Annotated in this window: 53 protein-coding genes (2 of these 53 cut by a window edge); 28 read left to right on the top strand and 25 right to left on the bottom strand. The window is 41.0% G+C overall.

The window, feature by feature from the left end; genetic code table 11:
- The 5 genes in view from NH153_RS14940 to NH153_RS14920 are tightly spaced (at most 41 nt apart) and all read right to left on the bottom strand, a layout consistent with a single transcriptional unit that may run on beyond the window.
- A protein-coding gene (locus tag NH153_RS14940) for an AAA family ATPase (protein WP_063705218.1) crosses the window boundary here: on the bottom strand, positions 1–345 show its start. Its footprint begins 912 nt before the window's first position; only the first 345 of its 1,257 coding nucleotides appear in the window; the start codon lies at positions 343–345; its stop codon lies beyond the left edge, outside the window.
- Positions 335–1,999, bottom strand: a complete 1,665-nt coding sequence (locus NH153_RS14935) for a Mu transposase C-terminal domain-containing protein (protein WP_063705216.1) — start codon at positions 1,997–1,999, stop codon at positions 335–337. The genes NH153_RS14940 and NH153_RS14935 overlap by 11 nt, the downstream gene beginning before the upstream one ends.
- Positions 2,000–2,008: 9 nt before the next feature.
- Complete coding sequence (locus NH153_RS14930; RefSeq protein ID WP_063705214.1) at positions 2,009–2,929, bottom strand: hypothetical protein; 921 nt, start codon at positions 2,927–2,929, stop codon at positions 2,009–2,011.
- A gap of 20 nt (positions 2,930–2,949) precedes the next feature.
- Positions 2,950–3,378 (bottom strand): hypothetical protein, encoded by a 429-nt coding sequence (locus NH153_RS14925; RefSeq protein ID WP_063705212.1) that lies wholly within the window; start codon positions 3,376–3,378, stop codon positions 2,950–2,952.
- A gap of 41 nt (positions 3,379–3,419) precedes the next feature.
- Positions 3,420–3,731: a helix-turn-helix domain-containing protein gene (locus tag NH153_RS14920; protein ID WP_063705210.1), complete on the bottom strand. Its 312-nt coding sequence runs from the start codon at positions 3,729–3,731 to the stop codon at positions 3,420–3,422.
- Positions 3,732–3,876: 145 nt separating this feature from the next.
- On the opposite strand from NH153_RS14920, the gene NH153_RS14915 reads away from it, so the two are divergent.
- Genes NH153_RS14915 through NH153_RS14905 form a run of 3 tightly spaced genes read left to right on the top strand, consistent with a single transcriptional unit; the run spans position 3,877 to position 7,577 of the window.
- Positions 3,877–4,359: a hypothetical protein gene (locus NH153_RS14915; protein ID WP_063705208.1), complete on the top strand. Its 483-nt coding sequence runs from the start codon at positions 3,877–3,879 to the stop codon at positions 4,357–4,359.
- A gap of 17 nt (positions 4,360–4,376) precedes the next feature.
- Complete coding sequence (locus tag NH153_RS14910) at positions 4,377–4,865, top strand: hypothetical protein (RefSeq protein WP_063705205.1); 489 nt, start codon at positions 4,377–4,379, stop codon at positions 4,863–4,865.
- A 42-nt stretch (positions 4,866–4,907) separates the two neighbouring features.
- Positions 4,908–7,577, top strand: a complete 2,670-nt coding sequence (locus NH153_RS14905) for an ATP-binding protein (RefSeq protein WP_063705202.1) — start codon at positions 4,908–4,910, stop codon at positions 7,575–7,577.
- An 11-nt stretch (positions 7,578–7,588) separates the two neighbouring features.
- On the opposite strand, the gene NH153_RS14900 is transcribed toward NH153_RS14905, so the two are convergent.
- Positions 7,589–8,356 (bottom strand): hypothetical protein, encoded by a 768-nt coding sequence (locus NH153_RS14900; RefSeq protein WP_063705200.1) that lies wholly within the window; start codon positions 8,354–8,356, stop codon positions 7,589–7,591.
- 153 nt (positions 8,357–8,509) lie between these two features.
- Here NH153_RS14900 and NH153_RS14895 point away from each other — a divergent pair, with 153 nt between their 5' ends.
- From NH153_RS14895 to NH153_RS14800, 19 genes are all read left to right on the top strand, one after another.
- A complete protein-coding gene (locus NH153_RS14895; RefSeq protein WP_063705198.1) occupies positions 8,510–8,971 on the top strand; it encodes a hypothetical protein in 462 nt (153 codons plus the stop codon).
- Between the two features lie 745 nt (positions 8,972–9,716).
- A complete protein-coding gene (locus NH153_RS14890) occupies positions 9,717–10,850 on the top strand; it encodes a hypothetical protein (RefSeq protein WP_063705195.1) in 1,134 nt (377 codons plus the stop codon).
- Between the two features lie 3 nt (positions 10,851–10,853).
- Positions 10,854–11,249, top strand: a complete 396-nt coding sequence (locus NH153_RS14885) for a DUF2190 family protein (protein ID WP_063705193.1) — start codon at positions 10,854–10,856, stop codon at positions 11,247–11,249.
- A gap of 41 nt (positions 11,250–11,290) precedes the next feature.
- Positions 11,291–12,226 (top strand): hypothetical protein, encoded by a 936-nt coding sequence (locus tag NH153_RS14880; protein WP_063705190.1) that lies wholly within the window; start codon positions 11,291–11,293, stop codon positions 12,224–12,226.
- Positions 12,227–12,299: 73 nt separating this feature from the next.
- Complete coding sequence (locus NH153_RS14875) at positions 12,300–12,767, top strand: phage protein Gp36 family protein (protein ID WP_063705188.1); 468 nt, start codon at positions 12,300–12,302, stop codon at positions 12,765–12,767.
- A 2-nt stretch (positions 12,768–12,769) separates the two neighbouring features.
- Entirely contained in the window at positions 12,770–13,192 is a 423-nt protein-coding gene (locus NH153_RS14870) for a phage virion morphogenesis protein (RefSeq protein ID WP_063705186.1), read from the top strand.
- A 22-nt stretch (positions 13,193–13,214) separates the two neighbouring features.
- Positions 13,215–13,658, top strand: a complete 444-nt coding sequence (locus NH153_RS14865) for a phage tail terminator protein (protein WP_063705184.1) — start codon at positions 13,215–13,217, stop codon at positions 13,656–13,658.
- Positions 13,655–13,858, top strand: a complete 204-nt coding sequence (locus NH153_RS14860) for a hypothetical protein (RefSeq protein WP_063705182.1) — start codon at positions 13,655–13,657, stop codon at positions 13,856–13,858. Before NH153_RS14865 ends, NH153_RS14860 begins: the two co-directional genes overlap by 4 nt.
- The gene (locus tag NH153_RS14855) at positions 13,855–14,751 is read left to right on the top strand and encodes a hypothetical protein (RefSeq protein ID WP_082874081.1); all 897 of its coding nucleotides are present in this window, start codon (positions 13,855–13,857) and stop codon (positions 14,749–14,751) included. Before NH153_RS14860 ends, NH153_RS14855 begins: the two co-directional genes overlap by 4 nt.
- 195 nt (positions 14,752–14,946) lie before the next feature.
- On the top strand, positions 14,947–15,273 hold the full coding sequence (locus NH153_RS14845; RefSeq protein ID WP_063706164.1) for a hypothetical protein: 327 nt from the start codon (positions 14,947–14,949) through the stop codon (positions 15,271–15,273).
- Positions 15,274–15,293: 20 nt separating this feature from the next.
- On the top strand, positions 15,294–15,644 hold the full coding sequence (locus NH153_RS14840; protein WP_063705178.1) for a hypothetical protein: 351 nt from the start codon (positions 15,294–15,296) through the stop codon (positions 15,642–15,644).
- Positions 15,604–19,002 carry a tape measure protein gene (locus tag NH153_RS14835; RefSeq protein ID WP_240494379.1) on the top strand — a complete coding sequence of 1,133 codons (3,399 nt, stop codon included), beginning with the start codon at positions 15,604–15,606 and terminating at the stop codon, positions 19,000–19,002. Before NH153_RS14840 ends, NH153_RS14835 begins: the two co-directional genes overlap by 41 nt.
- Positions 19,003–19,152: 150 nt before the next feature.
- The gene (locus NH153_RS14830) at positions 19,153–19,761 is read left to right on the top strand and encodes a hypothetical protein (RefSeq protein WP_240494378.1); all 609 of its coding nucleotides are present in this window, start codon (positions 19,153–19,155) and stop codon (positions 19,759–19,761) included.
- A complete protein-coding gene (locus NH153_RS14825) occupies positions 19,761–20,351 on the top strand; it encodes a hypothetical protein (RefSeq protein ID WP_063705176.1) in 591 nt (196 codons plus the stop codon). Before NH153_RS14830 ends, NH153_RS14825 begins: the two co-directional genes overlap by 1 nt.
- Complete coding sequence (locus tag NH153_RS14820) at positions 20,335–20,745, top strand: DUF6950 family protein (protein WP_063705174.1); 411 nt, start codon at positions 20,335–20,337, stop codon at positions 20,743–20,745. The genes NH153_RS14825 and NH153_RS14820 overlap by 17 nt, the downstream gene beginning before the upstream one ends.
- Positions 20,738–27,952 (top strand): phage tail protein, encoded by a 7,215-nt coding sequence (locus tag NH153_RS14815; protein WP_063705172.1) that lies wholly within the window; start codon positions 20,738–20,740, stop codon positions 27,950–27,952. The genes NH153_RS14820 and NH153_RS14815 overlap by 8 nt, the downstream gene beginning before the upstream one ends.
- A 2-nt stretch (positions 27,953–27,954) precedes the next feature.
- Positions 27,955–30,822 carry a hypothetical protein gene (locus NH153_RS14810; RefSeq protein ID WP_063705170.1) on the top strand — a complete coding sequence of 956 codons (2,868 nt, stop codon included), beginning with the start codon at positions 27,955–27,957 and terminating at the stop codon, positions 30,820–30,822.
- The gene (locus tag NH153_RS14805) at positions 30,815–31,465 is read left to right on the top strand and encodes a hypothetical protein (RefSeq protein WP_063705168.1); all 651 of its coding nucleotides are present in this window, start codon (positions 30,815–30,817) and stop codon (positions 31,463–31,465) included. Before NH153_RS14810 ends, NH153_RS14805 begins: the two co-directional genes overlap by 8 nt.
- 715 nt (positions 31,466–32,180) lie before the next feature.
- The gene (locus NH153_RS14800; protein WP_063705165.1) at positions 32,181–33,047 is read left to right on the top strand and encodes a hypothetical protein; all 867 of its coding nucleotides are present in this window, start codon (positions 32,181–32,183) and stop codon (positions 33,045–33,047) included.
- 95 nt (positions 33,048–33,142) lie between these two features.
- Here the strand turns inward: NH153_RS14800 and NH153_RS14795 are convergent, their stop codons facing one another.
- Together NH153_RS14795 and NH153_RS14790 are read right to left on the bottom strand one after the other, a co-directional pair.
- Complete coding sequence (locus tag NH153_RS14795; RefSeq protein ID WP_063705163.1) at positions 33,143–33,523, bottom strand: hypothetical protein; 381 nt, start codon at positions 33,521–33,523, stop codon at positions 33,143–33,145.
- Positions 33,524–33,745: 222 nt separating this feature from the next.
- Positions 33,746–35,323 (bottom strand): ATP-binding cassette domain-containing protein, encoded by a 1,578-nt coding sequence (locus tag NH153_RS14790; RefSeq protein WP_063705161.1) that lies wholly within the window; start codon positions 35,321–35,323, stop codon positions 33,746–33,748.
- 245 nt (positions 35,324–35,568) lie between these two features.
- On the opposite strand from NH153_RS14790, the gene NH153_RS14785 reads away from it, so the two are divergent.
- Positions 35,569–36,276, top strand: a complete 708-nt coding sequence (locus NH153_RS14785; protein ID WP_082874079.1) for a metallophosphoesterase — start codon at positions 35,569–35,571, stop codon at positions 36,274–36,276.
- On the opposite strand, the gene NH153_RS14780 is transcribed toward NH153_RS14785, so the two are convergent.
- The 5 genes from NH153_RS14780 to NH153_RS14760 form a co-directional block, all read right to left on the bottom strand.
- The gene (locus NH153_RS14780) at positions 36,268–36,639 is read right to left on the bottom strand and encodes a hypothetical protein (protein WP_063705156.1); all 372 of its coding nucleotides are present in this window, start codon (positions 36,637–36,639) and stop codon (positions 36,268–36,270) included. The genes NH153_RS14785 and NH153_RS14780 overlap by 9 nt on opposite strands.
- A gap of 197 nt (positions 36,640–36,836) precedes the next feature.
- Entirely contained in the window at positions 36,837–37,409 is a 573-nt protein-coding gene (locus tag NH153_RS14775; protein WP_063705153.1) for a MiaE family protein, read from the bottom strand.
- Between the two features lie 45 nt (positions 37,410–37,454).
- Complete coding sequence (locus tag NH153_RS14770; RefSeq protein ID WP_063705152.1) at positions 37,455–38,087, bottom strand: sulfotransferase; 633 nt, start codon at positions 38,085–38,087, stop codon at positions 37,455–37,457.
- Positions 38,084–38,986 carry a substrate-binding periplasmic protein gene (locus NH153_RS14765; protein ID WP_063705150.1) on the bottom strand — a complete coding sequence of 301 codons (903 nt, stop codon included), beginning with the start codon at positions 38,984–38,986 and terminating at the stop codon, positions 38,084–38,086. Before NH153_RS14765 ends, NH153_RS14770 begins: the two co-directional genes overlap by 4 nt.
- Position 38,987: 1 nt before the next feature.
- Entirely contained in the window at positions 38,988–39,362 is a 375-nt protein-coding gene (locus NH153_RS14760) for an MAPEG family protein (protein ID WP_063705148.1), read from the bottom strand.
- Between the two features lie 119 nt (positions 39,363–39,481).
- Here NH153_RS14760 and NH153_RS14755 point away from each other — a divergent pair, with 119 nt between their 5' ends.
- Positions 39,482–40,834, top strand: coding sequence for a DUF2254 domain-containing protein (locus NH153_RS14755; protein ID WP_063705146.1), 1,353 nt, complete (start codon positions 39,482–39,484; stop codon positions 40,832–40,834).
- Between the two features lie 6 nt (positions 40,835–40,840).
- On the opposite strand, the gene NH153_RS14750 is transcribed toward NH153_RS14755, so the two are convergent.
- The 3 genes from NH153_RS14750 to ggt form a co-directional block, all read right to left on the bottom strand.
- Entirely contained in the window at positions 40,841–41,557 is a 717-nt protein-coding gene (locus NH153_RS14750; protein ID WP_063705144.1) for an SIMPL domain-containing protein, read from the bottom strand.
- Between the two features lie 135 nt (positions 41,558–41,692).
- Entirely contained in the window at positions 41,693–43,387 is a 1,695-nt protein-coding gene (locus NH153_RS14745; protein ID WP_063706158.1) for an NAD-dependent malic enzyme, read from the bottom strand.
- A 174-nt stretch (positions 43,388–43,561) separates the two neighbouring features.
- A complete protein-coding gene (ggt, locus tag NH153_RS14740; protein WP_063705141.1) occupies positions 43,562–45,319 on the bottom strand; it encodes a gamma-glutamyltransferase in 1,758 nt (585 codons plus the stop codon).
- An 85-nt stretch (positions 45,320–45,404) separates the two neighbouring features.
- Here ggt and rrtA point away from each other — a divergent pair, with 85 nt between their 5' ends.
- Positions 45,405–45,989 (top strand): rhombosortase, encoded by a 585-nt coding sequence (gene rrtA / locus NH153_RS14735; protein WP_063705138.1) that lies wholly within the window; start codon positions 45,405–45,407, stop codon positions 45,987–45,989.
- A 64-nt stretch (positions 45,990–46,053) separates the two neighbouring features.
- Here the strand turns inward: rrtA and NH153_RS14730 are convergent, their stop codons facing one another.
- From NH153_RS14730 to NH153_RS14700, 7 genes are all read right to left on the bottom strand, one after another.
- Positions 46,054–48,546: a prolyl oligopeptidase family serine peptidase gene (locus NH153_RS14730; RefSeq protein WP_063705136.1), complete on the bottom strand. Its 2,493-nt coding sequence runs from the start codon at positions 48,544–48,546 to the stop codon at positions 46,054–46,056.
- Positions 48,547–48,651: 105 nt separating this feature from the next.
- A complete protein-coding gene (locus tag NH153_RS14725; RefSeq protein WP_063705134.1) occupies positions 48,652–49,815 on the bottom strand; it encodes an endonuclease/exonuclease/phosphatase family protein in 1,164 nt (387 codons plus the stop codon).
- Positions 49,812–50,744 carry a YeiH family protein gene (locus NH153_RS14720; protein ID WP_063705132.1) on the bottom strand — a complete coding sequence of 311 codons (933 nt, stop codon included), beginning with the start codon at positions 50,742–50,744 and terminating at the stop codon, positions 49,812–49,814. The genes NH153_RS14725 and NH153_RS14720 overlap by 4 nt, the downstream gene beginning before the upstream one ends.
- The gene (locus NH153_RS14715; protein WP_063705130.1) at positions 50,741–50,971 is read right to left on the bottom strand and encodes a DUF2798 domain-containing protein; all 231 of its coding nucleotides are present in this window, start codon (positions 50,969–50,971) and stop codon (positions 50,741–50,743) included. The genes NH153_RS14720 and NH153_RS14715 overlap by 4 nt, the downstream gene beginning before the upstream one ends.
- A gap of 154 nt (positions 50,972–51,125) precedes the next feature.
- Complete coding sequence (locus tag NH153_RS14710; protein WP_063705128.1) at positions 51,126–52,274, bottom strand: 5-(carboxyamino)imidazole ribonucleotide synthase; 1,149 nt, start codon at positions 52,272–52,274, stop codon at positions 51,126–51,128.
- A 1-nt stretch (position 52,275) separates the two neighbouring features.
- Entirely contained in the window at positions 52,276–52,758 is a 483-nt protein-coding gene (purE, locus tag NH153_RS14705; protein WP_054553887.1) for a 5-(carboxyamino)imidazole ribonucleotide mutase, read from the bottom strand.
- 262 nt (positions 52,759–53,020) lie between these two features.
- The gene (locus tag NH153_RS14700; RefSeq protein WP_082874078.1) at positions 53,021–54,607 is read right to left on the bottom strand and encodes an ABC-F family ATPase; all 1,587 of its coding nucleotides are present in this window, start codon (positions 54,605–54,607) and stop codon (positions 53,021–53,023) included.
- A 206-nt stretch (positions 54,608–54,813) separates the two neighbouring features.
- Between NH153_RS14700 and NH153_RS14695 the strand changes: the two genes are divergently transcribed.
- From NH153_RS14695 to NH153_RS21775, 3 genes are all read left to right on the top strand, one after another.
- Positions 54,814–55,335 (top strand): TetR/AcrR family transcriptional regulator, encoded by a 522-nt coding sequence (locus NH153_RS14695; protein WP_063705125.1) that lies wholly within the window; start codon positions 54,814–54,816, stop codon positions 55,333–55,335.
- A gap of 171 nt (positions 55,336–55,506) precedes the next feature.
- A complete protein-coding gene (locus NH153_RS14690; RefSeq protein ID WP_063705123.1) occupies positions 55,507–56,715 on the top strand; it encodes a porin in 1,209 nt (402 codons plus the stop codon).
- A 147-nt stretch (positions 56,716–56,862) separates the two neighbouring features.
- Positions 56,863–57,060, top strand: a complete 198-nt coding sequence (locus NH153_RS21775) for a hypothetical protein (protein ID WP_156503646.1) — start codon at positions 56,863–56,865, stop codon at positions 57,058–57,060.
- A 232-nt stretch (positions 57,061–57,292) separates the two neighbouring features.
- Here NH153_RS21775 and NH153_RS14685 read toward each other — a convergent pair whose 3' ends face one another.
- Both NH153_RS14685 and NH153_RS14680 read right to left on the bottom strand, forming a co-directional pair.
- Entirely contained in the window at positions 57,293–57,604 is a 312-nt protein-coding gene (locus NH153_RS14685) for an antibiotic biosynthesis monooxygenase family protein (protein ID WP_063705122.1), read from the bottom strand.
- Positions 57,605–57,609: 5 nt separating this feature from the next.
- Positions 57,610–57,671 carry the 3' portion of a GFA family protein gene (locus NH153_RS14680; RefSeq protein WP_063705121.1) on the bottom strand. It continues 349 nt past the right edge of the window, so only the last 62 of its 411 coding nucleotides appear in the window; the start codon falls outside the window, past its right edge; its stop codon occupies positions 57,610–57,612.

Here is a 57,671-nt window from a genome sequence, read left to right as displayed (position 1 = left end):
GATACTCGCACTGGTAATGTTTTGGTCTCGGATTTCAGGCGATTGCAGGCGTAAACAAATGCGTGTGCATAAATCACGGTCTGCCTTTGAGTACGACTTATTAAAGTCATTACGCTTTTTTATATCGTTAATGCTGGCTTCGTTAAAAAGCTCTTGCCACAGTGCATCAATAATCTTTTGCGGATCGATGGTGCATGTAAAAGCCAGTGTTTCTTTAATTGACTGCAGTGCATAGCCACAGGTTAATTTTTCAGGTGTTAAACCTAACGTCGACATTTCTTGGTTGATCAGCTCAACACGAAGTGTTTGCTCGTCTGAATAGGTAAATGGGATTTTATAGCTCATAGCTTTGTTCCTTGCGTGTAGTTGGTTGATCGAGTAATTCGTCTAAGTCAATTTCGTGTTGTGGTTTAGTCGGTGTTACATCGAACTCAAACACGTTAACTTCTTGTTTATGGGCAATTGCTGGCTCTACCGGAGCTGCTAATTCTTCAACAGCTTTAATATCGATAATGCGTGTATCTGCTTCTTGTGCTTCGACTTCACGGCGCTTGGTATCTAAGCGTTTTAAACGGCCAATACGGCGTTTGCTTTCTGCCTGTTCGATACGTGATGTAGGCACGGCATGCGACTTAGTTTTAAGGTTGGCAAACATTAAAAACTCGCCGTTTAACTTATAAAGCTTGGTGTAGCTATCATCGTGTAAGTCGTATGCGGCTATTAGCTCTTGGCCATTGAACTGATGCAAGTAATCAGCGCTGTAGTCACGTTGATGTAAACGAAAACGACCACGACGAATATTGACCTTTTCACGTGGTAGCATGACAAAATCATCTTCAACGGGTGGCACACGTTCTATGCCTTCATCCCACACTTGCTGACGTGTTTTACCCTTGATTTCAGGATGCTCGCTGTTGTGGTAATCATTTAAAAAGGCTTTAAATTCAGCAATCCATTCATCTACCGTCGGAAGTTTACGTTTACCCTGCTTAGCTTCTTTTAAAATAAGTTGCTTATGGCGGTCATCGTGATCACGCCCACAGTAAGTACTAAAACGTTTACCAACGCGGTCTTCCATGTGTAAGAAAAAGCGTTCTATCCACTTAACTCGTGCATTACCTGGTATGGCAAAAATAACGTCGATTTCAAACTGAGCATAAAAGCCGGTTGTTTCATCGTTCATTAATTTGTTTTTATAGCCAGAGCCGTTATCTAGATAAAACATGGCAGGTACATTGTTGTGTACTTTGATAGCACGGCTTATTGCTGCAAGCGTATCTAACGTGCTTTCTGCATAGCCCAGCTCCCAACCAACAATGCAGCGGCTACCCACATCTTGAAACGCTGTAAGCTCTGCGCGGTATGGCTTGCCCGTTTTAGGGTGTGCTAAATAAACATCAAGCGTATGGCCATCGCCGTTATACAAAACACCAGGCTTAATATTTTCGGTTGAGCGCAATAAGTGATCTTTATGCTTTTCACGGTACAACTTAGCACCCATACGGTACGGGCTTTGTGGGCCTAGTTCGTGTGGTAAGCCATTAATAAAACGGCGTACTTGATGGTGCTCTGCTTTATAACCTTCTTTGTTAAGTTGGTCTGCCACTTGCGCAAAGCTAGGGCTATTTGGGCTGTGGTAAAGCTCTAAACAACGTGCAAGCCAGCTGTATTGTGTTTGGGCTTTGCCTTTATGGTTTGGCAATAAACCATTAATGCCGTTTTCTTTATAAGCATTACACCAGTTATAAATTGTTGCGCGCCCTGGCAATTTACCTAATGCGTTAATTGCTGTTGTTACAGAGCTAATTGCTGTGTTACCACGGTACTCTGACACTAAATTTGCAAATGCTTTTGGTAAACCACACTCTTGGGTTAATAAGTGACGAACCAGTACAGCTCTGCTTTGGGCTTTTTTACGTGCTGGTTCACTGGCGTTTTGCCAGGTTAGTTCTAAGCCCGTACTTGGTAAGTTATTAAATTTTTGAACTGCAGGATGCATTACTCTCTCCTACTCGCGGGTTTTAATACGGTCGTTAAACATGGCAAGCATGTATTCACGGTTAGCTTGTGCGTCTTGCCATTCGTCTTCTGCGAAGTGTGGAATTTGCTCAGCGCCTACTAGGTTCTCTGAACCAAACTCTTCAGTTAAGCGGTTAAGCATGTGGTTAATTCGCTGTTGAATACCTAGCCATAAGTGCCATGTAGTTTGAGCGCCGCCAATGCGGTGGTTTTGATCTAGGTCGCGGCTTGTACATAATTGCTCAACCATGGTTATGAACTCTTCAAGGGATTCATTCACAATGGCGCTATGTGCAAATGCGTTTTGGCGCACCTGTGCAACAAGTATTGGTAACTCGTAGCGTTGTTTAGGTGCTTTGGTTAATCGCTCATTTTCAAGCGCGTTAATAAGCGTTGCTGTCTGCTCTTCAAGTTCAGTGTGCTTCTCTTTGAGTTTTTTAATCTCTTTTCGAAACTCACGTACAGATAACTCGTTAAGTGTTTCTAGGTCGTCTTCGTCTAGTGCTTCAACGGTTTCAACAGGTAAGCGCGCCATTTCAATCAGCTTGCTTTTGTTCATGTTTAAAACGGCAGACGTCTGCCGTTTTGATTCGGGCAGAGCTAAAAACATCTTAGCGACAGCTATTGAATTTCGTGCGTTACGTTCACCAATACCTAGTTTTTCAAGCTGATTTATAAATTCGCCATGAGGTGTGTTAACTTTAATTGAAAGTAATAAGAGCCCATGTTTAGCTGTATCAACAAGGATTCTCTCTCCAATTCGAACAACCTCTTGCCACGCTTCTTCAATAGTGTCAGGAATAACTAATTGAATTTGTCCTGCCATTTTCTCGATCTTTGCAGTAAGTTGCTGTTGCTCTTCAGCACTGAAAACCTGAATTTCAGACGGATCTTGGTCTTTGATAGTCATAGTTTTACCTAGAAATTTGGTTATTGATTACTGCTAGAGGGCAATAAAGTTTTTTGAATTTCGCGTTGCTGCTCAGAAAATTTTTCAATCTCCATTTGAAGTTCAGCATGCTTTTCTAAAAGTTGTGATCGCTGGTCTACGGCTTTGAATAAAAGAGGTTCAAGTAATACGTTTAGAGGTTCTATGCTTTTGATGGCCCATAGCAATGCTGGTAACTGATGTGCTGGTAGATACTTTTCAGTACCTGGAGCAAGGTATTTATTCAAAAGAGTTTCATTAATTACAACATCATCAACTTTTAAAGCTTGATTCATGCGGTTAACTATCCCCTGTCTTGTGAGACCACATGTTCTAGCAGCTGCGTTCACTGCATATAAAAACTGATGGTATACATCACAATTAGGTGCTTCATCTTGATTGAATATCGGCGTTAAATCAGTAATTTTCATGGTAATTTTTCCCTGTAGATTTATTGGATTAATTCAACCAATTAGTTGTAAGTTGGTGCAGGAATCGGTTTTTTATTTCTAATTGCATTAATAACTTGCTGTTTTCTTGATGCGCGGTCTTTTCTACCTCTAGGCTGGTGCCCTACGTAAGTGTCGCCAAAGACTTCTTCAAGAGTTAGCTCTAAAGCAGAACATATAGCCTCAGCTACAGGCTGAGATTTGTTTAATCGCTTTGCAATTGAGTAAACGTGAGAGCGAGAAACTTTTAATGCCTCTGCAATATCGGTGAGAAGAATATCTTTTTCATGCAATTTATTGCGTATATCTTCAAATACTAAACCGTTAGATTTCATGCTAAGTTATCCTATGTAAAGTTAGTTGCATACATTTGTAATGTTTTGTTCGTTTTTTAATTTGTATCATTACATTTGTATTGTCAAGTAACCTATAACATTATTTTTGTATTTTTTAACATTACATTTGTATTGACAAGTAATTATGACTACTGATACTTTAAAAAAAGTTGATATAGAGCTAGCTGCACAAAAGCTTAAAAAAGAATTTGGTGTTGGTAGTGAAAGAGCACTTTCACTTGCTATGGGGTTGTCTCAGTCTGCATTTTTAAATGCAATGAATAGGGGCACATTACCATATGAGGGAATTGTTAAAGCCTGTGTTGATAGAGGCATTTCACTTGATCACATATTTGGATTAAAGCACACGAGCAGTAAATCTAATCTTCAACTGAATGAACCAAAACCTGAAAGTTCTTACCATCTTGTCAAAGAAGAAGTTATTCATATTGATAATTTGGTCGAATCAATAATGGATGAGGTTGTTACAAAAAATGATCTTCCAGTTGAAAGGTTACTTGCAGTACGCAAGTCGCTAAGGCCAATACTTGTTGATGCAGCTCTTGAGTATGAATGTGATCGAGCTATTGTTACAGCTATTGCGAGGAGTAGTCTCAAACTGGTTTAATTTCTTTAGGATGTGAAATGAAAACCTATTTAAAAACTTTTGCTATTGTAGCCTTAATGGCACTTACCCTCCCTACTTCAGCGCTCGAACCTTTGAGTGATCGAGCGCAAGTAAAACATATTAATTCAACGTTACTTATGCCTGATGGTAGTGATATGACTGTTGATATGAGCTTTGATTGCGGCTCTGACTTCTCTGAAACTGGTTTGATCGTAACTACCGAACAAGGAGCTAAGTTCTTAGCACATGCCTACTCAGAACTATATGGGCAAGCAGCTGGAGAAAAAGTGAAACAAGCCTGGCTTACTAAAGCTAATCCAGATGACCCAAGAAAACCCACCATGCTATTAATTAATGCTTTTGGAGCATTGGAATGGCCGAATGAATCTACTAAAGTTGTTGAATTGCAAGAGTTTAGTAGTACTAAATCGGTTAGCGCTAATACTGGGCCTGCAATCTTGCAGTTATGTGGTACCCGGAGTCATAACCCAAGCGAATTACAATAATAAAATATATGGAGGCTAGGGCTTAAAGCCCTAGTTTTACGCATGGAACACACGCTTTTGAAATCAATTTTTTACCTTACTTTGTTATTTATAGCCTATTTTAGCCCTGCAACTGAGCTAGCAGGATACAGCTTTGGTATCACTCAAGATAAAAGTGGTTTTATTTATCAAGCCAGCCAAAAAGGAGGTTTTAGACTTGATGGCGAAAACTATGTTCCGTTATCTGATCTTTTTGAAGTCCCTAATAATTGGCTCGAAGACGTAAGGTATCTTGAAAAAAACAATGAACTACTTTTGGCCTATGGTGACTTAGGTCTTTACAAAATAGACCTAAACAACAATCAAACTAGTCTTCTTACTAATTCTGGGTGTTGGAGAATTGGGATTATTGAAAATGTTATTTATTGCTTACGTGGCCATAAATTAAATAGCTATGAATACGAAGGTAAAAAATTAGAACCTATGAAGCTATTACCAGATGATCTAAAAGTTCATTCTATAGCCGATGGGTACATTGATACTGATGTAGGTTTATTCATGGTTGATGGTAATACAGCAAAACTGATAGATAAAACACCTGCAATGTATACAAAAATTAGTAACAATGAATACGGGCTTGTAGCATGGAGAGACCAGGCATTATATTACTATGACTCTTTTGGTAAGAGTAAATCTATACCATGGCCAACGATGCCAAAATCAATTTACGCTTTAGGTAACACGGTGTTCATTGAAAAAAATGGAGCTGTAGTACATCTTAATTTAATGGATTTTTCAGTAATAAATGAAAAAGTAAATGTAGTTAACTCCCCTATTCGTAGAATTTTCAAAGATGATGCCGAGAATATGTGGTTTATTTCTAGTAATAATGTACAAATTAAACCAGCCGCAATCACTCAAATCAGCTTGCCAATTTCTTCTGATTACAATATTAAAGTTCTCTCTGAAGGTGGTTTCTTTGTAGGAACTGAACAAGGTGTTTATAAAAAAGTTGGTGATAAGTTTACTTTGATAGGTGACCCAAAGGAGTATGGATATGTCATCACTGACTTAGAAGTCATTGATGAGACTTTGTATATTGCAAGTAATAAAGGGCTTACAAAGTACAACTTTAAAAACAATGCTTCAGAAAAACTTTATGATAGATATGTAATTGGTTTAAGCAAAAAGTCAAAATTATTATTTGTGTCTTCAAGTTTTGAAGGTGTTTTTACGTATGATGGAGAACACTTTCTTGAGCTATATGATGTTAATTCACTTCTTCATAACAATGAGATCTTAGATGTTAAGTTTATAGAAGATAATACTTATATATTGTCTGCAGAAGGTTTTTACTCAAAAGATAAGCTTAACAGAATTGGCTATCATGGAAGTGAAATTGGTATTGTTGTAGATGCTGTTAAATATCAAAACGCCATCTTCTTTGGCACTTTTGGCAACGGACTATTCAAATATCAAGATTCAAAATTAACAAGAGTTGATAGCCCCCAAAGCATTATTGATCTAATCGTTCACCAAAATGATTTGTTCATAGGCACCATAGATGGTGTGTATAGGTATAACGATTATATGTACTCATTAATGCCAGGTACATCAGGTTTAAATGTTACACCTAACTCAATGTTGTTAGAAAATAATAATGAACTTACTTTTGGTACCCAATTTGGTCTTACTACTATTAAGCTAGCTAACAAACCCACACAACTTGAACCATCGATAAAAACAATTCGAGTTGGTAATACATACCTGAGTGACCAGCTAGAGCGCTATGATGCCAGTAAGCAAGTAAGTTTATATATTTCAAATGGAAGTTTTGTAGGCAAAAGTGAATATGCATATTCAATTAACAATGAATGGATTACTGTTGAAAGTGGCGTGATTAACTTTCATAACATTAGACCAGGAACATATGAAGTAAATTACAAGAGTAGAATCAATGGCGGCCAATGGGTTAAAGGTAAGCCAATTAAATTGACGTTCTTTGGAAAGTGGTATGAATCAGCAGCTGTTACAGTCTTAATTTTTCTTATACCTGCATTAATCATTAGCTTAATTATTTTAGTTGTCGTCTTATTACTCAAAGCCAACTACGGTGTACATAAAAAGCTATATAACATGCTAGGTTCTTGCGAACTTAATAAGATCCTAACAACTCTGATACGCGCAAAAAGTGCGTGTAGTAGTCCAGATTTAAATAAACTTGCCGATGGATTAGTTGAGCTAGATAAAGCAATTGATGAGCTTGTACCTTTAGCACACGGTAATGCAGCATTAGGTAAAAGAACAATTCAACAAGGGTTGGATGCTTTGAAGGCAGCGCTTCAATTCGAGCAAATTAATCTTAATTTCGAATATACAATATCTATAAGTAACAATAAGAAATTAGAAAGTGATCTTGAACGTGATATATATGCTTTGGTTTATCATTCAATTAGAAACTCTGTTGACCATGGCAAGGCAAATCAAGTGGAAGTATTCGTAGAGCAAGTTAGAAACCAAGTTCATGTGTCAATCTTAGATAATGGTATAGGGTGTAGTCTCTATGCTCGTACTTTTAAATATGGCCTAGGTTTATATGTGATGAGAGACATTGCTAAAAAATACAAAGCCAAATTAAATTTCAAAAGTAGTAGTTCTGGTACTAGCATCAGTATTGGATTTCCACTAAGTGTAACTTCAAAGCTATTTAGAAATGAAAAAGCCCCTAGTTAGGGGCTTTTAAACTAAAGGAAACGTCCATTTTTAAAACTAGCAGTACACGCATAGTCATTCAGAATAGTTCCTTTTGTGATCAAGACTAGATCACCTTCAAACTCTATTACGTCACCTATGTTGTAATTGGCTAAACCAGATTTCTCTTTTAAAAGTATATCAGCGCGGAATTCAAATTTATCATGATATTTGCTATTGAATGATACAGGTAAAAGATAGGCAGTAACACCAACGCTTGATTCATCTATATTGACCAATTTAGCTTTCCATGGAGTTTTTTTATTTGATATATCTTTTGCTAATACATCGTTTTGATAATTTGTTTTTTTATAACAACCGCTAATTACTTGAGCTTGCTGGTTTTCAGCTTTAGTTAAATCAGTTGAAGACTTAAGTTTAAATACTGATGTGTTAGCCACTCGGTTATGAACTGGGGAAATGAACTTGTAAACATCGTCATGTTTACGCATTACTTCATTAAACTTTTCAAGCCCAATGAATTGTTTCCCATCAAAGACCATCGTTCCACTTTGTCCTATAACTTTGTAGCAGTAATAACCTTGATCACCTTTTGGTGAAATATTGTCAGATAAGTCCATGTTACTGGCATAGCATTTGAAACTATCGAGGATAATGGGAGAATTTAGTGAGAGTAAAACATCTGCATAAGAAGGTTCTGCAGGGTATGTTAAAGATGCACTCGCTCTATAAGCATCTTCAGTTGTCTTACAACCACTGAGAGCTGCCACAACTGAGAGGGTTAAAAGTAGCTTTTTCATGTGTTTCCTTTTTTGTTTTTAATCCTATTGGTTACATTATCGACAGCATTTTTATATGTAAAGGTTTTTCCCGCAGCAGTTGTTACCACCTATCGATATCTTAGACGCTCAATAACTCTATTTGTTTTAAACCTATTAATTGAGCGGAGAAAGATGATGACTAACTTAACCTGGACAAAAGCTAAGCCAACACTACCAGGGCACTACTGGTTTAGAATTGCTGGTGCATTAATACCACACATTCGTCAAATTGAAATATTGGATGACAGGATATGCGTTCTTAGTGATGGTCAACTTGTTGGAGAAATGGGTGATGGCTTTGAATTTGCTGGGCCAATTGATTTACCAGAAGAGCCTGTAGTAACAGCTAAAAAAACAAAGCCCTTTGAGTCTGGGTATACAAGCCCAGGTTTGGATGACAGAGAACAAAATTTGGTAGCCCTTAAATTAATTAAAAACAACCGCGCATTGTTTGAAGAGTTGAGTACGCTTGATGCCAGAGAAGTATTAGAAAAGGCCAGCTTTTGGCTGACCTGTTTGGCTGGGGTTAATGCTAGTTCGTTTGACGAGATTGATTTAGCTTCTCGAGAATTTGCGAAGAACTACGATTTATAAGCTTAATGGCTTCATCTTCGAAGTTAGCAGTGGTGCCAGAAGCTTTACCTTTCACCATAAATTAAATATGAAGCGTTTTAGCCAATGTTAAAACTTGAGCAACATAAAGCTGCTCCAATAATTTATTATCCATAATATACTTTTTTATGTTGGGTTAAGCCCTCTTAGTTTTTTGACTAAGGGGGCTTATTTTTTTGCACAGTTTTAAAAAAAAGGGTAAAACGCCTGTAAGCGATTTTAAGGCGTGTGTTTTTGTGATTGGCTGTAATGGCTCGTGTTTAAATCGTTTAAACGCTCTCAGTTAAATTTAAACACGGTTTAAACTTGGTTTAATGAATATTTAAAGGTGTATTTAAGTTGGTATACCAATTTTACAAGATTTAACCCTTTCGTCCTCGCCTTGGCTCTTTTTTGTGAGCGCATTTATTTGAACAATAAAAATAGCCATTTAACTTAATAGGTGTATAGAGTGGTGAATTACAAAACGTACATAACGAAAACGCTTGAGCATGGTTTTCATACTCGCATTCAGAGCACTGACCATCTAGATATGTTTGCTCGTCTTTCGTTAGAGCTGTTTGACAACTTGAACAGTGGGCCATAAAAATTCCTTGCGACTTTTTTGATACCCGCTTAGCCTATATTAGTTACCCCAACCCCTTAGCTGTAAAGTCTTTTCCAGCAGTCTCCCCTTTCTTTGATTCATAAACTAGGTGCCAGTTAATTCATTTTTGGCACTTACATCATGGCAAAGAAAGCAAGCACAAATACACAGTTCGATTGGTTTGAAGTTTTTAAAGCTGGCACCCAAACAGACAGCAAAGGCAATACCCAAACTTTTAGTAACGCTGATTTAAATAGCGTTGTTACTAACTTCACACCTAAAACCGCACCGCTTGTAATCGGCCACCCTAAAATGGATTCACCAGCATGGGGTTGGGCCAGTGAACTAAAAGCCGAAGACGGCGTACTTTACGCTAAAGCAGATGAAGTAAGCAGTGAGTTTGCTCAAGCTGTTGAAGATAAGCGCTACCCTAACCGCTCAGTTAAATTAGAAAAAGTCGAAAACGGCTACAAACTTGCCCACATTGGATACTTAGGTGGCAAGCCTCCTGCTGTTGACGGTTTAGCCTGGCAATTTAACCAGGATGAGAATGCCGACACCCTTACCTTTGAATTTGCTGCCGGTGATATGGACAGTATATCGCTACGCACATCAAACACCCTCACACGCCTTATGGGCAATTTACGCAACTTCATAACTGACCGTTTTGGTAGTGAAGCGGCAGATAAAGTTGTGCCCGAATACGAATCAGAGTGGTTAAAAGAAGAAACCATTATTGCTGAGCATGAGCGAGCCAAAGGTAACGCCGAATTTAGTAAAGGTGATGATGACACCACGCCCCCAACCAATGAGGACAATGCGATGGATGAAGAAGAAAAGAAGGCACTTCAAGACCAGCTTGATGCAGCCAATGCCAAAAACAAGCAACTTGAATATACCCAGCGTGTAACTGCTGCCAAAACGTTTATCACTGATGAAGTTAACAGTGGTAATGCACCGCGCTTAACTAACACAGATGGCGTTGCTGAATTTATGGCAAGCCTAGACGATGGTGACACAACGTTTGAGTTCGCTGCAGCGGATGGCGCGAGCCAAACACTTAAACCCGCAGAATGGTTTAAAGGCTTTTTAAAAGGCTTACCCGAGCAAACTGGCTTAACAAGCGAGTTTAATAAAGATGATACAAGCGACGAAGACGGCAACGACACAGCTGAAACGCTCGCTGCTAAAGCGCTTGAGTATCAGCAATCACAATCTGACAAAGGCATTACGATTAGTATCTCGTCTGCGTTAGACCATATTAAGAAGGCATAAACCATGGCACAACCAGGATTTATTCGAAACTTTTCGGCTGTTTCAGCAATTACAGCGAATCGCCTTGTAGTTGTATCAGCACTTGAAGATTTTCATGTTGCTGCTGCAACAGATGCAAGCGCGGTATTTGCTGGCGTAACAGAGCAAGGCACTGATAACCATTTACGTGTTGATGTAGTGATGACACAAAGTGCCCCTGTTGAATTTGGTGGTGATATTGCAGCCGGTGACTTAATTGTTGCTGATGCCGAAGGTAAAGCCATTGCATTGGATTTGGCAGACTATGTAGGTGAAACCCAAATTCATGTTGCTGGCTGGGCAATGGAAACCGGCGATGCTGGCACCATTGGTGACATCTTTTTAGCGCCGCAACTCATTGCGACGATTCCAAGCGCGTAAGGCGCTTGGGTTAACTTAATTTCATAAAGTGAGGAATTGCCATGAGTAATGGTATGCCATTTACACCCGATACAGAGCAAACGGCCATTGCCATTGCTTATAAAAACAAAAAGCTAATTGCTGACCAATTAGCCCCCTATTCGCCTGTTGGTAAACGTGCATTTAAATGGACTGAGTACAATAAAGGCGACAAGTTTACGTTGCCAGATACTAAAATTGGCCGTAAATCGGGCCCGAATCAAGTTGAGTTCTCAGTAACGGAAAAAGAAAGCTCAGTTGTAGACCACGGCTTATCAGACGTTATCCCAAATGATGATGTGGATAACGCACCTGCTAACTATAACCCACGTACACATGCGGCTGAAAGTATCACTGATTTAGTGCTACTTGGTCGTGAGGTTCGTGTTGCAGAGCTGTTTAACACCGCATCGAACTTCGGTAAGTCTGAAAGTTTATCAGCCGCAGGCTTTAAGTTCTTGGATGATCCAGAACTTGATATCTTGCCGTTCTTCCTTGAAATGCTTGATGAGCCTTTAATGCGCCCTAACGCAATGAATATGTCGCAAGCAGTTGCTACTAAAATTCGTACCCATCCTAATATTGTTAAATCATACAACGGTACAAGTGGCGACAAGGGCCTAGTGCCCTGGAGCTGGATTCTAGAACAGCTTGAGCTTGAACATATCAATGTTGGCCAAGCTCGTTTGAATACGGCGAAGAAAGGCAAAGACGTTGTGCTTAAACGTGCCTTTGCTGACAACTTATCGTTTACCTATCACGACCCGCTTGCGTCGTTCCAAAATAACCGCATGACATTTGCACTGACTGCACGTTATGGCTCGCGTGTCTCTTCTAACCGCGATGTAGCTGCAGGCTTAAATGGTGGTGTAGAAGTCATGGTAGGTGAAGCAGTTAAAGAAGTCGTGATTGCAAAAGACTGCGGCATCTTACTAACCAATGTACTTAACCCGAATTAATTAACGCGTATTTCCCTGATAAAGCCCCCAGTTCCGACTAGCTCGGGGGCTTTTTTTACTAACTGAGGCATGTATGTTTACGACAACTCAAACAGTTATCGACAAAATTGGCATTAATGTGCTGTTGCAATTTGTGTCTGCAAAATTTGCAGAGCCAGGTGCGTACCCTACACGTGATGATGTGGAAACGGCATTACTGGGTGAGCCTGAAACAGAGTTACAACAGCAGATTGCTGCTTGGTACAGCGAAGCACAAAAAGACGTTAACGCCACTATTACGGGCTTTGTAGCGCGTTTTAAGTTAACACAAGACGATATTAATACGTCGGTTTTGCCAGGTATTGCAATTGATTTAATGCACTGCGAATTGGCAACCAATATCGCCGACGAACACCTTAAAGAACTGAGTAAAAAGGCCATGGCCCTATTAGACAAAGTTAGTAAAGGTGTGATCCAAATTAAGGAAGATGCGCCTGCAGGCTCAAGAACTGGGATGCGAACAAAAGCTGCAGGCTCTCAATTTGACTGGGACAGGTACTAACGATGGCTGGGGTATTTATCGATATATCGGGTAATGCATTACCCCGCCTGAGCCAAATTGCAACAACCAGTGAAAGAGCTACCGATGTGTTGGACGATATCGGCGCATTTTTAGACATGGACGTCACCACCCGCTTTTTACGTGAAATGACACCTGAAGGGCGTAAGTGGGAACAGTCACAGGCTGCAAAAGACCGTGGCGGTTTAACACTAACCGATACACGCAGCTTAGCTGGCTCTGTTACACACAACGTGAGCTACAACACGTTAGTGCATGGCCTTGGTGAAAAGTATGCCGCCATACACCACTTTGGTGGTGAAGCTGGCCGCAATAAAAGCGTAAAGCTGCCTGCGCGACCAATACTCGGTATTGCAGCAATACAAGAAGCAGAGATTAACGACATCGTTGAAGACTGGTTAATTTAAAGTGAGTTTAAAGAGGGTTTAAATGTCATTTAACTTTGATTTAAACAAGGTCGAAACCGTCCTTAAACAATCTGCAATTAGAGCAACGCTTGGGTTTTCAAGTGACTTTAACGAAGTGAGGAAACGTGCGGTGCATAGTTCGCACCTATTTGTTTTGCCCCTTGCTGAAGATAACCAGAACACAAACCAAGTACCAGGGCTTGATGAATACCAGGTACATGAAACATTTGCAGTGATGATTGTTATTCCTTGCCTAACGGGCAACGCAACCAGTAATACCGAAATTAAAGAGTTAAGAGGCCAAGTGAAAGAAGCCATAGCCGGTTGCCAGTTTCAAGGATGGGACCCGATTAAGCTAGATAAAGGCCGCACTATTGAGCTTAACAAAGAAACAAACAACTTAATTTATCAGTGCCAGTTCAGCGTAACTGGTATTCATACCGTAACTGTGAAGGTGATGCCATGAGCAAACAAACCGAATCGCAATCGACAAAACCCGCACCAGAAAAAGGCGTTGTTATTACAGAGCCTAAAGTGTCTCGTGCTATGGCCATTGCGAACAATGTAAACAAGGTACTTTCGAGTAATAAGGCATCTCGTACAGAGCTTGCTGGCGCATTTAACTTGAAAGATGGCGAGTTAATTAAAGTGGAGAGTAAATCATGAGCTGGCGCTTTAAAGATAAACTAATTTTAGCCGATGCCCTGGGCACCACACTCACAGGCATGCATGCAATTTACGCAAGTGAAGTTGAACTTGCCATCGAGAACGAAAGCGAAAAAGACGAGCTAGAAACAAGCCACAGCGGTGCAAGCTTAGAAACGTTTTACGGTGAACATATCAGCCTTAACTTTAAAACGCCTCTTGCTATGAGCGGCACGGCTGGTAATGAGCCTGCCTTTGCGCCCCTATTACTTGCCTGTGGCATGGTGCAAGTTGCTGATGCGAGTAGCGTGACATTTACGAAAGGTGCAGCTGTTGCTGTTAAGTGCTTAGTTCGCTTTGGTAAGAACACGCACTCAATCAGTGAAATGAAAGGTAATGTGAGCTTACAGCTTGAAAAAGGTAAGCCAATGCTTAACTGGCAATTTAAAGGCTTATTTAGTGCGCCTATTGCAAGTGCTGCTGCACCGGTTGTTGATTGGGACCGTTGGGTTCGCCCTGAAGTTTTGGGTGTAAGTAATAGCTCTGACTTTAAGTTAAATGATGTTCAGCGGACCCTACACAAGCTTACCGTTGATTTGGGTAATAACGTGGTATTTGACCGTGCCATTAACCACGAAGAAATTATGATCACCGGTCATGAAAGCAGTGCCAACTTTACACTTACAGCTGAAGAACTGGCAAGCTTCAACCCCTTTGCAACGGTTGGCCAAGTGCAACTGTTCGAATTTACGCACGGTACCGCTGCAGGTAAAAAAGTCACCATTATTGGACGCTATCAAATGCCCCACCCTAAATACACAAGCCTTGACTCTGAATTAACAGGCTATGAGTTTGATGGAAAGCTGGTACCCAGTGGTGCGGGTTACGATGAACTCACCATTGTATTTGAGTAATACCATGCGTTTTCAAGCTGTCAACGTCACAAACATCGATACAGGGAACGTGGAGTTTTACACGGTCATTGCGAAGCAAAAGGGAAAAGCGCCAAGTTACTGCAAAGATAGCAGTGGCATTCTTAAATTTAGTAGTTTTAAAGCCGCAAAGGATGAGGCTAAACGACTGACTAATGAATATAAGTGAACTTAAAAATGAAATTAAGACTTTTAGAAGAATTGAAAAATACATCAGCTGAAGCACCGTTAAATTTTACCTTTGCGGGGGTGCAGTTCAAATTCACAGCGAAAATTAAAATTGTTGATGAACAAACGCTTGAAGAACTTACTGGCAAACAAAGCGCGAATGATAAGGAAATTGTTCGTGACTTACTTATTGGCTGGGATGAGTTTGTTGACGAAGGCAAACAAGTACCCTTTGCAACCGACACACTTGAAGAAATGCTTGCTTATCCAGGTTTAACCGCACGGCTCAGTGTTGAGTGTATTAACGCGCAATACCGTGTACAGGAAAAAAACTAAACGATGTTGCTAGGTGGTTTGTGGGCGACCTAGCAACACAAAGCCAAACATTAGATGACGACGAAGCCCATTTTGGCGCACCTGTTAAAGCTGCGCCTAAAAACGACAAAGACGACACATTATTTGTATTGCCGGCTAATCACGTTGCAGTAATCGCTATAACTACCGCATCGAGTCAATGGCAGTTAGATAATAACGGGGTTGAGTTTGCCCTTGATTATGCCAGGGCTGATATTGCATGGCGCTATGCAAACATAACACTGACCCCACCCGACTTTGACAAAGTACAAACACTAGAGCGCACCATAATTGGATTAATAAGGCGACCTGATGAGCAACAACTTGAATTTGGCGTTACGCTTAAGTTATGACGGCAAAGCTGTTACTGCAGGTGCGCGCCAGAATGTTAATGATATCAATCGCATTAAAGAAACGGCAAAAGAGCAGTCAAAGGTTGCTAAAGACGAGTCTGCAAAGCAAGTTGATAGTTTCAATAAAACAACTTCTGCTTTAAACAGAGTCCCCATAGCAATACATGAACAAATACCAGCATATCAACGCGTTGGTGTAAGCCAAGCTGCAGCAATGAAGCAACAGAGTAACGCTGTTCGTAATTACACTAATGAGTTAAATGTTCTTCCCAAAGCAATAGATAAACAAACTGTTGCAAATGAAAAATCAGTAGTATCTCAAAAAACAACTTCGGCAAAAAATAATGCAAGTGTAAGACAGAGCGTAACCGAATTAAATCGTGTTCCAGAGTCAATTCAGAGACAAGTTACAGCTCAAAATAAAGCTGCGTTATCGTATGCTAAAACGGCTAGGCAACAACAGGTATTGACACGAAAAACGGTTAGCGACTTAAATCGTGTGCCTGCAGCAATTCAACGCCAAGTTGCAGCCAATCAACAATTAGGTGTAAGCCAAGCAGCTGTGATGCGCCAACAAGGTGCGATGACGCGCCAGCTCGGTTTAATGAATACGGCTTACGGCCAATTAGGTGCAACGCTCACTACCCTTGTGAGTATTGGTACCGCGACCATGTTTGTACGTGATACCGGTGCTGCACAACTTCTCGATACCCGCCTAAAGGGCTTAACAAGCTCAGTGCGTGAATATGAAAAGGTGCAAGCCTATTTATTTGAAACGTCTGACCGACTGAATACCAGTTACACCACCCTCGCCGATTCATACAGTAAAATATTAACGCTTCAAGATGCGGGGGTTGTTACCCAAGAGCAAGGTATTGCAATACTTGAAGGTATGGCGAATGCAGCCGCTAAAACAGGTGCTAGTAATGTACAACTAGGCCAAAGCTTGTTTGGTATGACACAAGGTATGACTGCAGGTGTGTTACGTGCTGAAGAGCTAAACCAAGTCACTGAGCCAATGCCTGGCTTATTACAAAAACTCGATAAAGCAGCAGGTAAAGCCGCTGGCGGTTTTAGACAAATGGTGAACGATGGCCAAGTAACAAGCCAAATGTTCAAAAACTATTTGATCAAAGCGCTAGAAGATTATGCCGGTGCAGCTGAAGCGACTGAAGGCAAGATAAACGCAAGCTTTGCTGAAATGGGCAATGAATATCAGCGCTTAATCCGTAAATATGAAGAGCCAGTCAACTTTGCTGTTACCAGTGTTGTAGACAGTATTACCGATACAATGGCGTATTTACGCGAGAACGAAGAGGTTGTAGATGACTTAGTATTTGCAACAGGCGCGTTAGCAACAGTTCTAGCTGGGCGTTTAGTGTCAAGCTTGGCTGCAAGTGCGCAAGGGTACATTGCAAATGTAGCCGCAAAAAACCAAGCAATACTTGCTGATGCTGCCCTGGCTAAACAAGCCAAGGTAAATGCGATTGCTGAGCGGGAACGTGCGTTATATGAAAATGCAGCGGCAAAACGCCAACTAGCAGCTGCATCAACTGCTGGTACGCGTGCAATGGCCATTACACGTTTAGCCGCAACGAACAATAGAGCTGCAGCCTCTGAAGCTAACCTAACTGCAGCAACAAATGCATATACTGTCGCGGCGACTAGAGCAACGATTGCATCACGTGGTTTAAGTGTTGCCATGGGATTTTTAGGTGGCCCTGTCGGTGTGATCATGACCGCTGGCCTCGCCCTTGCCTATTTTGCAAGTCAAAGTGATACCTCAAGCGTGGCCGCTAAAAAACTTGAAACAAACCTTTATGATCTTTCTACTGCTTTTGACACACTTGCCAATAAAAAAGCCACTACACAGCTGCGTAATAATCAAAATGAAATCAGTAAATACAGTAAAAATATTGAAGATGCCTATAGCAAAATTGCTGATTTAAAAGCGCAACAAGACCAAGCACCTACTGGGCGTGCTGCATCGGCCTATAGCCGTCAAATAAGAAGTTTAGAATCGTACATTGATAAGCAAACAGAGTTACGCGCTAAGTTAATGGACACGGCCACAGAGATTGCTAACTTTGAAAAGAATTTAAGCGAGATTAAGTGGACCGCACCTAAGTCTGACCAACCTGAATCTGCATCTGAATTACCAGAGAATATAAAACGGTTACAAGAGCGCTTAGCGGGTGAGGAAGTAAGGCTAAAGATCAGTTACGACAAACAGCGCCAAATGGTGATCACTGCCCGTGAAAACGATGTAGCTAATAAAGCAAAATACGATGCAATACTTAAACAGTTAGACACAAAGTATTCTGACGATGTAAAAGCGCTAGTCGAAAAGCGTGAAGCTGAAAAAATTCGTATTCAAAACCAAGCTGAAGAAAAGCGTAAAAATGACTTACGCAGAGATCTAGATAATCGTATAGCGATCATTAAAGGGTTTGCAGATAGAGAGCAACTAGCAGCCTATAATAATGAGCTACGTGTTGAGCAAGCAAGGCAACAAGCACGCGTTGATGCAAAACGCCGCGCTACTTTAGGTTTGGCTGCTAACGATGACAGTGGCGAGCTGCAATACAACGCTGATAATCAAATTCGTGATCTTGAACGTCAAACTGAATTAAATGCAGCTGCCGGCTATTATTCTCAGCGTGAAGCTGATGAGGCTGCACACCAAGAGCGCTTATTTCAAATTAAGAACCGCTATGCCGGTGCCCTACAAAGTAACATTGTTGCCTTCGCTAATTTTGAAAAACAAACTGAAGCAGACAAAGCACAGGCTATTATCGGTTTAGGTGCTGCCACATTCAAAACCATGGCAAGCCAAAGCAAAACTGCGTTTAAGACATATAAAGCGTTTGCTATAGCACAAGCCATTATCAATACTTACCAAAGTGCCACGGCTGCTTTTAACTCTCTTGCAGGTATTCCGATTGTGGGCCCTGTGCTAGGTGGTGTCGCTGCAGCTGCTGCAGTCGGTCTTGGCTTACAGCAAGTTAGGCAAATTAAAAATCAACAGCCAGCAGGTATTGCGCACGGTGGTTTAGATTACGTACCTAATGAATCAACCTATGTATTACAACGTGGTGAGCGTGTATTAAGCCCTAAACAAAACATTGAAATTAGCCAAATGGCGCGCCGCTATAACGCAGGAACTGCTGCAGCTAATGATACAGTTAGTCGTGGTGTTACGTTAAATATAACAAACCAAATTAACGTAAAAGGCTCAGCAAATGAACAAAGTGCTCAGCTTATTGGCCAAGACATTGCGCGTGAAGTGGTGGGTGTTGTTGTAGCCAACATTCAAAGTAATGGTGCAATTATTCGCTCTATACGTGGCGCTGCTTAAGTCCGAATACCAAAATAAGATTGTGTTTTACCATCAATTAGCTATTATAAATACGCTTTACATATACTGTATGTAAAGCGGTTTCCAGCCGAAAGCTACTCCCCTAAATTTTATACTCGTTACCAGTGTTTTACTTAAAGCCTGGTAACAATGACAGTTCCACTCCCCTTACCCAAACGCCCTAAACGCTCTAACTTTAAGTTAGTGCCGAATAGCCAAGTGCATTTAAACAAAGCCAATAACGCCACTGAGGTGTATGACCTTGAGGGTGCTTACTGGGAGTTTGAAATTGAATTAGCCAATGTGCCTGAGCGTGAAGCATTGGCGCTTGATGCGTTTATTGCAAGCCTGCGTGGCCAAGTGGGTACCTTTACCCTATTTGATTACCGTCGCGAGCAACTTGATAAAGATTTTACTGGGTATGTGCGTGGTGCAAATCAAGACGGTAACATTCTAAATATTGATGGTTTACCGCTAAACCAAACCTTGTTGGTTGCTGGCGAACGTATGCAAGTGGGTGTTGGCCAAAATACAGAACTAAAGATTTTAACCGGTGATTTGGTCAGTGATTCACTTGGCCGTGCCACTGTCGTGTTTGAATCACCCCTGCGTAAAATCCCTGCTGATAACACCTTAATCACCTTTAAGCAGCCGCGTGGTTTGTTTCGCCTTGCGGATAATAACCAGGGCATCGATAGCGCTGAATACAAAAAAGGCATTGTCACCAGTTGGAAAATTAAAGGACGGGAGGCGTTTTAATGGAGTCGTTAAACGCTGGGTTACTCGCTGATTTAGCCACTAGTGGTCGCGCCCGTTACTTTGTTCGCCTGGCATTTAAAAGCGGTGATGTATTACTGCATACAGGTGTGGGTGAACGTCGCTTTAAAAACTTAACCTGGCATGGCTTAGGCATGCTGGGCACCGTCAGTGAAATCCCCGCTAATGATAAGAACGACAGCGCTCGTATTCGCTTAACCCTGCATACCCAAGACACTGCTGTACTGGCTGAAGTCGCTGAAAATGACCCTATTGGGCACACCTGCGAAATCTACCTTGTTACCGTGGATGAACACTACCGCGTAAGCCAAAGCCAGCTGCTTGAAAGTGGCTACATTGTGGCGTGCGATGTAGAGCGCGGCGCAGTATCACAAGTGCAATTAAGTGTGGCGGGTGAAAGTGAACGCTGGAAAGAATCACGCTTACATCAGCGCTGGAATGATGCCACACAACGCGCCCTCTTCCCTGATGATGCTTTTTTTAGTGAGCAAGCGTCTGCTAATAAACAAAACCTACCTGACACACAACCTGGTAACTACATAGGAAATAAACGCCGTGAACGCCACCGTTAAACTAGCCGCCTTTATAAACCAACGTAATTGCATGCCGTTTCAGTGGGGCAAAAATGATTGCTGCCTACTCGTGGCTGATTGGGTTCGCTTTGCGACAGGCCAAGACGTTGCTGCAGATTTTCGTGGTAAGTACCGCTCTGAGAATGGCGCATTTAAACAACTCTTTAAACGCGGTTTAAACGATGTTCAAAGTGTGTTTAAAGACCGTTTAAACCCTGAAATTCCCGTTTCGTATGCGCGCCGTGGTGATTGCGCCCTTGTTGAATTTAACGGCGAGCTTGTTGGCGGAATTGTGACAGTTAATGCCGTTGTATGTGTTGGCGAAAATGGACTTGTGACTAAACCTATGAGCTGCGTAAAAGCGGTTTACCCATTGGAGCCGCGCAATGTCTAAAGTTGTCGATACTGTAGTAGACACTGGCGGCGACTTATTCGGCATTGGTCGTAGTATCTATGATAAGACGGTGGGCGCATTGTGGGACTCGCTCACCCCTGATGTGCCTGAAGAGGACCTTGCAACACTTGCTAAAGGTTTACAAAAAGGTATAGACCAACCACGCCGCATTACTTTTGGCCGTGACCGTGTTGGTGGGGTTATTGCTCACCAAGCTGAAGTTGAGCGCGATAAAAAGAAATTTGTTCAAATGGTGGTGCTAATTAATGGTGCCCCGATTGATGCCCTCGAAGAAATCTACATTGCTGATAAGCCGCTTACTGAATACCCAAGCGAGAGCTGGGACTATGAATTAAGTGATGGCCGACACACAACCGCGAACAGTAAAGCTGTTGCTAAAATGGCAGGTTGGACTGCTGAACACATCGGGTATGGCCAAGCACACATTTTTGTTGAGTTTGAAAATAACCGTGAAGTCTTTCCGGATGGCATTAGCGATACTGAGTTTTTAATTCGCGGTGCCCGGGTGTGGGACCCGCGCGATACAAATCAAGACCCTGATGATGAAACCACATGGCTTTGGTCACAAAATGCGGTGTTATGTGCCCTGCACTATGTACGCTTTTATGGGGCGCATGAAGTCCCTTTTGAGCGCTTACCCCTTGAATGGTGGATTGCCGCTATTAACGTATGTGATGAAGAGGCCGAGTTTACTGATAAAGACGGTAATGTCACGACTGAGCCACGTTATACAACCAATGGCAGCTTTACATTCACTACTAAACCCCTTGATGTATTAAACCAACTTGAAGCCTGTTTTGCGGGTAAGATTTTTCGCCAAATGGGCCAATGGTATGTGCGTGTTGGTGCTTGGTATGGCAACCCAACTTACACCATTAATACAGATGATGTTCACGGTAACATTAAAATTAAATGGCACGCGGATTTACGCGACCGTGCTAACGTTGTGCGTGCCACATTCACTGATCCTGAACAAAACTATGAACGCACAGATGCGCCACCGGTGATATCAGCTGCATACCAGGAACGTGATAATCAGATACTAGAAAAATCAATAACGCTCCCCTTTGTTAGAAGTAGCACCACCGCACAGCGCTTAGCGACCATACACCTAGAGCAAACACGCTTAGGTGAAATTGAATTACCCCTTAAGCACAAAGGTTTGGCTGCAGCTGTTGGTAGAACTGTTTACTTAAACTTACCAAGTGAATCGATCACCAATAAAATCTACCGAGTTACAGAGCGTCGTTTTCGTTTAGATGGCGGCGTAACGCTAATGTGTATCGAAGATGGCCCAGGCTTGTGGGGTGATAACCTAATACCAGGCGCACAAGATTTAACACCAAACAGTGATTATTTGGTGGGCCGTCCACAGCCTATTTTTGATGTACGGGTAACGATTGATGGTGATGGAAACGGCATTGTAAAGTGGAACCACCCTACACCGCTTGCTGTACATGAGTACGATGTTGAGTTTATTAATACATCATCAACAGAGCCTGTATTTAAAACAACTGTAACGTACACACAAGTCACTATCCCTAAGCTGGCACTTGGTGAATACACGGCTCGTATTAGCGCTAGAAATATTTTTGGCCAACGCTCTGATACAGTCGGTGTGCAGTTTAGCGTACTTACCCCATCGATACCGGTTGTGCACGTACTAGCTGATTACAATCAAATCACCCTGACAGCCGAGCTTGCTGCTGCAGGCATTGGTACCCAGTTTGAATGGGAGTTCTTAGGGACAACCGCACAGCCGCAATCGGGTGAACGTGTTTTAGCACAGATTTATAACCGCATTGGTTTGAAGAGCGAAACCGAATACAACTTTAGAGTACGCAGTGTGAACCACTTAGGTTCATCCGCGTGGGTGGATGTATCGGCCACTACAACGACAGTCGACTTAACCGAGTTTATCAACGAGCTTCCCCTTACGCGTTTAAGCCAAGAAGCACAAAATTTAATTAACGATATTAATCAGCAAGTCGACCGTTTACGCCCTGAAACAGAGAATAACTTACCATCGCTTATTGCTAAGAATATTGATGCGATTACGGGCCTTGCTGAAAAAGTAGAGGTCATTGATGAAGAGAACCCAAACAACTTACAAAGCCAGCTTGCACAATCAAACAGTAAAATAAATGATTTAGAGCGTGTCACTGAAGTACTGGATGCAACAAAGAACAACAGCCTACCTGCGCTAATCAAAATTAATCAAATCGCTATTGAAAACCAGCGCCTACAGCAGCAGGACTTAGGCTTAACGCTCATCGATGTATCGAGCGCTTATACAAATTGGCGTAATGAATACGAACGCAGAGCGTTTAACAATGAGCGTTTAATCGATGCGGCTGTGTATGTTGATCAAGATACCGGCACTATCGTTAATCGAGCATATGCCTACACAGATGAAAGCTTTGAAAGCGCCCAGCTACTTATTGAAGGTGCAGAAAGTAAAATTACGCTCAATGCGAAGCAAATAGCGCAATCACAAAACCGTATTACGCAAGCCGAAGCAACGTTAGTCATTCAAGCGGCCCAAATCAATCAACGGGCGACCTTTGCACAAGTTGAAGGCCAAATAGCCGGTGCCCTTGCAGCATTACAGCCTGCCTACAGCTGGCAATTTAATACAGGCGTTGAAGGCTTTACGGGCACGGATAGCCATAACGCACAAGGCTATATTGTCGCGACGAGCCAAATTGTGACACCAACAGTCAGCTTTGATGCATCAGAAAACCCGATGTTTCGTATTCGTGTGCGTAAGCATACGGGCTCAACATGGAAAGGGAATATCACCTTTAATGGTGGCGCTACCCTACTCCATTTACGTGAGCCAACGACGGATGATTGGGAAACGTTGACCCTTGATGCAACTGGCACAGCAGGTTATGCGGGTACAATCACTAGCCTTGCGTTTGATTTAGGCTCATGTGATATCGACTCGATAGAAGTTGGTAAACGTGGCGCGAACGACTTGGCCCTTGCTGACATTACCGCGCGCACGACAACACTTGAAAATGATATAAATGCGCGCACCGGTATCATGGCCCAGTACGCAACCACGGCTTGGGTCAATGCACTAGGCTTTCAAACGCAAAGTAACGTTCAAGCGTTAATAGACTCGTTTAATACCCAATACAATATTAGTGCTGTATTACAGTCATTTTCTGACAACGACACAATCTTAAAGGCGAATGCCGCACAAACTTGGATTGATGGTGCTAATGCCAAGATACGCGAGCAAGTAAACAGTGTTTTAAACAGTGAAAATGGCGTTAATGAGCGAATTGCGACTGCTGAGCGAAGCCTAGACGCAATCCAGGGCGAAATAAGCCAAAGTGTTAGCCAAATCAGCGGCCTTGAACTTGATGTTAAAAGCCAGGGCTTAGCAGACATTATCCAGGCATATAACCAGCTGCAACAAGACAAGGATTTAGCTGAGCAAGGCTATAGCTTAGCTGTTGCTAATGAAAAGCTCACTGCTGTTACCAATGATGTTGCCTCTATTTCATCGCAACAATTAGAGCTTGTTAGTGCTTTTGCACAAAACCAAGCCTATTTAACAAGCTTAAACCAAGCTTTTGCTAATGAGCGCTCAGCACGCAGTAGCGCTGAACGTACCCTGCGCGCTGAAATTACACGTGAAGGTGAACGCTCAGTTGCCCAGGCGAATGAGCAATTAACGGCAATGGTGGGCTATTGTGTTGATGCACAAGGAAACCGCGTAGATGAAATAGATGCAATGGCATGTATCGCTGCAGGTCATCAATGGATTGATGGTCCATTGATAGATCTCATCAATGAATATACGGCGGTATTTGTCACAGATAAGGGTTATCAAACAGCGTCTAATGTAGAGCAGTTTATCAGCACACTTGATAGCCAATACGGTGTTACAGCGACCATTCAGCAAATCAACGAAGATGGCATTATTGACGCAGCCAAAGAAGCAAAGCAATGGGTTGATGCTGCCAATGGCACTATTGAAAACATCATTACGCAATTTGTTAATAAACCAAATGGTATCAACGATAACATCGCCTTTGCGTATGATTTAATACAAGCAAATGCCGATGATATTAGTGTAACGGCCACAGCACAGCAGCAACTAAGCGTTCGCATGGGCGAAGCTGAAACAGATATAAGCACCCTTGATGAAGCATTATTAACAGAGCAGCAAGCCCGTGCAAGCATGGGTTCTCAGTTACGTATTGAGTTTCAAACCCAAGATTTAGCCATGCTTGCCACAGCCAATGAGTTTACTCGCGCTGTAACTGGTTATTGTGTTGATGAACAAGGAAACCGTGTTGATGAAGATGATGCCGTAGCCTGTGATGCCGCAGGACATACGTGGGTTGATGGTCCTGCAGTTCAAAGAGCTGTAGAAATTAGCGCGGCATGGGTTACGCTGCAAGGCTTCCAAACTCAAAGTAATGTACAGCAGTCACTAAATACATTTGATGCTACATACAAAATCAGCGCGACCCTTCAGCAATTTGCAGACAATGACACTCTCCAAAAAGCAAACAACGCTCAACAGTTTATTAATGGTGCTGAGGCTTACATTGCACAGCGTATTACTGCATATAACGAACAAGAAGACGGTGTAGACGCTAAGTTTTCAGACGTACAAGAGCGCTTAGATGCCGCTGAAGGCTCAATATCGACAAGTATCATGCAAATTCAAGGCTTAAACCAAGCGCAGCAAGCAAGTGACTTAAACGCTGTGATTGCTGCATATAATGCCTTAATTCGTGATAACGAACTTGCAGAGCTCGACGTTAAAGCAGCCTTTGCAAACGAAAAACTACAAGCCCAAACAACAGAAGTTGAAAGCCTGGCACAGCAGCAGCTGGAACTGGCTGCGCTGTTTAACGACAGCAAAGCAATTATTACGAGCTTAAATCAAGCGGTATCTAACCAATACCAATCAAGTGTAATACGCGACCAACGTTATCAAGCAACGTTTGAAAATGTGAGTGCCCGTTTTAGTGATGTTACAACGGCGATAGCGACGATTGATGAAGCGAACACACTTCGCGACCAAGAGTTTGAATCGTTCGTTGCCGATACTATTTCGCAATTTGATGAAGTGGCAGAAACCTTTGCAAGTCAAGAGCAGGCTTATACTGAGTTACAACAAACGCTAACAGCAAAAATCGACGAAGACACTGAAGCCGCTAGAAGTGCCGCCGTATCAACAGCCCAGCAATACACCCGTACAGCAGTTGGTTACTGCGTAAATGCTGAAGGTCAAATCACAAGTGAAAAGGATGCCGTACAATGTGTGGCGGATGGTGGAACATGGCTTGCAGGCCCATTAGCTGAATATATCGAGAACCTTCAGATCAGCAACGGTGAAAGTACTGCAAGTATTAAGCAGCTGCGCCAAGTGTTTGAAACCGTTGAAGGTAAATTAGTGGCGCGTGGCGGCTGGACGCTCGACAACAACGGGCGCATTGTCTCGATAGCCGGTTACAACGATGGCGAGACAGGCAACATTGATATTGGTGCCGACCTGCTCCGGTTTGGTGTTGTCGTTGATGGTCAGTTCTATCCGACCTCTTATATTGATAACACCGACCCGTCTAATCCTGTACATGTATTTAAAGGCCGTTTAGTTCTGAGTGATGGCCACACAGTACGAAACCTTGATGATATCAAAGCGCAAGATGGTAAAGATGGTACAAATGGCATCGATGGTCAAGACGGCAAAGATGGGATCACACCAACATTCTCTACGAACCCTGACGGTTCTTACACTATCAGTAATGGTACCGAGCAAATAACAATCCGTGATGGTGAAAATGCTCCTATACCAACAGTTACAAATAACGGGGATGGTACCTACACAATCACCGACGGTGAAGGTAATAGTGTAATTGTAAGCGATGGCGAAGATGGAGAAAACGGTTCAGACGGTTATACACCAGTTAAAGGCACAGATTACTTTGATGGTAATGACGGCAGCTTTGTTAGTTACATATTTATAGCTGCTCCATCTAAACCTTCAACACCATCAGGTGGTTCTTTTAATGGCACATCTGAAACCTTCCCTACTTATTGGTCTGATACCCCTGTTTATATCGATGGGCAAATTACCTGGGTGTCAAAAACACGTTGGCGATTAGTAGATAATGCCTGGACTAATACGGGGTGGTCCTCACCTGTCGAATACATCATTAAAGGTGATAAAGGCGCTGACGGGCAAAATGGTAATGATGGCCAAGACGGAAACGATGGTCTAAACGGTCAAGATGGCGCTGATGGTACTCGTGGTTCTATCACTGTTGATGTAGCGACATCATCAGGAGCGTGGTCTGATTCAGTCGCGAATGCGAACGTACCAGGCTCACCCGTTATTCATGATCGTGTCACGATTTACAAATCATCCGACCCAGCTATTCAAACGACAAAACGATTTAATGGTTCTTCGTGGGTTAGTTACACATTACAAGTACATGGCAGCGCCATTATCGACGATACCCTTGATGCACGTGCAATTCGAGCTGGTTCACGTATGGAATCACCGCGCATTGACTTGATAGGCGGTGCGTTCATGAAAATTGAACTCGCCACTGGCTTTGGTCCAGATAACCTTTGGTATTGGTTTGGGCCAAAAATCATGAGTGCGGGCCTTCCGAACTTAGCCGCACTTACTAAAGCAAATGCGATTGAGTGGAAAGATACTGCTGGTAATGCCTACTTCGGTGGCGCTATTTCATCCGGTGTATTAAGCACTGCACTAACAACGTCGGACCTTTCATCTACAGCCAATGTAACAATTGGACCATTCGGTTCAAATGGTGGCGTTATAGATATCGTGTGTTCTCTTATGGCCACTTCGCGTGGCTCAGGCCGAAGCAGTTCACCTGTTTCAGCGCCTTCAGAACCATCATACACCATTGCTCTTTATGAGAATGTATCGGGCAGTTGGATTACCCGTAAAACGCAAAGTTTCACGGGTGAATCTGGCGTACACAATATCTATGACGGTGAATCAAACATGTATGACTGGATTGGCACGCAAAGCTGTTCCGGTTCATTCACCTATACAGACAACAAGAAAACAACCACCGATAGAACTTACAAACTCGCTATAACGAGCCGCAATGCACTGGCAACAAGCGGTAGTTATAAACCAACTCAAAAACTAACATTAGTATCGACAGAGGACTAACTATGGCAGCTTTTACAGCCTCACAGGCCAGCATTAATAACGGCTCTAAAGTCGTTAAAATCAATAGCGGCGAAAGTATCGCTAATGTGGGTGATGGTGACTTTTTAGTTATCGCCAACTTCATTGTTGAAATCAATCGCGCTTATGTCAGTGCAACCAACGAGCAATTAATAGAACTTGTTGAGAACTGGCCTAACAGCAATCAAAACAATCAGAAATGTATTGTGATCCCTACTACTGGTGCATTTAAGAAAGCTGTAGATGCACTGACAAATGCAAATCTATTGGTGAATAACAATTTTACTGCAATGCAGGACTGGCAAACCAAAACAGGTACCGTCACGTTTAGTAATCAAGACGGTACAACCACAACAGTTAAAACCCTTAAGCAAATTGAAAATGAAGCCCAAGCACAAATGGATGCCACCCATCCCTTCCCGTGGGCATTACGAACTAAGGACATAGAAGCGCTACGCAAAGCAAACTTGGCTAGGTATGACAATGGGTTTATTTCATTGGGCCGAGAAACTCAGGTATCAAATTTAAACTTAGCCCAAGGGTTATGGGTCGCCAACGATTTAAAATCAAATCAATTATATATGGGTCGAAAAATTGACGATGCCAATACGGGTGGAACCGCTGAAACAGGCGAAGCTATAATAGTTGTAGCTGGGCTTGAGTTTAATTTAAAAGACATTGCAACGGATGCTGCCCACCTTGAAGCAACACTTCACATGCCTGAAGCCGAAGACGGGACACGAACCTTTGATACTGCAACGGGTTTAAGTGTAAAACATGCCAGTGCTGCTATTGCTTTTGCTTCAGAAACAGCAACAAATAAAGTGGTTATACGTCGTCAAGACGTACCATTTATTGAAATGTTCAAACGTGAAATAACCGAAGCAGATCCTTTTGTGTATGCTTACGGTGCAATTCAAAGTACCGCCTCTAAAATTGAGGGTATCAATACGGTTCAAAATACGACGCGGCCATCAAGTTATTTTGGTTTTTATAAAGGTGATACTCGTGTAGGTAAAGGTATTAATTGGCTCACTGCCACTGATACACAGCGTAAAACAATTGCCGCCAATCTTAAGCATTATATTATGTTTGATGACCGAACAGGTAAATGGTACCAGTACTGCATTAGAGTTCGATTTATTAAAGGTGCTGGTAATGGTGATTGGCTTGCTATTGATGCACGAAAAGCGGTTAAAACGTACTCTGATCCATTCATGTTTTCAGCCGAAGCTTATGTAAAACCGCAAGGTAACTTAGACAGTATTGATTCTGATATTAATACTTTTACGGGTGGTGTTACGGGGTCGTTTTCAAATATCAACAATCGTACATTCCGTGAAAATTACAAAGGCCGAGATCTTAAGGATTTAAAAGGGCTTTATGTTGCAACACAAAGTGGTGCAAGTTTACCGACAAATCTAAACGTTGCTGATGGTGAGTGTTATGCCTTGGTTATTGGTTGTTTTAATCGATTGAACCAAGGGGCAAACAATTTAAGCAACCCGTATGGTGCCGCTTGGATTGCCTCTAACTCTGGTAACTCACTAAAACGTAACTATTGGTCAAGTGATGCGTTAGTAGCCAACACTGTAGCAGATAATTTTATCCTAGCCTCTGACGGTGGTATTAAATCAACGAATGAACAAACGGGTAACATTGGTACAACGGCCAATGGTGAGGGGATTCTTTCACGTTTAGACAACCGTTTTCATGACACTGTTTATAATGGTGGTCAAGGTGGAATTTCTAGAGATATGCGTTACTCAGCTAAAGGGATCACAATTACCCAAGCTAAGAAACGTGTAAACGAAATGCAAGGAGATTTGGCACCAGGTCTTGAACGTGAAACTCAAGTAATGATTTATCAAAGTTCAACCAACACAAATAACAATACATATATTGATTTTGATGGTAATGAAACGAGTAACTTTGCTGTTGGTGATGAGATCTACTGTGAAACAGAAGCTGGTACTTATGTTAAGTCCACGGTAACGAGAATTGGTGCAGCATTTCTTCAAACCGAAGGTCAAGACAATGGCTGTAAAGTAAACGGATTAGTGGTCCACCTTAAAAAGACGGATACTTCGCTTAGAGGCAGCATTGAGCGAAACGATGTTGTAATTGACCCTGTTAATTTCTTCAATGAGCCAACACTGGCCCTTGGTTGGGTTGGTGGTTGGCGTCACCCATCCATGGCCCAATCTACGCGGGTAGAAGCAACCCGCAAGTTGGTTAGCTCTATCTCAGCTAATCGAATTTGGAAAGCAGAACTTGCTGATAATTATGGGAAGTCAACGTCCTCACCTGACACGGTGAAAAATGATATGTTCATTGATCCTAGCCACATTATTTCTATTCTGAATTACCGCTATAAAGCGAAAGTCACAACCGAAAGTGATGTGAAAGGAGCCTTAGAATACTTTGATGTTTTCTATACAGTTCGTGACATTGTGACCTTTGGGTCAACCTTTGCTGAATCATTAATTGGTAAGGTATTAAAAAACACGTATTCAAATAATCACAAAGGTTATGCCCCAACACTTAATTTGAATATTAGCCCACAAACAAACCTGATCGCGGGTGTTACACATGCTCCAATAGACCTCGATAACCGTGAGTCGGGCGCACTAGGTATTAAAGTGTTGTCTTCGGTCTTTGAAGAAGACGGTCTGTTATACGCCCAGTTTAACTTTATAGAACTGGTGTGCAGCGGAAGTAATTGGGGAGATTCAGATAGCCAAATCCCAATTGTTCCTAACCTTTCCACCACTATTAATGACAATGCAACGAGTGTGATTGTAGGAACTGCAAGAAGCGCTGAGCCATTAGGAGTTTTACGTTATGCATAACAAGATACTCGAATTCATTTTATTAGATGAAAATAACGAACCAATCTTAAGCGATCTTGGTTTACCAACACTTAAGACAGGACACGTCCCAAAAACTGAAAAGGATTTGTTACGTGTCATTTCTTTAGGTCAGCCCGTTAATGTAATTAATGCCTTTGCTCAAGAGTTTATTGATAGCGAGCAATGGGAATGGGCCAGTAAGTACTACGACTATCTAGTTGAACTAAACGAAGCCGAACAGTACAACGCAAACTTGCCTGACCCTATTCCAACCGAAGATGGCACCTTGATTGAAGTTGAACCCAAAGCGCTACCTACAGAACCTGTTCGACCTGCAGTCAGAACGGTTGATGAAGTACTCGAACCGTACAAAGTAACGATTTTTAAATTACAGCGACAAAGCCAAATTGATAATGCCGTGATTGAAATATCAACGGGCAAAACCTTTGATGCTGATGAACAGAGCATTACACGTATGGCTAACGCACTTATTAAGCACTGGCAGCTTGCCGAAGACGACACTATACCTTGGTCAACAACTGATGTGCCAACGGGCGTAATGGTTGAATGCACAAAGGCCGAAATTGTTGAAGCGCACAGCTTAGCAACAGACCACTTTGCAACAGCTTGGAACATTGAATAACCAAGGGGCTTTATAGCCCCTTTTTATTGGAGGCAACTATGTCTAACGTGCTTAAAACTTTAAGAACCCTACTTTGCTATCTATTATGCGGAATACTATTAATAACCCCTTTTATCGTTTTATCTTTCCCTGCTTTATTCGGTAACAACTGGGCATTCAATTGCCTTTATAGTTTAGATATTTTTATTTGCAGCCTTTGCCACGGAACGCGACTTGAATCTATCTCAGCAAGAAGTTACAGACTCAGAAATGATAAAAGATATTACTACCAAATGCGTTTTATAGACTTATTAGCAAAACCATTTGATGGAAAGGAACATTGCAGACGAGCATTTAAATGGGAAAGTAAAGTTATTAAATCGGTTTAAACCTTAGATCTTTAAAGCTCATTTAAACATTGTTTAAAGAAGCTTTAAAGATACCAATCATTACACTCAAACAAATAAACGTAAGCCTATTTAACATAATTGAGCAATTCTAAAATCTTGCGTCTTTTTTTCTAAAATCAATCGGCGGCTTACATTAGTCGTTAGATTTTAAGGTTTTTTAACCCCTTTTTGCTTAATTTGGGTTTTCACGAATTTATAGCTTTTTATGAACTGCTCATTTCTAAACGTGGCAACCTAAAAATTTAATTTCACTACCGCACCTTGGTTGTTTGTATATTTTTGAATATAGTAAGGAGTAATAATACTTTAAAGGATTTAAAGCTCGTATGTTAAAAAAGTTTTGGGATTGGATATTAGATTTTATTCGTATTGATGAAGATATTGCCCTTCATGAAAACCGAATTTTCTGGATTGTTGTACTAGTTCCATTTGGTTTTATTTTTTGGTTGTTTTTTTCTTTAACTCAAGACCTCATTATAGATGGCCTTTTCAATCCTCATGTATCATCAGAGTCACTTGCTTCTTTTATTAATTATTACGCATTCCCAATTACTCTTCTTACAATACCAGTTACCTTAGCTGTTATGATCAATAGATTTCATTCATCGAAGCAAAAAGCCAAGAGCAACCGGTTAGTCGAACAAAATAATATGGCAAATAATTTTTATAACCACTACAAATATTTCTTCGAGCATTGTGAAGCAATAAATGCTCGATTTGCATCAAGTGAAATTACTATTAAACCTGAAGTTTTGTACAAAAAGATGTTTCCTCATTCTTCAATAAACAAGAATGTGAACGAAGTTGATATTTCAATAATTGACGAGGCTTTTAAGAGTTACGTTAGTAATTTTTATAACTTCATAAAGCATGAAAAGAACGTTGGTTTAAATGGAGTCTTTACCAAAACGAATGAATACGGTGAACCAACCGAAAGCCTTAAACTATTTTTTTTAAAAGAAGAGTTCTTTTGTACATTAGAAATCCCTGGTTTGATTGTTTCGACAAAAATCTCACAAGAACGTGAAATCTTTATACATATTCAAAATTGTCACGATTTAATCTTAATGTTGGTAAATTTTCATGGTGCTACTAACAGCATTCAACTTACAAACGAGTTAAATAAAAAATTTAGTGAATTTACAGACAAGTACTTTGATGAGAGAAAAGAGCATATTACTTTAAATGTTTGAACTAAGTTTCAAATCATTAGTAGTTATAATTAGTTAATTTAATGGAATAGATTCAAACCTAAAGCCGCCCCGCTATCTTTAGCCAGCCTACGATTTCACTTCCCCCAATTAAACGCCCTAGCAACACCCAGCGCTATTTCATGCAATACCACAAATCCAGCGCCATATAAGGTAGCCCAAACTGGGATGATGATAAAATCGAGGGTTGAGGTAGATGATGAAACGGCGACATCTTGGTAATTTGTAAGCCATGGGTAAAAACCAAAGCAGTAAAGAATAACGATTGGGGCTGCAAACAGTATTAAACGCAGTTTTCGCTGTTTAAAAAATGGGATAAATGAACTGACTAGCATCAGTAATAACGGCACGAACACGTAGATCACCGAGGTAAAATCATTCAGCGTCATGCCTAAACCTATGGTTACTATCAGCATGAATAAAGCAGTAAAAATGCGGTAAGCGGCTGTAAAATTCATAGTCATTCCTTGTAATACCAATTCGCTTAATTAAGTAGTCTATTTTGAGGCAATAAAACCTCGTTGATAGCAAGGCAAAAATTTCGTTATTTAGTTGTTCTAAATCAGAAATTTTTAACGCAAATAGCGACAGGTTTAATCCCTTATAATGATTAAGTATTATTGCGGGTTGGTATATAGTACCTACAACCACCCTAGCACGCTTATTTATAAATGGCTATTTTATAATACAATTTCTTTATTACAGCCGATGCTTTCTACAAAGTATTTATCATGGCTTACGAGTATAAACCCGCCTTTGAAACCCTGTAATGAATGAGCCAAGAGCTGTTTTGATTCTAGGTCGAGATGATTATCGGGCTCATCGAGTAACAAAAGTGCGGTGCTTTCAATATTACTGACGATACACATGGCGAGCTTCATTTTTTCTCCACCACTTAAAAGTGCGGCATATTTAAAAACAGCGTCTTTTCTAAAACCAATACTGGCAAGTAGAGTACGTGCGATGCTTTCATCTAGGTTTTTACAGTAAGTCATCACGTTTTCAAGCAGGGTTAACTCGTTGTTTATTAATGTAAAATGTTGGTCTAAATAATAGAGTGCTTGATTGCAATGTAACTGCCCTGCTTTTACTGGTATGTCGTAGTTCAGGGTTTTGAGTAAGGTTGATTTACCAGTACCATTTGCGCCCGCTAAATGAATTTTATCATCACTGAATACCTGAAAACTAAACGGTTTTTGTGTGCCGTGAGCTATTACAACCTCCTCCAGGGTAAGTACTTTTTGGTGCTTAGCTTCATTTGATTGCGCTAAGTAAAATTGCTGCGCTTTAGTTTGTTCAAGCTGGCTAGAAAGCTCATGTTTATTTCGAGTGAGTTCACCCTCTCGCTTAGCGGTATTTTTGATTTGTGATGATAAATTGGCGCTGGCTTTATCTTTTTTAGCATCCATCAGCACTTTAGGTTGGCTGCCTGATTTTCTGAGTGCTGCGCCCTGACTTGCTCGTTTTTGTTTTTTTTGCTTTTGTAGTTGCTCTGCTGCCTTGAGCTTACTTTGTTGTTTAACAACGTAGTTTAATTTGTTTTCAAGCGCAGCAACTTGCTGCTGCTTTTGTGCTTGGTATTCAGGGAAATGTATACCATATTGTGTTAACCCAAGGGTTGTGAGCTCCCAAACTTCATGGGCCTGCTCTAATAATTCTTGATCGTGACTTATTAGTAATAATTGCCCTTTAAAGTTGTGTATTTGCTTTATAAGCCAGCTTTTACCTTTTGCATCTAGGTGGTTTGATGGCTCATCCAGTATTAAAATATCGGGCTTTATGCAGGTAAATAGTGCCCAAAGCTTTAATTGGCTAAGCTGACCGCCACTTAAATATTTGCTTAGTGAGCAAGGGGTTTTGCTATTTACGCCAAGCCTTACAAGTTCTGCATTAAAGCGCTCTGCTAAGTCCCAATTACCTTCAAGCAATGTTAAGTTTTGCTCTGTAACTTGCCCTTGGTTTATAGCATCAAGGGATTTAAACACAGGCTCTAGCCCAATAGTCTCTGCAATTGTTAGGTTATCAGCCTGATTTACATCGTTCATTTGTCGGTATAAACCGAGGGTTGAATTACAAACAACCGTACCAGAGCTTGGCTCTCTTTGCTTAGCAAGTATTAACGCTAATATAGTTTTACCGCAGCCGTTCCTGCCAACTAATGCGGTGATTTTAGCTGTGAGTGAAAATGAAAGGTCGTTAAATACAACATCGCCATTGCCATGTTGATAGCATAAATTAAAAGCTTGAAGTTGTGGCATAGTGCCTCCTGTATGACAGGGGCATAAGCGTGTGATCACACGAGATGTAACATAATAAAAGTGATAGTGAGCAACGCCTACTAACCCTGTTAGTCCAAAAAGATAAAAATGAAATTGGATAACAGGTTTAGTTGTTCATGTTGGCGGTAACTCCTAAAAAGTGAGGCTAGATAATAACCACCCAGTGCTCAAATAGCAACGAGTTATGATAGTCTTGAGCTACACGCTGCTTAAAGGAATGTATTTTGAATATAGTTAAAAGCCCACTTGCCTCACAAAAACCCATTCAAGTTAAGATGCAACTTGAACAAAGCAAACGTGTATTTGTTATTGGCGATTTAGATGCAGATTTAACTAAATTTGAACAAGCACTCAGCTCTGTTACTTTTAACCCCAGCGAAGATATCTTGTTTTCATTGGGTGATGTGATTGACCGGGGTGAGCACAGCATTGCGTTACTTGCGCGTTTTCAAGAGCTTGGTGTTCATATGTGCCTTGGGAACCACGAGCATATGTTACTTGAGTCTTTACTTGCAAAGGATAAAGGTTACTACCGTTTATGGGTTGAGAATGGCGGCCGCTGGCATCTAGAAGCAACCAATGAAGAGCTCGCGTTTGCCTGTAAGCAGCTACTTAACTGCCCGCTTTCTTACTATGTTGAATACGGAACATTAAGAATTGGTTTATCACATACCACCTGTGCTGATTGGGATTGGCAAAACCCTGCACAAGATATACAACAAGCGATTGGCGCTTTACTTTGGGATAGAAGCTTAACCAAAGCGAAAAAGCCGGTAATAAACCCTAGTATCGATTTTTCGGTGCATGGCCATAACACGACCAAAAAGCCCTATTGGCTTGGCAATACTTATCATCTTGATACCAATTATCTCAGCGGTAAGCCCACAATTGTTGAGCTTAGCACGCTGATCAAGCAGTTTTCATCAATGTAAACTTGCCAGTCGTTCGACTGTTTGCTCTTCAAGGTACTTTTTGTAGGTAAGCCTTGCGTGCCACAATTGCTCATCAGTCTCTTGAATGTAGATAATTGGGCCAGCAATTTTACTCGCTAAACTTGTTAGTTTACTGTACTCACGGGTATCAATTTTGCCATCGCTAAAGTAGCTTTGTGCGGTATTTAAAAACTGATCATCTTTATAAATATCACTATGCCAAATAAGCGAGCGATACATACTGGCGGTTATTTCGGTAGGTTTATCGTTGGAGCGGAAAAGTTTCACTTCGGTGTAAATTGAATTACCGGTAATTACAATCCCTATTAACGACAACGTCGTGAGAGTCATCATCCATTTCATGCTCTATTCCTCACAGTTAGGTACTAATTTAACTATAGGAGAGAAAGATGAATGTATGCTGTTTATTTAATCAATTAGGATTGTCGAAACTATTCTCAAAATACTTAATTATTGTTTTTAGTCCCTAATTTACTGCTTTAGAGCGGAACCTTTAATTTGTGTATTAAGCCAAAAGGCCTAATACACAAGAACTACAGCTAGTGAAGCGCTGCTGTAAATGGAATATTTTTACAGATTTCGGCTTCTGCGATGAGGATTTCTTCTAGGCGTGCATCAACCTCTTGCTTATCGAAATACTCGTAGGCTAGTTCAACGAATAAGTTTTTATGTTTTTCTTCTGATTTTGCAATCGCGACATAAAACTCTTTTTCTTTACCTGCAGGTAAAGCTTCTGCGACAAGCGAGAAACGCTCGTGTCCGCGTGCTTCAATAACGCCTGCCACTAATAAGCGGTCCATTAAAAATTCATCACGGCCATTTCTAAATACCGCACGAATTTGTTTGATGTAAGGATCTTTTTGGTCATTTCCAAGTGATACATCACGTTCCATTAATAGCTTTAAAACTTGTTTAAAGTGGATCATTTCTTCCAGTGCTAGGTCTGTCATGGCTCTAACAAGCTTACGGCGGTCTGGGTAATGAGAAAGCATAGACATAGCCATACCAGAGGCTTTTTTCTCTGCTGCAGCATGATCTTGTAAAAAGGTATCGAAGTCAGCTAAGACACCTTCTGTCCATTCAAATGGCGTGTGGTATTTCAATTCAAACATGATAAGGAACAACTTAACTTATAATGGCGGCGATTTTACCGTATTTTACGTGTGATTATAACCAAGAGATTTATCAATTTTACCACTTCTGGTTGATGACACTTTATCTGGATGCTTTATGTCATTCCACGCTGTGACCTTACCGCCCATATTGAGCTGTTTAAAGTTAATTGGTTGCTGAGTGTTTAAAAATTGTTGAAGTAATTGCGGACTGTTTGGATCGGCTACATCAAGAGTTAATAGCTGCTCTTCACGGCCTTTAAAGTAATCTTTCACTTGCTGTTGGTGACGCTGATAACACGCTGTTAGATATTCATCAGATTCTATCTCTGCCAAGCTATAATGGCCAAATACATCTAGATAACAGCGTTTTAAATGGCTATTAAAGCCACCATCTGGGCGCATTAAATTAGTATGCATACGTGCTAATAATTGCCTAATCGATGGTAGCCACTTAGGTAAATCGCGCTCAAGGTTGATAAAGCGGCTATTTGCAAAGTGCTTATCAAGTAAGGCGTATTCACTAAATACCGGGGTATCGGCAATAACGTCTGCAGTTGTAATTGCTTGTTGGGTATAGGCTGTGTGGGCGGTTTTATATCCGAGTTGTAAAAAGCTGTTACAGATACTGGTTGTGCCGGTTCGTGGTAAACCGATTATAAAAATTTTAGAGCTCATGGCACCTTATCAAATGATAACCACAGCGATTTGTCGTTGACTGGGGTTAACCTTGGTAAATCATAATTGCGCAATTCTATAACAATTTTGTCGTGTAGGTGGGCGTTTTTAATTATTTCGCCATTGTACTGATAAAAAAGCTCATCAAACTCCCCCGTCTCACGCATGATTTTTAAGCCCTTATTTACTGCTTTTGCTATTTCAGGGTCGTTCTTATTAAAGAAAAAATAAATTGGGCTTTTATATTTAAGCATTAACTGAGGCAGTACAGCCAGCGGCATCTGGTTTTTGAAAACTGCATATTCGTCTTTGATTTCGAGGATAGAACGAGGAAATAAATCGCCGCGACCTCTATCGAGCATGACAAACAGAAACTCTAAATCTAACGAGGTAGAAACAACCAAGCCGTTATCACGCAATATTTTGGTATCAGGCCAATCTTGCCCTTGTAAAAAGTAGATATGTTTTAAATCGTCTAAGGTTTTTAGCTGGCTCAAATGCGCTAGATTTTGCTCATTGATAAACATCATGCGCCAACCAAACAAGCCTTTGAAAAGCGGCACGCGTATTGGTAATAAACGTTCTTCTCGTTCTTTATCTGTCATGGTCCAGGTAACATCAATCGTGCCTTTTTCAATTTCTTTTAAAACACGATTTTGCCCTAACACTTCTGCCGCCGGTGTAAGTGTGAATTTATAACCACTTCTTTTTAATGCCGTTTTAAGTACAAGCAATGGGTAATAGTTTTCCTCGATGAGGCTTGGCATGGTTTTAGGGTAAATAATATTGAGTGTTGCTGGGGGGATTGCTGCTTCTTTTTTGCCATTGATTGTTTTTACTTCAGCTACGCCTGAAACCGAAAATATCAAAAGTAGTAAAGTAAAAACAATCTTCAGCATATTAGAATACCTGTGTAACTAATAACATCACTGCGCTGATTAAAATTGTTAAGAAAGTTAGCATCATCCCTAATACACGTAATTTCATCAGATTATCAGCGAGTGCATAACTATGACAAAAACGGCCAGCAACCAGCATTGCCCCTAAAATATAGCAAAAATGGCTTGGAAGACCTTGGTACTCTAATAAAAATAGCAGAATCAGCGAAAATGGCACATATTCAATAAAATTTGCATGGGTTCGAATAGCCGCTTGTAGGCTAGCATCACCGCCATCGCCAAGTGAAATACGCTTTGCTTTACGCAGTTTAATGACACGAAAGCTAAGTTGAATGTATAAAATCGCCAAAATGGCAGCAAACGTTGAAACAATCACAGTTTTTCCAATTTTTATTTAAAGTTAGACGCTTAGCACTGTTTATTGCTAGGCTGTTAAGTAAGTAGTTAGGTTAGCTTAGTATGATATTTAATGTCTAACAGTTCTTAAGGAAGTGCATGTTTACGCCAAGAAAAATCGCCGATAACTACCGCGAAATGATCAGTAGTATCGGATTTTACCCATCAATGCTCTCTGTGGTGTTTTTAGTATTTGGATTAATTACCACAGCGGTCGAGTATTCATCATTATCAATGGAATTTAAAAAGCTGATTGGCGTGTTATTGGTCGATAGCGAAGAGAATGCCCGAACCATCCTCAGTACCCTTGCAGGCAGTATTATCTCATTAACCGTTTTTAGTTTTTCTATGGTTATGGTGGTGCTTAATAGCGCCAGTGCCAGCCTTTCACCGCGTGTATTACCGGGGCTTATTACCCGTAAGTCGCACCAATTAGTACTGGGCTTTTATCTTGGCAGTATTATCTACACCATATTAATGCTGATAAACATACGTACCATTGGTGATGGCGATATGGGTATCCCATCGCTCGGGATCTTCTTTTCATTGGTGTTTGGGTTAATTTCGCTGGGCTTTTTTGTGTTTTTTATTCACTCAATTTCAAAAGCAATTCAGGTCGATAATGTACTCAATGACCTGTTTAAAAATACCAAGGGCGAGCTTAAATGCATAATTGAAATGCAACATGAAAACCCTGTCGAGGATTTTCCTGAGTTTGATGATTGGCATAGTATTAAAAGTAAAACCGAAGGCTACTTTAAAGGAACTCACACCGATAAATTGTGTGCTCTGTGCCAAGAGCACGGCATAAAGATTTATATTTCGGTTAAACAAGGCTTCTTTACGGTTAAAGGTTACCCATTTTTGAAGTGTGATACTGATTTATCGGACAAACCAGAGCTTGTAGAGCAACTACTTAGTTGCTTTATCTTTTACATTGAAGAGTACATTAGAGATCATTACCGCTACGGTATGACGCAAATTTCAGAAATCGCTGTTAAAGCAATGAGCCCGGGTATTAACGATCCTGGTACTGCGGTAAAAGCCATTGATATGTTAAGTATCTTACTGATCTTGCGATTAGATATTTACGATGTGAACTATTCACTTAAACGATGCGAGAACAATCAACCGCACTTGTTTATACACGAAACATCATTCGATGAGCTGCTGCACGATAACTTCACGCCAATTCGTAACTATGCGAAAAATGACGCCTATGTAATGGTGAATGTGTTAGAGGCCTTTAAAAACATATTGTTTAGAGCATCTGATAACGAAAAAGCGACAAACAGTTTGTTTGTTTACTTAGGGGCGATTATTGAAGATATCGATACGCATATTAGTAATGAGTACGACCGTGAGCAAATTACTAATATGCTAAAAGCGATTGCTCGTATTTCAGAGCAACAAGGTGAAAAATTGCTGGCAAAGTTTACCAGCAATCAATAATTTAACTTAGTTTTCGATTAGATATACCGCATAGCTGCTTGCGGTAATCGTAAGCTCACCACCGTTGTATGCATCAGGTACATAGTTATCTGGTGCAGCTTCGGCCATAACCATTTTGCTGGCACGCATATAAGGTTGGCTACCTGTATCGAGTGGGCTGCTTGAAGCCGTATAAAGGCCTTTAAGTTCAACCCCATAATCATTAGCAAACTCTTTAGCAGCAGCACGCGCATCTTTAATAGCTAGCTTTTGCGCTTGCTTTTGTAGCTCTTCATAGCGGCTTGATACAAATTGCGTTTGGTTAATTTCATTGATACCCGAATTCACTAGTTGCTGAAGCATAATCGGGTACTTTTTAATATCCGTTAAAGTAACCGACAGACTACGTGTTACTCTATAACCTACAAAGTCCTGCTTACCTGTTTCACGGTTGTATTCTGTTTGGCGATGAATTGAGATATTAGAGGCATAAATGCCTTTTTCTTCTACGCCTTGGCTTTTTGCAAGCTTAATTGCTTTCGCCATGGTTGCATCCGCTTTGTTTTTCGCGGCAATTAAATCTTTATCTACTTCAACAATACCTACCGTCAGTTTGACGTTATCAGGAATTGCCTTAACAGTTGCGTTACCTTGAATATAAATATGCGGCGCATCTGGTGTTGCTTCTGCTAACACATTAAAACTTAGCGCGGCGGCCATAGCGGTAAAAACTAACTTACGCATAATACTGTTCCTTTATTAAAAACTCCGTTCATTATCACCTTAAAGGGTTAATTGAATCTGAACAAGACTCTATTATCCAGATATAAAAAAACAGGCATTAAAAGCCTGTTTTTTCAATTACTCAAACGTTATAGCTTAGATGCTACGACGCTTGTAGTTACGGTATTCTGGAAGCCAGTAGTTTTTCTCAATTGCTGCCCATAACGCTTCATCGCTCAGCTCAAGTGCCACACCTTCTTCCATCGCTTTTTTCGCTACTGCAAATGCAATACGTTTACTTAGCGCTTGGATTTCAGTCAGTGCTGGTAATAAGCTGCCCTTACCTGTGTTAGCTCTAGGTGAAGACTCAGCCAGCGTTTCACTTGATACAATCAGCATTGCATCAGTGATGCGTGTTGCTTTAGCAGCGATAACACCTAAACCAATACCCGGGAAAATGTAGCTGTTATTACATTGTGGGATTGGGAAAGTTTGGCCGTTATACTCAACCGGATCAAATGGGCTACCAGAGGCAACAATCGCTTGACCGTCTGTCCATTCGATAACATCTGAAGGAAGTGCTTCAACTTGCTTAGACGGATTACTTAGCGGGAAGATAATCGGTTGTGGGCAAGATGCATGCATTGCACGAATAACTTGTTCAGTGAATAAACCAGGTTGACCAGATACACCAATTAAGATGTCTGGTTGAGCACAATGCATAACATCTAATAGTGATGCGTACTCACCGCTGTATGTCCATTCAGCAAGATTGTCTTTAGATTGGCAAAGCGCTTGTTGGAAATCACGTAAGCCTTCCATACCATCAGTAAGTAGACCAAAGCGGTCAACCATAAAGATTTGAGAACGCGCTTGCTCATCGCTAATGCCTTCAGCAACCATGGTACTGATAATTTGCTCAGCAATACCACAACCCGCAGAGCCTGCACCAACAAACACCACTTTTTGCTCAGAAAGCTTCGCACCTTTAACGCGACATGCAGCCAATAATGAACCTACAGTAACCGCAGCAGTACCTTGAATGTCATCGTTAAAACTACAGATTTCATCGCGGTAGCGTTTAAGTAATGGCATAGCATTTGGTTGTGCAAAGTCTTCGAACTGAAGTAACACACTTGGCCAACGACGTTTCACCGCTTTAATGAATAGATCTAAGAATTCGTCGTACTCTTCTTGTGAAATACGCTTATGACGCGCACCCATGTACATAGGGTCGTTAAGTAGTTTTTCGTTGTTAGTACCAACATCAATCATCACTGGTAATGTATAAGCAGGGCTAATACCACCACATGCTGTGTAAAGTGATAATTTACCGATTGGAATACCCATACCACCAATACCTTGGTCACCTAAACCAAGAATACGCTCACCGTCTGTTACAACGATAACTTTTACTTTGCCTTTAGTCGCGTTACGTAAAATATCATCAATTTGGAAACGATCTTCGTAAGAAATAAATAGACCACGGGCACTGCGGTAAATGTCTGAGAATTTTTCACAGGCATCACCTACTGTCGGTGTATAGATAATTGGCATCATTTCTTCAAGATGATCACGCACTAAACGGTAGTAAAGTGTTTCGTTGTTATCTTGAATTGCACGAAGGTAAATGTGCTTGTTTAAATTATCATTAAAGCTTGAATACTGTTGGTAACAACGCTCAACTTGCTCTTCAATCGTTTCATAACGCGGTGGCAGTAAACCGGCTAAGTTGAAACTTTCCCTTTCTTTTTGTGAAAATGCACTGCCTTTATTTAATAGTGGCGTTTCGATCAGACCTGGGCCTGAGTAAGGAATATAAAGATAATTCGGATCGGTATTTGTAGTCATATTTCCAAGCTTTGATGCGTCATAATTATGACCTGACATTATTACTCTTGAAGGTGAAATTGCAATGACAATTCACCTTGTCAGACCATTGAAGAAAATGAATTTTATGCTCTAAATAGCATAGCAGGTAGTATACATGAAAACTCAGCAGCTTTAAGGCTGCTGAGCTTGTTTTTAGTGGCTTTTATCACTTAAAGCGATGCCTTCGCGGCGCGGATCGGCAGCACCGTATAGTTTACCGTCTTTAACTTCAACAGCATGTAAACCAGAGTTTAAATCTAGGATACGAACTGTGTGCCCGCGGTTAACAAAATCAGCTTCTGCCTCAGCAAGTTCAGTGCCCTTTTCGAGGCTTGTATAATTATTACGATTAGTAATACGTGGCAAGTTAATCGCTGTTTGCGCATCAAGATTCCAATCAAGTACACCTACAACCACTTGTGCAACGTAATCAATAATACGGCTACCACCTGGTGAACCAACCACTAAGCGTAAGCTGCCGTCTTTGTTAAACACCATAACTGGCGACATTGAACTACGCGGGCGTTTACCTGCTTCAACACGATTAGCCAATGGCTTACCATCTTTGGTTGGCGATAAAGCAAAGTCTGTTAGTTGATTGTTCAAAATATACCCGTTCACCATTACGGTTGAGCCAAACGCCATTTCGATAGAGCTTGTCATAGACACCGCATTACCTTGGCTATCAACAATCGATACATGCGTTGTTGAAGGAAGCTCGTAAGCATCATCTTGTGCGTACGTAAGTGAGTTTGGTGGTGTGCCAGCTTCTGCGTGAGCATCTTTTTCAGAAATAAGCTTTGCACGACCTGCAAGGTAGTTTTTATCTAATAAACCTTGGGTTGGGATTGGCATAAAGTCAGGGTCGCCCATATACACGTTACGATCCGCAAATGCTAAACGCGATGCTTGTGTAAAGTAATGCAGCGCCTGTACTGAGTTTGGTTTAAGTTTAGCCATGTCTTTATGTTCAAGTAAGGCTAAAATCTGTAACACAGCTACACCACCACTACTTGGTGGTGCCATTGAGCACACTTCATACTGGCGATAATCAACGCACACAGGTGTGCGCTCTTTGCTTTTATAATTCGCTAAGTCATCAACCGTTAAAGTACCCGGTGCAACTGCTGAGTTTTGCACTGCATGCACAAGCTCTTTGGCGTTATCACCTTTATAGAAAGCATCAATGCCTTGTTTCGCAATATCTTTATAAAGCGCGGCAAGTTCAGGGTTCTTTTTCACCGTGCCAACAGCTAGTGCTTTACCATTTGGAAAGAAGTAATCACGAATAACAGGAAGCTTAGTAACCCCAGGGTTTAATTCTTTAACCAGTAATTGATGTAAACGCGGCGATACAACAAAGCCTTGCTCAGCTAATTCAATAGCAGGGCCAAACAAAGTTTGCCACTCTAACTTACCGTAACGCTTATGGGCAGTGGCAAAGGCATCTAAAATACCCGGTACACCAACAGAGCGACCACCTACTACAGCTTCAATCCATTTCACTGCTTTACCGTGTTTATCTAAAAACAATGTTTCGTCAGCATGGCTTGGTGCAGTTTCACGGCCATCAAAGCTGGTTAGGCTTTTTGTTTTGTTGTCGAAGTACATCATAAATGTACCCCCACCGATCCCCGAGGATTGTGGCTCTACCAGTGTCAGTACTAATTGGGTTGCAATGGCAGCGTCAACCGCTGAGCCACCTAATTCAAGCATTTTTTGACCCGCTTTTACTGCATAAGGGTTTGCTGCAGCGACCATGTATTTATCGCCTTCAACAACCTGTTTATGAGCAAAGCCCGTTGCGGCTTCAGGTTCGCGGGTTTCAACTTTTGCAGGAGTCGCGAAAAGAGCGGTTGAATAAATTAATGAGGTGGATAGAGCTAATAGCGCTTTGGTTTTGAATAACATAAATAAACTTAATCCCGTAGTGTATTTGGCATCTTAAAATTAAACGTGCACAATAGGCGACAATCTCAGATACAACAAAAATAACATGATAAACCTGCCCCTGAAACTAGAATATATTCTGCCTCCTTTGTGTTTAGTACTACTTAGTTCCTTGTTTGCACTATTCAACTTAAATGAATATCTTGAATTTAACCGTGAGTTAGTTGCAAATGGTGAGTTTTGGCGTATTTTCACCAGTCAATTCGTACACGCTAATTGGCCTCATTTAGGCTTAAATTGTGCCGGAATTTTATTAATTTGGGCTCTGCACGCTGAGCATACAAGCCCACCTCGTTATGCGTTTAATATTGCCATTCTTGCATTATGGTGTGGATTAGGTGTGTGGCTATTTTGCCCAGATATCCATATTTACACCGGATTAAGTGCCCTACTGCATGGTGTTATTATTTGGGGAGCAGTAAAAGATGTACAAGCAGGCATGTTTTCAGGCTGGTTATTGTTTGCTGGTACTTGGGCTAAAGTGATTTGGGAGCAAATTGCCGGCCCGAGTGAGTCGGTGAGTCAGCTAATCGCCTCTAATGTTGCCATTGACGCCCACTTTATCGGCGCAATTGGCGGCACTCTACTCGCTTTGCCTGTCTTTATAAAAATAATAAGAGCTCGCGAGTAACTTAAGCCCCTATTACAAACAAAAACAGCCACTTAAAGTGGCTGTTTTTCATTTACGCTATTGATTAAAGCGTTTCTTTAAATAGCTTATGAATACGGCGATATTCATCTAACCAGCTTGATGGTTGTACAAAACCATGTGGTTCAACTGGGAAGATAGCTGTTTCAAAGTTTTCTTTTTCAAGTTCAATTAAGCGCTGTACTAAGCGAACTGAATCTTGGAAGAATACGTTGTCATCAACCATAGGCGCGTTAATTAATAAACGACTCTTAAGACCTTCAGCAAAGTAAATTGGTGAGCTCTTTTCATAGGCAATTGGATCAACATCTGGGTGATTTAAGATGTTCGACGTATAAGGGCCATTGTAGTGAGCCCAATCAGTTACCGGACGAAGTGCAGCACCTGCTTTGAATAAATCAGGTTGTGTGAATAGCGCCATAAACGTCATGAAACCACCGTAAGAGCCACCATAGGTGCCTACAGCTTGGGTATCAACGTTTGCGTTGTCTGCCATCCAACTTACGCCGTCTGCTAAATCTTGGATTTCAGGTGTACCCATTTGACGATAAATGGCTGTACGCCAATCACGGCCGTAACCTTTTGATGCACGGTAGTCCATGTCCATTACTACGTAGCCTTCTGAAGCCAGTAGTGAGTGGAACATAAACTCGCGGAAGTAACCAGACCAACCCATGTGTGAGTTTTGTAGGTAACCAGCACCGTGGTTAAAGATAACCGCTTTACGGTTTTTACCTGTTTCGCCTTCTTTATAATCAGCTGGGTAATATACTTTTGCGTAAATTGGCTGATCAGTGTGGCTTGAAGGCACAGCAACAATCTTAGGTGCGATTAGCTTTTTCGCAAAGAATTCATCAGATACTGTATGCGTTAACTGAGTTGCTTTGGTATTTGCTTTTGCATCAGCAACATAAAGCTCAGGCGGCGACATAATTTTTGAGTGAGTTAGCAATAGTTTGCTTTCATCTGGGCTTAACTGGTAATCAGTCATACCATCAAGGTTGGTTACTTGCTCAGATTCACCGTTTGCAGGGTTTACACGATAGATTTCGTAAAGACCTGGGTGCTCAACGTTCGCTTTGTAGTAAATCGCTGAGTTATCAGCTGTTAACGTTAAGTTAGAAACAACAAATTGGCCTTTAGTTAGCTGCGTTGCTTTACCATTAAGTGGCTTTTTATAAATGTGGCTGTAACCAGACTCTTCAGATAAATAGTAAAGTGTGTCTGAGTTGTTCAACCAGCCAAAATCATTGTATGCATAGTTAACCCATGCATCGTCGTGTAAACGGTGCTGTGAAACAAGTTTATTGTTTTGTGTATCAACAGTGGCTAACCAACGGTCTTTGTTATCCCATGCTTCAAGCATAAGAGCAACTTGTGAACCATCAGTATTCCATTGGATTGCACTTTGGTCCCAACCCCAATCCATCATCAAATTGATGGCACGTGGTGCTTTTTCAGACTTGTAAGTTTTGCCATCACGAGCGTAGTTTTCTTTCTTAACAGCTGCAAGAACGTCTTCATCAAAACCTGGTAAGGTATCGAATGCAAGAGTGGTTTGCTCGCCCGATTTAAGGTCGATGTAAACAACGTCTGAGCTGATTGGTTTTTCATCAGCAACACGACGGCGTACTTTTTCTGCTTTTACGCGCGCGTCATCAGCAATGTAATTAGGCATGATATCGCCTTCATCACGCCATGAACGGCTTTCTGTGGTTACTGCAACAAGTGCTTGGCCATTTGGTGAAAGCTGTACATCGGCTAAACGCTTACCTTTACCTAAATAAAACTGTGCATTAGCAATGCTGTCGTTTTGCTCGTTGATTTGTGCTTTACGCTCTTCACGATCTTTTTTGTTTTTGTGAGTCAGCGCAATGTAATCAATTAGTTTGTGCTGCTCTTTTGCGATGTAAGTGTCTGGCTCTTGTACACCTTTAGGTGCATCATCTAGGTGTAAGTTAACTAATTCAACTTGACGACCCGTTGCTAAATCAACTTTATAAAATGCATTACCTTGGCGATATGCAAGGCTACCATCAGTTAAAAACTGTGGTTTTGATTGCTGTGCACTATCGTGAGTGATTTGTGTAATTTGACCAGTGCTTAAGTTTTTAACGAAGATATTACCTTCAAATGCATAAGCCTGTTGTTTTTTATCTGCTGAGTAAACGGCATTTTTAGCGCCTACAGTGTGTAGTTTGTTTAACGCTAATTGTGATGCAGATTGGCTATTTACCGCTTGAACGTATAAATCGCGTAACTCATTGCCTTGTTGCTTTTGTGCATAAACGATGCTGTTAGAATCACCGTTCCAGAAAGCACGCTCAGGCTGACGGCCTAACCAATCAGGGTGAGCCATAGCTTGCTCTAACGTGATTTCAGCTGAACCTGTATCAGCAGGAGTAACAACAACTGGGGCTACATTAGTAACTTGTTCTTCAGAAGGCGTTGAGGCGGTTGATTGACAACCTGCTAGCATGAAGCTAGATGCGACTGCGAGAGCCACTAACGTTTTATTAGCAGTGGTTTTGAATTTCATAGTGCTTCTTACGGGTTATTATAATTCGCCCTATTTAAGCAGAAGCACTGATGAAATAGCAATTTTTATAGGATAAACAGCCAAACTTTTCCGTTTAATAACAGCTTATTTTAAGCTGATATCAAGCCATACCATACGGTGATCAGACGATGCGTTACGATCTTTAATTAAACGGAACAGTTCAGAGTTTTTCTGTGGCCAAAAAACCCCACCATCGTTTATCTCAATACCATAATTTGATGGTAAAACGTAATCAGCACGAGCCTGCCAATAAGCAGTATAGTTTTTAGCGTAATCTTCTTTATACGATTCTTTTGCACCTTTGCTTGTTGGCGTAAAAGAGGTATTCACTAATGGATTTTTTAAAATTTGGTCAGTGGTATTCGGGCGTGCTTTGCCCCCTTCTGGCGCAGCGTTTAAGTCACCAACAATTACAAAACGGCTTTTCGCTTTTAAGCCACCTTTTTGACCTTTATCATCGTAAATGTAGTTAGCATTGTTGATGTAATCCGCAATTAAGCGTACTTCATCGTGGTTACGCTTACCGTTGCGGTCTTCGTCACCATCAAAAACTGGCGGCGTTGGGTGCGAAGCAAGCAAATGAACCGTTTTACCTTTTACATCAATTGGTAAATCCCAAAATGATTTAGAGCTTAGGTGAATTGCTTGCCATTCCTCAGCAGAATACCAGTCCTTACCTGTTTTAGGGTCGGTAGGCATTTGTGCATTTGGCATATCTTTATATTTGAATGTTTGTAATGTACGCGCTTTATCTAAATCAATTGGGTAGCGCGACAATACGGCCATTGCATAATGCCCCTCAAAGAAGCCAAAGCCGTGTGCGTCGCCTTTGTAATGCCCCTTTACACCATCGTTATCTAAGTCAAACTCGGTGGCTAAACCAGTGTTAACAGGTGCGATAAAGTAATACGGGTAATCGATAGCAACTTGCTTATTTTGCGATACTTGCAGGTAGTTTTTACGAAATACGTTAATGCCTTTATCGGCATCAATATAATCAAATTCATTGAGTAAAATAACATCTGGTCTTACGCGCTGAATAATTTCGGCAATGTTGCGAATTTGCTGGTGGTTGCTCGCTAATGCTTTGCTTAAAGCGTCTTTATCAATTGCTTCGCCTTTTTTAGCATAGTTGGTTGCATCCATACTGACGTTAAAGGTCGCAACACGTAAATCAGCAGCCAATACATTGTTAGCAAAAAGGCCCATGGCCAGTGCTATTGAAGAAGTTAATAAAGCGTTTTTCATGAAATAAATCCGTCTACTATAAGTAGTAAAATAATACTGCTGACAATGATCCATAAGATCATCGCCATGATAAAAGGTTTGATGCCCGCTTGTTTTAAGACTGAAATAGATAAACCACTACCAATCAAAAATAAGGTCATTACTAACACTTTTTTAGCGCCAACATTGAGAGCATGCCAAAGTGTTTGATACTCAGGAAAGCTTGAATTAATCAGTGCCGCCGCTAAAAAGCCAAATATAAACAATGGGATACTTGCTTTTTCGTCTGATTTCCAAAACACACCCGCGATGCTTGTATAAGGGATGATCCACATCGCTCTAGTTAGTTTAATGGTTGTGGCAATAGCAAGTGCTGATGCGCCATAAGCAGCAGAAGCCCCCACTACACTACTGGTATCGTGAATCGCAAGTGCCGCCCAAACACCAAATTGCTGCTCAGTCAGACCAAAGTAATGACCAATCATTGGGAATAACACTAAGCCAAGGGCGTTTAATAAAAACACCACAGCGAGTGATATGGCTACTTCGTGATCTTTGGCTTTTATAACCGGCGCCATTGCTGCAATGGCGCTACCACCACAAATGGCGGTACCAAATGAAATAAGTACACCGGTGTTTTTATTTAACTTAAATAACTGAGATAAAATTTCACCAAGGCCAATAATCGCGGTAATACTGACTATGGTAAGCACAATAGAGCTACGCCCTACTTCTATTACTTGATTAAAATCAACAGCAAAGCCTAAGCCAATAACCGCTAACTTTAGCATCCATTTACTCATTTTTTGTGACTGAGCTGCAAATGGATTGCCTAAAGTCATAGCAAATAAAGCACCGACTACAAGTGCCGTAGCAGAGCCAACAAATGGCAAAGCTGATACTAAAAATAGCGCAATAAATAGAAACTGCTTAGGGCGTTCGGCAATCACAACGGTGCTCTGATAAGTTTATTGGTCAACTTATGCACCACAGGTGCAACAAAAATAACAGTAGGAAATGCCACACAAAACGCAAAAGCCCATGCTTTTAGCCAAATGGTTACAATGTTATCGATTAAACCAACGTTAAAAATGCTGATCACTAAAGACATAAATCCAGACATAAACAGCGCCATAAAAAACGCAAATACGACTGTTCTAAATCGAGGATGTAACATAACGAACTAATATTAATATAAAAATATTAGTCTATAGCAAGATGACCCTGACGCAAGTGCTTTGAGACAAGAGGTACAAAATTAGCGAAGTTTGTGGATAAATAATAGCGATTAAAAAGCCGAGATAAACTCGGCTTTTAATAATTTAAACTGATTAGTTTAAAATAAGTTGGGTGCTGGTATCAGCTACACCTGGGTAGTCTTGCTCTGGCAAGATTTCGGCCAATGCCGCTAAACGTTCACCTAATTGATGAAGGTTATCAGCCGATACATTGATATGACCCATCTTACGACCTGGTTTAGCCGTTTTACCATACCAGTGACTTGTAACGTCTTGCGTTGCCAGTACTGAGTGTGGAATTGAAGGCTGACCTAGTACGTTGATCATAGCAGTAGGACGAAGTAATTCTGCACTACCTAATGGTAAACCTGCAACAGCGCGCATGTGGTTTTCGAACTGTGAGCAATGTGTACCCTGCTGTGTCCAGTGACCAGAATTGTGAACGCGTGGCGCAATTTCGTTTACTAATAATGTACCTTGTACATCAAAAAACTCAATTGCTAGTACACCTACATAATCAAGTTCTTGCGCTAACTTGTTAAATGCAAGCTCTGCTTGTTCTTGAATTGCTGCTTTTTCTTTACCGGCAACTGAAAGCGTAAGCACACCATTAGTGTGTTGGTTTTCAGTCAATGGATAAATAACTGTGTTACCCGCTTTGTCGCGTGCACCAATGATAGATACTTCACGGTCAAATGGGATCATCTTTTCAGCGATAATAGAATGCGGCGCAGTTTCGGTACCTGATGCAATGAAATCTGCCATTTCTGACCAAATTTGGTCAATTTGATCATCAGATTTTAAGCGCCATTGGCCTTTACCATCGTAACCCGCTTGGCAAGTTTTGATCACAAGCGGCTTGCCTAAGCGCTCTACAGCAGCAATAAGGTGCGCTTTTTCTGTAATTAGCTGGTAAGGGGCACATTCAACATTTGTTTTATCAAGTAATGCTTTTTCAAGTGCGCGGTCGCCACCTGTTTTAATCGCTGCTTTACCCGGATAAAACTTATTGCTTTGACAACATAGTGTAAGTACATCATCAGGAATGTGTTCAAACTCTGCTGTAATTGCGTCTGCGTTATCAATAGCTTGTTGTAATGTGCTGTTATGAACTTCACCAGTTAATGGGTGAATGATTTTTTCACTACCCACATCGTAGGCAACAACATTTAAATCAAGCGGTGCACCCGCTAAGCTCATCATACGAGCTAACTGACCTGCACCTAAAATTAGAATATTCATATTACTCTGCAGGATTAGGGTTAGCTAAGATAGTGTCTGTTTGTTCTTTACGGAAAGCTTCAACTTTTGCGAAGATTTCAGGCTGTTGGCAACCTAAAATTTGTGCCGCTAAAAGGCCAGCATTTGCAGCACCCGCTTCACCGATAGCCAATGTACCTACCGCAACGCCTTTAGGCATTTGGCAGATAGATAATAATGAATCAACACCATTAAGTGTTTTAGATTTAACTGGTACGCCTAAAACTGGCAGTGATGTAAACGCTGCAGCCATACCTGGTAAGTGCGCAGCACCACCGGCACCGGCGATAATAATTTTAATGCCGCGATCTGCAGCTGAGCTTGCATAGTCAGCAAGTAATTGAGGGGTACGGTGAGCAGAAACAACTTTAGTTTCGTATTCAATGCCGAATTTTTCTAGCATTAACGCCGCATGTTCCATCGTTGGCCAGTCTGATTTGGAACCCATAATAATGCCAACAGTCATAAATACACCTCAGTTAAATTGTTTTCTAAAAAGCGGACTTTTGTCCTTATTTTGTGGCGGGTATTATATACCTAACTCACATCAAGATGCGAGTTTCAGTTGGAATTAAAAGCGATTTTGGCAAGGCGTTGATACAAATAATAGAGGTTCTATTGTTAAATTCGATAACTCAGTATAAATCGCTTTTAAACCACATCAAGATGCGACTCTAGAAGCACAAAAAAGCCATGACATGCATGGCTTTTAATCACTCATTAGCTAACTATGCTTCTCTACTTGCTAGGTACTCTGTGTATGTACCTTTAAAGTCGATAATTTTGCCGTCTTTGATTTCCCAAATACGGTTAGCAAGTGATGATACAAATTGTCTATCGTGAGATACGAACAACAAAGTACCTTCGTATGCTTCAAGTGCTAAGTTAAGCGCTTCGATAGATTCCATATCCATGTGGTTGGTTGGCTCATCCATTAATAAGATGTTTGGTTTATGCATCATAATTTTGCCAAACAACATACGGCCTTGCTCACCACCTGAAATCACTTTAACTGACTTTTTAATGTCGTTTTGTGAAAACAGCATACGACCTAAGAAACTACGAACAACTTGCTCGTCGTCACCTTCTTGTTGCCATTGTTCCATCCACTGGAATAAGTTCATATCTTTTTCGAACTCGTCAGCATGGTCTTGTGCGTAATAACCAATATTAGCGTTATCAGACCATTTAAATTCACCTTGTTTAGGTGCTAAACGGCCAGCTAGGGTATTTAATAATGTTGTTTTACCAACACCGTTCTCACCGATGATTGCAATGCGCTCGCCTACTTCGACTAGACCTTCAAGGCCGCTGAAAAGCATTTCGTCAAAACCTTGCGCTAAGTTTGTTAACTCTAAGGCATTACGGAATAGCTGCTTTTCTTGTTCAAAGCGAATAAATGGGCTTTGACGTGAAGACGCTTTAACTTCTTCAAGCTGAATTTTATCAATTTGTTTAGCACGTGATGTTGCTTGTTTTGCTTTTGAAGCGTTTGCAGAGAATCGCGATACGAACTGTTGAAGTTCTGCAATTTGGCTTTTCTTCTTCGCATTTTCGCTTAGTAGACGCTCACGAGCTTGCGTTGCTGCAAACATGTACTCATCGTAATTACCAGGGTAAATACGAAGCTCGCCGTAATCGATATCAGCCATGTGTGTACATACTGAGTTTAAGAAGTGACGGTCGTGCGAAATGATGATCATTGTACAGTCGCGCTGGTTTAACACGTCTTCTAACCACTTGATGGTGTAAATATCCAAGTTATTGGTAGGCTCATCCAGAAGCATGATATCTGGATCAGAAAACAGTACTTGTGCAAGTAACACTCGCAGTTTAAAACCCGGTGCGATTTCAGACATAGGGCCGTAGTGTTGCTCTGTGCCAATACCTACACCAATTAGTAACTCACCCGCTTTTGCTTCTGCTGAATAACCATCCATTTCAGCAAACTCAGTTTCTAGGTCTGCTACACGCATACCATCTTCTTCACTCATCTCAGGTAAGCTGTAAATACGGTCACGCTCTTTTTTTACTTCCCACAGCTCTTTATGACCCATGATCACTGTGTCGATTACAGAAAACTCTTCGTATGCAAACTGGTCTTGGTTTAGTTTTGCGATACGCTCGTTTGGATCTGTACTGACATTACCTGAAGATGGCTCTAGTTCACCACTTAGGATTTTCATGAAGGTTGATTTACCACAGCCATTCGCACCGATTAAACCGTAACGGTTACCGTCGCCAAATTTTGCTGAGATATTTTCGAATAAAGGTTTTGCACCAAATTGCATGGTGATATTAGCTGTACTAATGATAGCGGTACCCTCCAGCGGGTAAAAAGTAAAAATGAAACTGTGTGCAATTTTAAACTAAAGCCGCTTGGCACGCCATGAAAGTTTAATTAAATACACAGGCTAATTTTACAAGATCAACACTTACGACTACCTTTAGTGAGCGCGCTCACTTAATTATATGAGCACGCTCACTTTTAAAATAACTAAATACAAACAGTAGGTTAAGAATGAGCAAACATGGAGACACTCACCAACGTATTTTAGATGCGGCTTGGCACCTTTTTACTGAGCAAGGATTTAACGATACTTCAACACGGCAAATTTCAGCAGCAAGCAACATAGCAGTGGGCACCTTGTTTAATCATTTTGCTGATAAAGTCGCTATTTTAGAAGCCTGCCTTGAAGCTAAATTTAATGATGTGTTGGAGCGCGCAAAAGAAACCGATATTCACCGCCCTGATCGCTTAAAGATTAATCATTACGCGCAATATTTTTATCAGTTTTATTGTTTACATCACCGCTTCTATAGAGTACTTTTTAGTCAGCGGCTATTTTCGCAAACATTCCAACAACAACACATGGAACTAATTCAATCATTGGTTTTTGCTGACCAACCACAATTTAATAAAGTTAAAGCTGCTATATTACTCGACTGCTATTTTATGACCTTGCTGTATGGCTTAGGCGCCGAAACCCCAAATACTAAACTCATGCTTAGAACGCTAAGCCAGAAGGTGTCTATTTTTTAGGCTCAGTAACTCATTGATAATTCAATATAGTGAACCTAAAGTGAATAATTTTTCCTCAAAGCCGGTTTGTTGCATGATAATTTTTCACTTTTGACCCTATTTTAGCTTTGATAATCTCCGTTCCTTAACTAAATTATACCTATTAGGGACAATATTTAATCAAGGTACTTTATGAAAAGAACACACACTGCCTTATTTGTTGCAGGCATGCTTGCCATACCTACAGCCAATGCCATCGAGATCTATAACGATCAAACCAATAGCGTCACAGTTGGTGGTTTTATCGATGCTAGGGTGATTAATACGCAAGGCGAAACTGAGGTAGTAAACGGTGCATCACGCATTAATTTTGATTTTAAGCGCCAATTAAAAAACGGCTGGCAAGCGTTTGCTTTACTTGAATGGGGTGTAAACCCTGTTGGTAGCAGCGATATCGTATACAGCAATCGCTTTGAATCAATTCAAGATGAGTTTTTATATAACCGCTTAGGCTATGTTGGCCTTAAACATGACGATTACGGCCAAGTTACATTAGGTAAGCAATGGGGTGCATGGTACGACGTTGTTTATAACACTAACTACAGCTTAGTGTGGGATGGTAATGCTGCCGGTGTTTATACCTACAATAAAGATGACGGAGCTGTAAATGGCACAGGCCGCGGCGATAAAGTACTGCAGTATCGTAATACCTGGGGTGATTTTCATTTAGCGCTTCAAGCACAGCTAAAATCTGATGAATTTTACACCTGTGACATCGTTGATATTTCAAGAAGCTCTTGTGAAGTACTTTGGAACCAAGGAAACAATGCTGCGCAAAAAGTAGAATTTAATTCGACTTATGGCGCTGCACTCACCTACTCGGTTAGCCCTAATTTAAAAGTGACTGCCGGTGTTAACCGTGGCCAGTTTGATATTGTGTATGCCGGTGGCCGAAATCAATCAGTAAACGATTTAATTTATGGTATGGGCATTACCTATGGTGATTTTTATAAACCGGGTTGGTATGCATCAGCGAATATCAATAAAAACGAAAACCACGATACCGACAACTTAGGTCGCTTAATAAAAGATGCTGTTGGATTAGAGTCAATTTTAAGCTACCGCTTTGATAATGACATACGTACTTTTGTTGCCTATAACGTATTTGATGCAGGTAGTGACTATGTTATTCAGCCGAACTTTAATGCCGACCCTGAAGATGTGTTTAAACGCCAATTTGCAGTAATTGGTGCGCACTACTTTATGGCAGAAGACATCATTTTATATATCGAAGCCCGTAAAGATTTTAGCGACTTCTCGAGTAATGACGCTGAGCAAGAAGCACAGATGTCACAAACCGAAGATGACGGTATAGCTATCGGTTTTAATTATACTTTGTAATTACGATAAACACTTAGCCCACTATTGTGGGCTTTAAACTCGCAATAAATCACTTTCGTACATTTTCTTTTTTGGTCGCAATATCAATCAACAACTGCTATTACTTAACAACCATAAAACTAAAATACGTCATTATTTGAGGTTGTTATGTCTAACAAGATAAAGCTAATTCTACTTTCTTCAATTTCTAGCGTTTCGTTCATGCTCTTTTACTGGCTAACAGATGTCAGAGAGTCGGATTATGTATTAGGTGTTAGTTCCGATTTATCGGGTGGTTTAGTAATGGGGTTTGCTATTGGTGTGATGCTGGTTACATTAAGCACACTTAAGTTAAACAAATATTGAGTGTTTTTTGGAAACAAATGTTTAAACTCTTTTGACTCTTTGTTTCGAGATAAACAAAAAGTTGGCGACAAAGTCAGTAGCCAAATAATGTGATTTTTCTTATTATTTCATGAGCTCCTTATTGGATCCTACACACTTACCCTGCTTATAAAAAATCTTAAATTCAAAGCTATGCTGAGATTGAAATAAAGCCCAATATAGTATGATGTGTTCCTTTGGTGATTAATGATTATCACAATGAATAATCACGTTCTACTTTAGCAATACGCGTTGTAAACGCACTGTACCATTTGTCTCTGCCGAGCTGTTGGGCATTTAAGTGCTCTACGTTTTGTTTCCAGGCTTTTATTGCATCTAAGCTTTGCCAATACGACACCGTAATACCCAAACCATCACGTACAGACTCCATACCTAAATACCCTGGTTGTTGCTCTGCAAGTTCTACCATTCTATTAGCCACTTCTTCATAACCAGTGGTATCGTCAGATAAGGTATTCGTAAAAATTACGGCATAATAAGGGGGGGTTGGTGTATTCGCTATCATGGCTGTTACTTCCCTCTGCTTGGTTCAAATCCATCATAGCATGGGATTTCTGTGTTAAACGTATCCC

This window comes from Pseudoalteromonas gelatinilytica (assembly GCF_001641615.1).
Taxonomy (GTDB): domain Bacteria; phylum Pseudomonadota; class Gammaproteobacteria; order Enterobacterales; family Alteromonadaceae; genus Pseudoalteromonas; species Pseudoalteromonas gelatinilytica.
This window is presented reverse-complemented; position numbering and strand designations above follow the sequence as displayed.

Coding starts and splice junctions, on each gene's coding strand:
- NH153_RS14880 (WP_063705190.1), top strand. CDS start 11,291: ATGAGTAATGGTATGCCATTTACACCCGATACAGAGCAAACGGCCATT.
- NH153_RS14825 (WP_063705176.1), top strand. CDS start 19,761: ATGGAGTCGTTAAACGCTGGGTTACTCGCTGATTTAGCCACTAGTGGT.
- NH153_RS14715 (WP_063705130.1), bottom strand. CDS start 50,971: ATGTTACATCCTCGATTTAGAACAGTCGTATTTGCGTTTTTTATGGCG.
- NH153_RS14890 (WP_063705195.1), top strand. CDS start 9,717: ATGGCAAAGAAAGCAAGCACAAATACACAGTTCGATTGGTTTGAAGTT.
- NH153_RS14855 (WP_082874081.1), top strand. CDS start 13,855: ATGAGCTGGCGCTTTAAAGATAAACTAATTTTAGCCGATGCCCTGGGC.
- NH153_RS14690 (WP_063705123.1), top strand. CDS start 55,507: ATGAAAAGAACACACACTGCCTTATTTGTTGCAGGCATGCTTGCCATA.
- NH153_RS21775 (WP_156503646.1), top strand. CDS start 56,863: ATGTCTAACAAGATAAAGCTAATTCTACTTTCTTCAATTTCTAGCGTT.
- NH153_RS14865 (WP_063705184.1), top strand. CDS start 13,215: ATGTCATTTAACTTTGATTTAAACAAGGTCGAAACCGTCCTTAAACAA.
- NH153_RS14800 (WP_063705165.1), top strand. CDS start 32,181: ATGTTAAAAAAGTTTTGGGATTGGATATTAGATTTTATTCGTATTGAT.
- NH153_RS14695 (WP_063705125.1), top strand. CDS start 54,814: ATGAGCAAACATGGAGACACTCACCAACGTATTTTAGATGCGGCTTGG.
- NH153_RS14905 (WP_063705202.1), top strand. CDS start 4,908: ATGGAACACACGCTTTTGAAATCAATTTTTTACCTTACTTTGTTATTT.
- NH153_RS14750 (WP_063705144.1), bottom strand. CDS start 41,557: ATGCGTAAGTTAGTTTTTACCGCTATGGCCGCCGCGCTAAGTTTTAAT.
- NH153_RS14755 (WP_063705146.1), top strand. CDS start 39,482: ATGTTTACGCCAAGAAAAATCGCCGATAACTACCGCGAAATGATCAGT.
- NH153_RS14685 (WP_063705122.1), bottom strand. CDS start 57,604: ATGATAGCGAATACACCAACCCCCCCTTATTATGCCGTAATTTTTACG.
- NH153_RS14895 (WP_063705198.1), top strand. CDS start 8,510: ATGATGACTAACTTAACCTGGACAAAAGCTAAGCCAACACTACCAGGG.
- NH153_RS14815 (WP_063705172.1), top strand. CDS start 20,738: ATGTCTAAAGTTGTCGATACTGTAGTAGACACTGGCGGCGACTTATTC.
- NH153_RS14830 (WP_240494378.1), top strand. CDS start 19,153: ATGACAGTTCCACTCCCCTTACCCAAACGCCCTAAACGCTCTAACTTT.
- NH153_RS14835 (WP_240494379.1), top strand. CDS start 15,604: ATGAGCAACAACTTGAATTTGGCGTTACGCTTAAGTTATGACGGCAAA.
- NH153_RS14770 (WP_063705152.1), bottom strand. CDS start 38,087: ATGAGCTCTAAAATTTTTATAATCGGTTTACCACGAACCGGCACAACC.
- NH153_RS14845 (WP_063706164.1), top strand. CDS start 14,947: ATGAAATTAAGACTTTTAGAAGAATTGAAAAATACATCAGCTGAAGCA.
- NH153_RS14790 (WP_063705161.1), bottom strand. CDS start 35,323: ATGCCACAACTTCAAGCTTTTAATTTATGCTATCAACATGGCAATGGC.
- NH153_RS14710 (WP_063705128.1), bottom strand. CDS start 52,274: ATGAATATTCTAATTTTAGGTGCAGGTCAGTTAGCTCGTATGATGAGC.
- NH153_RS14810 (WP_063705170.1), top strand. CDS start 27,955: ATGGCAGCTTTTACAGCCTCACAGGCCAGCATTAATAACGGCTCTAAA.
- NH153_RS14795 (WP_063705163.1), bottom strand. CDS start 33,523: ATGAATTTTACAGCCGCTTACCGCATTTTTACTGCTTTATTCATGCTG.
- ggt (WP_063705141.1), bottom strand. CDS start 45,319: ATGTTATTCAAAACCAAAGCGCTATTAGCTCTATCCACCTCATTAATT.
- NH153_RS14775 (WP_063705153.1), bottom strand. CDS start 37,409: ATGTTTGAATTGAAATACCACACGCCATTTGAATGGACAGAAGGTGTC.
- NH153_RS14925 (WP_063705212.1), bottom strand. CDS start 3,378: ATGAAAATTACTGATTTAACGCCGATATTCAATCAAGATGAAGCACCT.
- NH153_RS14885 (WP_063705193.1), top strand. CDS start 10,854: ATGGCACAACCAGGATTTATTCGAAACTTTTCGGCTGTTTCAGCAATT.
- NH153_RS14910 (WP_063705205.1), top strand. CDS start 4,377: ATGAAAACCTATTTAAAAACTTTTGCTATTGTAGCCTTAATGGCACTT.
- NH153_RS14765 (WP_063705150.1), bottom strand. CDS start 38,986: ATGCTGAAGATTGTTTTTACTTTACTACTTTTGATATTTTCGGTTTCA.
- NH153_RS14935 (WP_063705216.1), bottom strand. CDS start 1,999: ATGCATCCTGCAGTTCAAAAATTTAATAACTTACCAAGTACGGGCTTA.
- NH153_RS14900 (WP_063705200.1), bottom strand. CDS start 8,356: ATGAAAAAGCTACTTTTAACCCTCTCAGTTGTGGCAGCTCTCAGTGGT.
- NH153_RS14745 (WP_063706158.1), bottom strand. CDS start 43,387: ATGACTACAAATACCGATCCGAATTATCTTTATATTCCTTACTCAGGC.
- purE (WP_054553887.1), bottom strand. CDS start 52,758: ATGACTGTTGGCATTATTATGGGTTCCAAATCAGACTGGCCAACGATG.
- NH153_RS14805 (WP_063705168.1), top strand. CDS start 30,815: ATGCATAACAAGATACTCGAATTCATTTTATTAGATGAAAATAACGAA.
- NH153_RS14780 (WP_063705156.1), bottom strand. CDS start 36,639: ATGAAATGGATGATGACTCTCACGACGTTGTCGTTAATAGGGATTGTA.
- rrtA (WP_063705138.1), top strand. CDS start 45,405: ATGATAAACCTGCCCCTGAAACTAGAATATATTCTGCCTCCTTTGTGT.
- NH153_RS14730 (WP_063705136.1), bottom strand. CDS start 48,546: ATGAAATTCAAAACCACTGCTAATAAAACGTTAGTGGCTCTCGCAGTC.
- NH153_RS14870 (WP_063705186.1), top strand. CDS start 12,770: ATGGCTGGGGTATTTATCGATATATCGGGTAATGCATTACCCCGCCTG.
- NH153_RS14920 (WP_063705210.1), bottom strand. CDS start 3,731: ATGAAATCTAACGGTTTAGTATTTGAAGATATACGCAATAAATTGCAT.
- NH153_RS14860 (WP_063705182.1), top strand. CDS start 13,655: ATGAGCAAACAAACCGAATCGCAATCGACAAAACCCGCACCAGAAAAA.
- NH153_RS14725 (WP_063705134.1), bottom strand. CDS start 49,815: ATGAAAAACGCTTTATTAACTTCTTCAATAGCACTGGCCATGGGCCTT.
- NH153_RS14930 (WP_063705214.1), bottom strand. CDS start 2,929: ATGACTATCAAAGACCAAGATCCGTCTGAAATTCAGGTTTTCAGTGCT.
- NH153_RS14875 (WP_063705188.1), top strand. CDS start 12,300: ATGTTTACGACAACTCAAACAGTTATCGACAAAATTGGCATTAATGTG.
- NH153_RS14915 (WP_063705208.1), top strand. CDS start 3,877: ATGACTACTGATACTTTAAAAAAAGTTGATATAGAGCTAGCTGCACAA.